A 43,526-nucleotide genomic window follows, 5' to 3' on the forward strand; every position below is an offset into this window, starting at 1 on the left:
TTCAATCCAGTAGCCTGCAGCCGTGCAGTCTACATCTGTTTCACTCCAACTGATCCCGATACGGCAAGTCCGGCCCGACTTTGGTACAGGTCAGCGCGGCGGCCTGTACTGCGAACTTGAGCATCTCATCAACCGTGTCCTTGCGCAGGGTTGGCAAGCTGAGCGGGTCATCCAGCCCGCGCTCGCTCAAGAAGGTTATCAAGGCAGCCTGAAAAGTATCGCCCGCACCCACGGTATCAGCAGTTTTCACGGTTTGTGCCGGCACTGACCAGCTACCGTGCTGGCGGGTGAAGACCGTCGCACCCTGAGTTCCCTGGGTCAGCACCACAAGCTGGCAGCGCTTGCTTAGCCAGCTTTGAGCGATGGTCTGTGGGTCTTTGTCGGGGTAAAGCAGGCCCAGGTCCTCGTCGCTGACCTTGATGATGTGAGCGTGCTCGGCGAAAGCGCTGATCTGCTCGCGCCAACGGCTGATATCGGGTGCAGGGTTGAGGCGCACATTAGGGTCAAGGGTAATCAGTCGCTTCCCGCTCTCTCGGCTTACCAGTGCCAGCAGCGTGTCGGCGACAGGCTGAACCACCAGTGAAAACGAACCGACATGAATGCCGCGCACTTGCGGATCAAGCTCCGGCAGATGTTCCAGCTGCAACTTGCGATCGGCACAGCCCTCACCGCGAAAACTGTAATGAGGCGAACCATCGACGTCCACTGCAACCATGGCCAGCGTGGTGGGTGCATCGAAGCTGATCAGGTAATCGGGTTTTACCCCTTCGTGCTCCAGCACGTTGCGCAGCCGCTGGCCTAGATAGTCGGTGGAAAGGCCAGCGAACAGTCCGGCGTCTACGCCCAGGCGCCGCAAACCCACTGCGACATTGAATGGCGAGCCGCCCGCAATGGCCTGAAAGCCGATTTTGTTGAGTTGCCTGCCACCGTCGGGCTGGCTGAAGAAGTCGAACAGTGCTTCGCCACAAACGAGAAACATAGATGCTCCCTGAAATAATTTCACCGGTGCGGCCTAGATGGCCTGCAACTGGTCACGATACCGCTGATAAACCTGCTGATAGGCAACGACGTTCTGGGCAATGGGCCGGGTTTCACTGCTGTTATCCAGACTCACGCAGCGGGCGCACAGACTGTCCAGACTTTCCCCGGCCGGGTCGGCGCTGGCATGACACCAGGCTGCCTGAATGGCGGCACCTAAAGCTGCGGCTTCAGCCTGCTCGGTACAGACCACGGGAGTATCCATAATGTCGGCAACGATCTGCCGCCAAACCGGACTTTTGGCTCCACCTCCAATCAGGCGAATGTTATCGCTTCTGATACCGCTTGCACGCAGCAGGTCAAGGCCATAACGCAAACCGAAGGTGGTGCCTTCGACGACCGCCCGGCACAGGTTGGCCTGGGTGAGGTTGGTGGCGTCCAGGCCGAGTATGCTGCCGGTGGCATGGGGCAGGGCGGGGACACGCTCGCCATTGAGAAACGGCAGCATCGACACGCCTTCGGCGCCGATCGGGGCCTGGTTGACGGCCTGGTTAAAGGCCGCGATATCCAGTCCCAGCAGCTCACGAACGGCACCCGTCGCATTGGTCAGGTTCATCGTGCAAATCAGCGGGAGCCAGCCGCCGGACGAAGAGCAGAAGGTTGCCACTGACGCCTGCTCACTGACACTTGCCCGGTCGGCAAACGCATAGACGGTACCCGAAGAACCAAGGCTCATGGTGATCGCACCCGGATGGATGTTTCCGGTGCCGATGGCGCCCATCATGTTGTCGCCGCCACCGCTGGAGACCAGCGCCTGCGGGTTAATGCCCAGACGCCTCGCGATATCCGGTAAAACAGTGCCCACCGGCTGGTGCGCTTCAAGCAACTCGGGCAGCGCGCGGCTCAAGTTGCCACTGGGGTCAATGTGTTCGAGTAGTGCCAGATCCCACTGACGGCTGCGCACATTGAAATACCCGGTGCCCGAGGCATCGCCATACTCACTGGCGCAACGGCCGGTGAGCCAGTAGTTGAGGTAGTCATGGGGCAACAGGATTTTGGCGATCCGCTCAAATATCGAGGGATGCTCCTCCTTGGTCCAGAGCAGCTTCGACACGGTGTAGCCCGGCGCGATTGCGATACCCAGGCGCTCCAGCGAGCCGCTTTCGCCTCCCAGATATTCCAGTAATCGATCATTCTGCGGCGCGCTTTCGGTATCGCACCACAGCTTCGCCGGGCGCAGCACCTGGCCGTTATCGTCGAGCAGTACCAAGCCATGTTGTTGGCCGGATACGCCAATGCCGAGGATCTGCTGCCCGGATATTCCCGCCTGAAGAAGCGCCTCGGCAGTCGCCTGCTCGAAGGCTGACAGCCATTGTTCGACGTTCTGCTCACGTCGGCCATTATGGCCGCTGATCATGCTGTGCGAGGCTGATCCCTGTCCCAGCACTTGGCCTGAGGCAGCGTCGAGTACGATGGCCTTGGTGCCTTGGGTGCCGCAATCGATTCCAAGAAACATGCGCACCTCACACGGTTTTAGCCAACAGGTTTTCCAGCGTTTTGCTGACGCCCAACTGCTTGAGGCTGTTCAGATTCTTTTCGAAGGCTGCGACGAATTCGGCGGACTGAGGGATAGCTGCACCAAATATCTCCTCGACTGCCAGCAAGCGCTGCGTGATCAATACATCATCGGCCACCAGCGCCTTGCAGAATTCAGCGCGCGGGTCGACGACCTTATAGGCAACCCCGTTTTCGCCTTCGTGGCGTTGCAGATACAGAGCCCACGCGGCGACTACCAGGGACGCACGCTCCAGATTGCCCTGGTCGACAATCAGCCGATTGATCGTTGGGACGGTAAATTTCGGGAATTTCGAGGAGCCGTCCGAGCAGACCCTTTCCAACTGATCTGCAATCGCCTGATTGGAGAACCGTTCGATCAGCGTGTCCTTGTAGCCTTCCAGATCAATACCGGGCACTGAAGCCAATTGCGGCGTGACGTCCAGGTCCATGTACGCGCGGATGTAGCTGACGAAAAGCGGGTCGTTCATGGTTTCGTGAACGAAGCGGTAGCCTTTCAGTGCGCCCAGATACGTGAGCGCCAGGTGGCTACCGTTGAGTAGCTTGATCTTCATCTCTTCGTAGGGTGTGACGTCGTCGGTGAACTGCACGCCAACCTGTTCCCAGGCCGGGCGTCCATCGACGAACTTGTCTTCCAGCACCCATTGCACAAAAGGTTCGCAGACTACTGGCCAGGCATCATCAATGCCTTTTTCGTCAGCCAGTTTCAGGCGATGGGTTGTGCTGGTCATTGGCGTGATGCGGTCGACCATGGCGTTGGGGAAGCTGACGTGTTCGGCGATCCAGTCGTGCAGATCAGGATTACCTTGTGCAGCGAAGGCCAGCAGGGCTTTGCGCGCCACCGCGCCGTTATGCGGCAGGTTATCGCAGGACATCACAGTGAAGGCGGGTATCCCTGCTGCGCGACGTTTTGCCAGTGCCGCACAAAGCAGCCCGAACACCGTGCGCGGGGCTTGCGGATAGCTCAAGTCGTGCTGGATTTGCGGCAGGTGGATCATGAACTGGCCATTGCTGTCATCGATGCAATAACCGCCTTCGGTGATCGTCAGCGAAACGATGCGAATCTGCGGGCTGGCAAGCTTGTCGATGACCGCCTGGATGTCATCCTCCGCCAGCAACATGCCGCTGATCGAACCGATGATCCGGGTTTCCGTATCAGGCGTGTCGCCCAGTTCGTAGAGCGTGTAGAGATAATCCTGGCCCGCGAGTGCATCACGCACGCCTCTGTCTTCGGGACGCAGGCCAATGCCACAGATGCTCCAGTCCAGGCCCTGGCCGCTGTTCATCAACGCGTCGGTATAAAACGCCTGATGTGCCCGATGGAATCCGCCTACGCCGATGTGGGCAATGCCTTGAGTTGTGGCTTCAGGGTTGTAGTCAGGCAGGGCGATACCGTCACCGAGCTGAGACAAATTCTGTTTGTTCAATTTCATGACAATAATTCCTGATTTCAGGCTGCGACCGGCAAGGCTTTGGCGATCACCAACCCCTGAGCGTCGAACAAGTGGCAGTGAGCGCTATCGAGATGAAGGTTGAGCGTGTCGCCGTACTGGCTGGCCAGGTCCCCGCGAATACGCATGGTCAATGCCTCGCCCGAGCGGGTCCGCACATGGCAATAGGTGTCGCTACCCAGACGCTCGCTGACGTCGGCGATGACCTCCATCTGGCAGTCACCTTCTTTGGCGATGTTCAGATGCTCCGGACGAATACCGAGGGTGACCGGGTCGCCAACGCTCTGCTGTGCATTACCGAATGGCAGGTTGATCCTGGCCCCTGCATCCAGAGTCACTTCGCAACCGTCCGCGTCGACCCGGCTGATAATGCCTTTGAGAAAGCCCATCTTTGGCGTGCCCAGAAAACCGGCGACGAAAAGGTTGGCCGGGTGGTGGTACAGCTCAAGCGGAGAACCGACTTGCTCGACCTTGCCGCCATTCAGTACCACGACTTTGTCGGCCAGGGTCATGGCTTCGACCTGGTCGTGGGTCACGTAAATCATGGTCGCTTGCAGTTCTTTATGCAGGCGAGACAGCTCCAGGCGTGTCTGCACGCGCAGCGCGGCGTCGAGGTTCGACAAGGGCTCGTCGAACAGGAAGATTTTCGGGTTGCGCACGATGGCGCGGCCGATCGCTACCCGTTGGCGCTGACCGCCGGAAAGCTGCTTGGGTTTGCGCTCCAGCAAGGGACCCAGCTCAAGAATGCGCGCCGCCTCATCGACTTTCTTTTTGATCACAGCTTTGTCGCCGCCGGCCAGATCCAGAGCGAAAGACAGGTTCTTGCCCACGGTCATGTGCGGGTACAGGGCGTAGGTCTGGAACACCATGGCCAGGTCGCGTTTGGCGGGCGTGACCTGGGTGATGTCACGGCCATCGAGTTCGATAGTGCCGGAAGTCACGTCCTCCAGACCGGCGATGAGACGTAGCAGGGTGGACTTGCCACAGCCCGACGGACCAACGAATACCACGAACTCACGATCTTTTACGTCCAGATCAATGCCTTTGATGATCTGGTGACCGTCGAAGCCTTTTTGCAGATTTCTGATGCTGAGGTTAGCCATGGTGGCCTCCGTTCTTATTCTTTAAACCTGATGGGTACCTCTGTAGGAGTGAGCTTGCTCGCGATGGGGGCAGACGCTCGGCAAAAATATCGCCTGATATGACGCTATCGCGAGCAAGCTCACTCCTACAGGGGGCCGTGTTTAGTACAACACAGCGGGTTATTTCACGGCACCGAACGACAGGCCGCGCACCAGCTGCTTCTGGCTGATCCAGCCGAAGATCAGGATTGGCGCACACGCCAGGGTCGAGACGGCCGAGAGCTTGGCCCAGAACAACCCTTCGGGGCTTGAGTAGGACGCGATCAGCGCAGTCAGTGGCGCGGCGTTGGATGACGTCAGGTTCAGTGACCAGAACGCCTCGTTCCAGCACAGAATCAGTGACAGCAGTGCGGTCGACGCCAGGCCGCCTTTGCAGATTGGAATCAGGACCTTGAAGATCTCCTGGCGAGTGCTGGCGCCGTCAAGCCTGGACGCCTCGAGGATTTCGCCGGGGATGTCCTTGAAGTAGGTGTAAATCATCCAGACCACGATGGGCAGGTTGATCAGCGTGTAGATCACGATCAGCGCAATGCGGCTGTCCAGCAGGCCAAAGGTCTTGGCCAGCAGGTAGATCGGCATCAGCACGCCCACCGGGGGCAGCATCTTCGTCGAGAGCATCCACAGCAGCGTGCTTTTGGTCCGTTTGGTCTCGAAAAAAGCCATGGAGTAAGCTGCGGGCACGGCGATCAGCATGCACAGAATCGTTGCGCTGAACGAGATGACCACCGAGTTCCAGGCAAAGTGGAAGTAGTCGCTGCGTTCCTGGATGTGCAGGTAGTTTTCCAGGGTCGGGGTGAAGATAAACTGCGGAGGTGTGGCAAACGCGTCGATTTCGGTTTTGAAGCTGGTCAGAACCATCCAGAAGATCGGAAAGAAAATCAGCGCCGCGATCAGCCAGCACAACGTCCCGAGCAGCACACTTTGCAGACGTCGTGATTGTTTGAGCGTCATCATTGTTTGGCCCTCAGGACTTGTCGGTGAGGTTTTTGCCGATCATCCGGATCAGGATGATTGCGGCAATGTTGGCGATTACCACGGCAATCAAACCGCCAGCGGACGCCATGCCCACATCGAATTGCAGCAGCGCCTGGTTGTAGATCAGGTACGCCAGGTTGGTCGAGGCGAAACCCGGCCCGCCGTTAGTGGTGGTGAAGATTTCGGCGAATACCGAGAGCAGGAAGATGGTTTCGATCATCACCACCACCGCAATCGGCCGTGCCAGATGCGGCAGCGTCAGGTGCCAGAAAATAGCGATAGGCCCGGCACCGTCGAGACGGGCGGCTTCTTTTTGCTCCTGATCCAGCGATTGCATGGCGGTCATCAGGATCAGAATGGCGAACGGTAGCCACTGCCACGAGACAATGATGATGATCGACAGCAGCGGGTAATTGGCCAGCCAGTCCACAGGCTGGGCGCCGAACAGCTTCCAGACCGCGGCCAGAATGCCGGACACGGGATGGAAAATCAGGTTCTTCCAGATCAGTGCGCCTACGGTGGGCATGATGAAAAACGGCGAAATCAGCAATACCCGGACAATGCCGCGACCGAGGAACTCGCTGGCCTCCAGCAGTGCAGAAATCAGCACACCCAACACCACGCTGATCAACAGCACGCTACCGACGAGCAGGAGTGTATTGGTCGCGCCGGGAATAAATCCGCTGTCGGTCACGAAGTATTCGAAGTTTTCCAGACCAACGAATTCGTTCTCGCCAGGGTTGAGCAGGTTGTAACGGATCAGCGAGAAGTAAATGGTCATGCCCAGCGGGACGACCATCCACACCAGTAGAAGCAGGACTGACGGGCTGACCAGAAACCAGCCTGGTTTGGTCACGCTGCCTTTGGCTTGCGAATTGGCACTGGGCGTAGCCGCCTGAGGCGTGATAGTTGAGGTTGTCATGGCGAAGATCCTGGCGACAAAGGAAAGCGGGGTGTCGGGGCGCTCGTCGCCCCCGACCAATAGTCAGCAACGACTACTTTTTCGGATAACCCGCTCGCTTCATGTCCCGCTCGGTCGAGGTCTGCGCGTTTTTCAACGCGGCATCAGGCGTTGCCGTGCCCACCAGTGCGGCGGAGAACTGCTGGCCAACCGAGGTCCCGATAGCCTGGAACTCCGGAATGGTCACCAGTTGAATGCCCACATAGGGAACAGGTTTGAGGGTCGGCGTTTTTGGCGTAACGGCCTTCAAAGACTCCAGCGTGATGTTGGCAAAAGGCGCGGCTTTCTTGTAAGCATCGGTGTAGGTCGAAGCGCGAGTCCCTGGTGGTACGTTGGACACGCCATCTTTCTCGGCTACCAATGCTGCGTACTCTTTTGAGGTTGCCCATTCGGTAAAGGCTTTGGCGTCGGCCTGGTTTTTCGCGCTGGTCGGGATTGCCAATGCCCATGAGTACAACCATGCGGAGCCTTTGTCGGTGACTTCATGAGGTGCATAGGTGAAGCCGACACTGTCAGCGACCTTGCTCTGGCTCTTGTCTGTCACGAATGAGCCGGCGACGCTGGCATCGACCCAGATTGCGCATTTGCCGCTGTTGAACAGCGCAAGGTTTTCGTTGAAGCCGTTACTCGAAGCACCCGGAGGACCAGACTTCTTCATGGTGTTCACGTAGTAGTTCAGCGCGTTCTTCCATTCCGGCTGGTCGAACTGCGGCTTCCACTGCTCATCAAACCAGCGTCCGCCAAACGAGTTGGCGACGGTACTGATTAACGCCATGTTTTCGCCCCAGCCCGCTTTGCCACGCAGGCAGATGCCGTACTGTTCTTTGGACTTGTCGGTAAGCTTGTCGGCGAACTCGGCGATCTGTGTCCAGGTAGGACGTTCCGGCATGGTCAGGCCCGCGGCCTTGAACAGGTCGGTGCGGTAGTAAGTGATCGAACTCTCGGCATAGAAGGGCAGCGCAAACAGTTTGCCATCCACCGACAACCCGTCGCGTACCGACGGGAAAACGTCATCCAGCGCGTAACTGGCAGGCAGGTCCTTCATCTCCTGAAGCCAGCCTTTGGCGCCCCACAGCGATGCTTCGTACATGCCAATGGTCAGTACGTCGAACTGGCCGCCTTTGGTGGCGATGTCAGTGGTCAGGCGCTGGCGCAGAACGTTTTCTTCCAGTACGACCCACTTCAGTTTGATATCGGGATGCTGCTCTTCGAACGTTTTCGACAGACGCTGCATGCGGATCATGTCGCTGTTGTTGACCGTGGCGATGGTGACGTCGCCCGCAGAGGCGGTGGCGCAGAGTGTCAGACAGGTACCGGCAAGCAGAACTTTTGCAGAGGTCTTCATTTATCACTCCTCTTCAGTGCCCGGAGGGCTACAGAAGGTCAGTTATTGTTTTTGTGTCTTCCGGAGGCAAGGAAGATGTACATGGATTACAACGGGCGCCGACGCAGATGACAAATCCTGCGTGACACTTCGACTGATACTTTTCTGCACTGGTCGGCAGGCGAAAAAATCCATACGAGACTGCCGCAACCGGGCTGCGACAGTCTGCAGCGCAGTCTCAGCGTAGACGCTCGGCGAGGAGGTGGGGTGAATCAGTACAGGTTTTGCTCAGTCAGGCGCTGAACGGCCAGGCGTCGATAGTGCGAAGGCGTCATGCCCTTGAGCTGTTGAAAGCGTCGATTGAAGTTGGAGATATTATTGAAGCCTGATTCAAAGCAGACATCGGTGACTGGCTTGTCTCCGTCGGCCAGCAGCTCGCAGGATTTGCTTATCCGCAGGCGGTTGACGAATTCGACGTAACAACGTCCGGTGGCTTGTTTGAAGACCCGGGAAAAGTACGTGGGCTTCATGCCCAGATAATCCGCGACTTCTTCCAGTGGCAGCTCGCGGGCGTAGTTGGCGAAGATGTAATCCACTGCGCGGTTGGTGCGATCTACGCTGTGCTCATCCGCCATGGGAGCTGAATTACTGCCTGACAGCAACTGGTAGTCCTCGCACACGGCCAGCAGTTCAAGGAGGATGAGGAAGTGCCCAAGGCGGCTGATGCCTTTGGAGTCGGCGATCTTCTGCATCAGTTGGGTGGCTTTGCGGATGGTGCGTTTACAGCGAAACTCGATACCGTACTGAGCGCGCTCCAGCAAAGGCGCCAGGGTTTTCAGTTCAGCGAATATCTGACTGCCGCTCTCCAGCAACTCATCGGTGAAATTCACCAACATGTCACGTTTGCTGACCACTTCGTCCTCGGCAACCTGGCTGATCCAGTTGTGGGGCAGGTTGGGGCCGGTGAGGAACAGCGTTTCCGGGTAGAAATTGCCAATGTAGTCACCCACGAAGACCTTGCCTGAACTGGCTACGATCAGGTGCAACTCGTATTCCTTGTGGAAGTGCCAGCGCACCAGCGGGCAGGGAAAGCCGTGTTCGCGGTAGATGATCGACAGGCCATTATGGTCGTCCATCAATTCGTACGACGGGTCTGTGACCCTTGTTGTTTTTGTCATGGTATGGCCTGTATGCAGAATGCCAGGCCACTAATGTGCACTATTTGGGTGTGCGATCAAACCGCCTGAGTTAACAACGACGCTGTAGGAGGCCGTCCACAGCGCTGTCGCACAGCGCACGGGTAACCTGCAGGAGCCAACTTGCTGGCGAGACGTCGGGCCTGCATCGTCAGAAATTGCGCCTCGCCAACAAGTTGGCTCCTACAATGGCGTGAACTGCTCCCGTCGCGAATGAAATCATGAAAACCATCCTTCTCATCGGCATAGGCTCTGGCAATCCGGAGCAGATTACGGTTCAGGCGATCAATGCGCTTAACCGTGCCAAGGTATTTTTCGTTCTGGATAAGGGCTATGCGGTTGATGATTTGCTGCGCCTGAGAAGAGATATCTGTGAGCGCTACATAACGCATGACGACTATCGCATCCTCCAGGTGCGCGATCCTTCGCGGGAAGATGATCCTCATTCCTATCAGCGAGGTGTAGCTCTGTGGCATGAGCAGCGAGCGGCGCTGTTTCAACGCTTGATCATGGATGAAGTGGAGCCCGGCCAAACGGCGGCGTTTCTGATCTGGGGCGAACCAACGCTGTATGACAGCACGTTGCGTATCTTCGATCTTATTCTCATGAATGATCCGCAACTATTTGATTATAAAGTGATTCCAGGGATAAGCAGCGTGCAGGCCCTTGCTGCGCAGCATCGTATTCCACTGAACCGCGTTGGCGAGTCAATCCGCATCACGACAGGCCGCAGGCTCGCGCTTGAGGAAGGTGAAACCCCCGAAAATACGGTGGTGATGCTGGACGCGCACTGCACATTCGAGCGTTTTCTCAATCGGGGGCTGCATATTTACTGGGGGGCGTACCTGGGTACCCCGGACGAAATACTGATTGCCGGGCTGCTGGACGAGGTTTGTGAAGAGATCAAAGCGGTGAGGGCAGCCGCGCGCAAGGACAAGGGCTGGATCATGGATACGTACTTGCTGAGGAATGAGATGTAGAATCTAGCTATTTGATTTAAATATTTGATTCTAAATAATATTCAGGATTTTTGTGTGGGCTTGGTAGCGGGGCGTATACCTGCGTAGTCAGGTATTTCGCTCCGCCAACAAGTCGGCTCCTGCAGGTCCTCTGTGTCACACGGGATTGCGATTCTTCGCCTCAATCCACTGCGCCATGTACTGCGTGCTCTTGTGGTGGTGATGACGCAGCATCGCCCCGGTGAAGTTGGCTGTTCGGTGAGCCTCAAGGTTTTCGCGCAGTGCCTCGATCCGTGCAATAAGGCTCGCGCAATGCTGCTGATGCTGGTATCGCGCTTCAAGCAGGGCCCATCCCGCGCGCTGAGCCTGATGCCAGAGGTGTTCATCCTGGTAGAGGCGCACGGCCGCTTCGGCGATGCCTGCTGCGCTGCTGGCGATGCTTCCGGGCCATGGCTGGTCATCGCTCATGGCTTCGGCGCCGATCGGCGTGGTGACAGTGGGCGTACCGCAGAGCATGGCGTCGACAATCTTGCCTTTGACGCCTGCACCGAAACGCAGCGGTGCCAGGCATACGCGTGCTCCGGACATGACCTGCAAGGCATCTTCGGCCCAGTTCATCACATGGAATCCCTGAGCGGCGTTATGCAAGGCGGTGGCCTTGGGCGGCGTGTAAGCCCCGTAAATATGCAGCTGGGCCTTGGGTAGCTGTTGGCGGATCAACGGCCATATTGCGTTTTTCATCCAGAGCACAGCATCCCAGTTGGGCGCGTGACGGAAGTTGCCGATACTCAAAAAGTGAGCGCGATCGGCAAAAGGTCGGGCAGGTGCCGGTACGCTGCTGATCATCAGCGGGCACCAGTGCAGAATGGCGTGTGGTACGGCAAACCGGCTGGTCAGCAACTGCATTTCGACGTCGGAGGTCATCAGGCTGAGGTCGGAGCGGTATAGCGCTGCGACTTCACGCTGGGCCAGATCACCGGTCGCCATCAGAGAGAAAATGTCCCGCCGCGATGATTCAAAAAAATCATTTAAATCATCAGGTTGTGAGCTGTTTGTGATGTATTGCTTGAGTTGGTGGTGGCGAGCATGACGCAGGCTTTGCAGGTCTGAGGTCTCCAGGATTCGCAGAGCGCCTGGACACTGCTTTTCAACCCGCCAGCCAAATTGTTCTTCAATCATGAACTGATCGAAAAGGACGATATCCGGCTGCAGTTCATGGATGAAAATATCAAAGCTGCTGTTGTTGAGTTCGATGCTCACTTCATCAATACCCAACTGGCCAAGATCCGCCTTGTGCTCCCCCTCGGTGGCCGGGCTGGCGAAAGTGATGCGCCACCCTTGCTCAAGAAAGCACTGAATCAGTTGCATGACGTGCCCGCTGGCCGCCGACGACCGGGGCTCGGGCCACACATAGCCAATAATCAATACGTGAGTCGGTGCTTTCACCACCGGGTTTTGCGCTAGCCGCTGCGAGTCGTGCTTATCCAAGGATGCTTTTTACCTTGTCGCGCAACTGATCAATGGAAAACGGTTTGCCGATGCTGTGCATGCCGGCCGGCACATCAATGTTCTCGGCATAGCCGCTGGCAAACAGAATGGGCAGGGAAGGACGAAGCTCGCGGGTTTTAACCGCCAGTTGAGCGCCGCTGATGCCTGGAAGGCCATGGTCGGTCATCATCAGATCAATGACGCTGGAGCCGTCCTGCAGCACCTTCAGTGCCTCTTCTCCGTCCTCCGCTTCGACCACGTTGTATTCCAGTTCCTCAAGCACGTCGACGATGAGCATGCGGACAATAGCGTCGTCTTCGACCACGAGAATGGTGCTGGCGGGGGCAGACATGTTTGAGTTCCTTCAAATAGAGACGGTAAACGGCAGCAGTGACACGTGCGGCCGTTGATGAGTAAACAAAATAACGCCGGAAGTTCCCAGAGCCAACAGAGGCACCCGTTTGAGTGCGTAGTGGCCATTTTGTAACCATTGTGAAGCGATAGGCAGGTTTCTGTTGAATTAAATGTCAGAAAATTCAGCTATCTGTGTCAGAAATGAGAGTCTTTTTCTAAAGTTTACGGCAAACTTCATGGTTTGATGATCACCAAGGATGACTCATGATCCGTCCGTCTACCGTCGATGAGCAACGTTTTCGTAAATTGCTTGGCCGCAACGTCACGCTGCCTTTGAGTGTGGGCGTCATCAGCGCGGTCTTTTTCATTGGGCTGATCAGCTATTTGCTGTCGGTCATCCAGTGGGTCGAGCATACCGACCGGGTGATCAACAATACCAATCGCGCATTGAAGCTTTCCATCGACATGGAAACGGGCATGCGCGGTTATCTGCTGGCCGGAGATGAACGTTATCTTGATCCGTACGAACTGGCGAAGCCAGCGCTTACTGCCGAACTCAAGGGCCTTGAGGCGCTGGTCAGTGACAACCCGCCCCAGGTTGACCGGCTCAAGCGCATTCAGGCGTTGCAGGACGACTGGAGTCAATACGCCGAGGAAATGATTCAGCAGCGCCGGATCAAGGGTGAATACATTGCCCCCTTGCGTACCGGGCGAGGCAAGCGTCTGACCGACGAGGTCCGCAGTCAGTACGAGGAAGTTGTCGCAGTTGAGCAGCAACTGCGTCTGTCGCGCAACGCCGATGTCACCCGCACGACCGTCCTGTGCGTAACCCTCTACCTCATCTTCGTACTGAGCGTCAGTGGGTTCCTGGCGTACATCGGTCGCCGGGACCTGCTGGCGCTCTCCAGTACCTACGGCGATAACCTCAAGCTTCAGGAAGAAAACGCCGAGCGCCTCAAAAAGGTTGCCTGGCTGCGCAACGGCCAGAGCGAATTGGCCGAGCAGGTGTTGGGGCAGTTGACCCTGAATACCCTGGGCGGCAACGTTTTGCAGTTTTTCTCTCAATACCTGGGCAGTGTGGTTGCAGCCATTTATGTTCGTCAGGAGCATGGCGGGCTCAAGCGTGTGGCTTCTTACGGGTTTTCCCGTGAGCAGGAGCAGTACGAACAGTCGATTTACAGCGGCGAAGGCATCATTGGTCAGGCCGCGCAGCAGGATCAGATCATTCGCCTTGATGAAGTGCCGGGCGATTACTTCAAAGTGTCTTCCGGTCTGGGTGAGGGCAATCCACGCAGTATCCTGGTGGTCCCGACCAGCAACGACGATCAGGTCAATGGCGTCATCGAACTGGGCTTCCTGCGTGCGCTGACCGAAAGCGATGTCGAGTTCATGGAGTTGATTGCCGACAACGTGGGCACCTCCATTGAAGCTGCGCGTTATCGCCAGCGTCTGCAGGAAGTCCTGGCCGAAACCCAGCAGTTGAACGAGGAACTGCAAGTCCAGCAGGAAGAGCTGCGTACCGCCAACGAAGAGCTGGAAGAGCAATCAAGGATTCTCAAGGAATCCCAGGCTCATCTGGAAACCCAGCAGGCGGAGCTGGAGCAAACCAACGAGCAACTGGCTGACCAGGCTCAGGTCCTGGCCGATCAGCGCGATGCGCTGGATCACAAGAATGAAGAACTGAACATTGCGCAGGTGGAGCTTGAAGCCCGTGCCGATGAGCTGCAGCGTTCCAGCAAGTACAAGTCCGAATTCCTGGCCAATATGTCCCACGAGCTGCGTACACCGCTGAACAGCTCATTGATTCTGGCCAAACTGCTTGCGGAGAACCCGGCAGAGAACCTCACTGCCGAGCAGGTCAAATTCGCCGAATCGATTTATTCGGCGGGTAATGACTTGCTCAACCTTATCAACGACATTCTGGATATTTCCAAGGTCGAAGCCGGCAAGCTGGACATGCGCCCTGAAAACAGCAGCGTTTCGCGTCTGGTCGAGGGGCTGCGCAATATGTTCCAGCCGTTGGCTGCCGACAAGAAGCTGGACTTCCATGTAGAGGTGCAGGCCGGTGCGCCGACCATGCTCTACACCGATCGCCAGCGTCTGGAGCAGATTCTGAAAAACCTGTTGTCGAACGCCATCAAGTTTACCGAAACCGGCACCGTCAGCATGACGGTCTCGCGCCAGCCTGGTGCGGGTATCGTGTTCACCGTCCGCGACTCGGGCATCGGTATTGCGGCGGAGCAACAGGAAAGTATTTTCGAAGCGTTCCGCCAGGCGGACGGCACCACCAATCGGCGTTATGGCGGTACGGGGCTCGGACTGTCTATTTCCCGCGACCTCGCGCGGTTGCTCGGGGGGTCGATCAGCGTGACCAGCGAACCGGGGCAGGGCAGTATCTTCTCGCTGATCCTGCCGGAGCAGTACGTCGAGCCAATGCTGTCAGAGTCGGGAGACGTCCCGCCAGCGGTCGCCGCGCCGGTCCTGCCGGTGCAATTCCTGGCGCCTGCGCCGATCAAGGTCCCTGCAGCTCCCGCCCCGGTACCTTTGCCGACTTTTGCCGACGATCGCGAAAAGCTGCCATCGACCAAGCGCTGTATCCTGGTCATCGAAGACGAGGTGGCTTTCGCCAGGATTCTTTTTGACCTGGCCCATGAGCTGGGTTACCACTGCCTGGTTGCCCATGCGGCCGATGATGGTTTCAACCTGGCTGCGCAGTTCGTGCCTGACGCAATCCTGCTGGACATGCGCCTGCCGGATCACTCAGGGCTGACGGTTCTGCAGCGTCTGAAAGAGCTGGCACCTACACGTCATATCCCCGTGCACGTTATTTCCGTAGAAGACCGTCAGGAAGCGGCCATGCACATGGGCGCGGTGGGTTATGCGGTCAAGCCGACCACCCGCGAAGAGCTCAAGGATGTGTTTGCCAAGCTGGAGTCCAAGTTGACCCAGAAGGTCAAACGCATCCTGCTGGTCGAAGACGATGCGCTGCAGCGCGACAGCATTGCGCGGCTGATTGGCGATGACGACATTGAAATCACGGCGGTAGGTTTTGCCCAGGATGCACTGGATCTGCTGCGCGACAATATCTACGACTGCATGATCATTGATCTCAAGTTGCCTGACATGCTTGGCAATGACTTGCTCAAGCGTATGTCCACCGACGAGATCTGCTCGTTCCCGCCGGTGATTGTCTACACCGGACGTAATCTGACCCGCGATGAAGAAGCCGAACTGATGAAGTATTCGCGTTCGATCATCATCAAGGGCGCGCGCTCACCAGAGCGCCTGCTGGATGAGGTCACGCTGTTCCTTCACAAGGTTGAGTCGCAGCTCTCGAACGAGCGGCAGAAGATGCTCAAGACTGCGCGCAGCCGGGACAAAGTGTTTGAAGGGCGCCGGATCCTGGTGGTCGATGACGACGTGCGTAACATCTTTGCCTTGACCAGCGCGCTGGAGCACAAAGGCGCTGTTGTTGAAGTGGCGCGAAACGGCATCGAGGCCATCAGCAAGCTGGACGAGGTTGAAGATATCGACCTGGTGCTGATGGACGTGATGATGCCCGAGATGGACGGCTACGAAGCGACCATCGAAATCCGCAAGGACCCTCGCTGGCGCAAGCTGCCGATCATTGCGGTGACCGCCAAGGCCATGAAGGATGATCAGGAGCGTTGCCTGCAGGCGGGCTCCAACGACTACCTGGCCAAGCCTATCGATCTGGATCGGCTGTTCTCGTTGATTCGTGTATGGCTGCCGAAAATGGAACGTATTTGAGTTGGACAAGCCCAATGTGAGCATCCAACTCAGGATTAAAGGCTCCGCTATGTCTCAAGACAGAAACACGGACATCGAAATACGTCTGTTGATTGAGGCTATTTATCTCAAATACAGCTACGATTTTCGTGATTATTCCGGGGCTTCAGTGAAGCGCCGGATCAGTCACGCGCTGCGCCAGTTTGACTGCTCCACGGTGTCTGCGCTTCAAGAGCGGGTGATTCACGACCCCCAGGCGTTCATGCAATTGCTGCAGTTTATGACTATTCCGGTCAGCGAGATGTTTCGTGATCCCTCGCACTTTCTGGCCATTCGTCAGGAAGTGGTTCCCTTGCTGCGTACCTATCCGTCAATAAAGATATGGATTGCGGGCTGCAGCACGGGCGAGGAGGTCTATTCCATGGCTATCCTGCTGCGCGAAGAGGGATTGCTGGATCGAACCATTATTTACGCCACTGACATTAATCCGAGTTCGCTGGAGAAGGCTCAGCAAGGGATCTTCTCGATGGAAAACGTGCGTGCGTACACTGACAACTATCAGAAAGCAGGGGGGCAGTGTGCATTTTCCGATTACTACACCAGTGCCTACGATTACGCGATTTTCGACAAGACCCTGCGCGAAAACGTGACGTTTGCTGACCATAGTCTGGCCACTGACAGTGTGTTCTCCGAAACGCAGATGATTTCCTGCCGCAATGTCCTGATCTACTTCAACAAGAAACTGCAGAATCGAGCTTTTGGTTTGTTCCATGACTCGCTCTGCCACCGCGGCTTTCTGGTGCTGGGTAGCAAGGAAACACTGGATTTTTCCGATTACAGCAGCCAGTTCGAGCCCTTGGTCAAACCGGAACGGATCTACCGCAAGTCATGAAGACATCTTTTCCTGAAAAAGCCGCGGAGGGCCATACGTTACCCGTCGTTGACGCCATTGTAGTGGGGGCCTCAGCGGGTGGGGTCGAGGCGCTGCTCAAAGTGTTCTCGCGGCTCAGGGTCGGCTATCGACTGCCCATTCTGACGGTGTTGCATGTGCCTGAAGACCGCCGCAGCCAGCTGGCTCAAGTGTTTCAGGCAAGGCTGTCGATCAAGGTCAAAGAAGCCGATGACAAAGAAGACATAGCGCCTGGCACGCTGTACTTTGCCGCGCCTGGCTATCACTTGTCGGTGGAGAACGATTTCAGCCTGTCGCTTAGTCAGGAGGATCGTGTATTCCATTCACGGCCCAGTATTGACATCCTTTTCCAGTCAGCCGCCGATGCCTATGGCCCGCGTCTGGCAGGTTTTCTACTCACCGGGGCCAATAATGACGGGGCCTTTGGTTTGTCGTGTATCAAACAGTCCGGCGGTATGACGGTAATCCAGGACCCCAACCAGGCTCAGGCGCGCACCATGCCTGAAGCGGCGCTTGCGTTGCATGAGCCGGATTACCTTCTGCCTTTAAACGATATAGGCCAATTGCTGGTCGAGCTGGAACGAATTGCATGCTGAATCACATTCAAGCCAAGCTGTTGATCGTCGACGATCTGCCGGAAAACCTTCTGGCGCTTGAAGCGCTGATCAAGCGTGAAGATCGCGAGGTGTACAAGGCGTTGTCCGCCGATGAAGCCCTGTCATTGCTACTGCAGCACGAATTTGCCATGGCCATTCTGGATGTCCAGATGCCGGGCATGAACGGTTTCGAGCTCGCTGAGTTGATGCGCGGTACGGACCGGACCAAAAATATCCCGATCGTGTTTGTCAGTGCCGCAGGCCGAGAGCTCAATTATGCGTTCAAGGGTTACGAAAGTGGCGCGGTGGACTTTCTGCACAAACCGCTGGATATCCATGCGGTAAAGAGCAAGGTCAACGTATTCGTTGATCTCTATCGGCAGCGCAAGGCCATGAAGCTGCAAGTCGAGGCGCTGGAGCAAAGCCGTCGTGAGCAAGAAGTATTGCTGGCAAAGTTGCAGGTGACACAGAACGAGCTTGAGCACGCGATTCGCATGCGTGATGACTTCATGTCAATCGTGTCCCACGAAGTGCGTACGCCGCTTAACGGCTTGATCCTCGAAACCCAACTGCGCAAGTTGCACCTGGCCAAAGACAACGCTTCAGCATTCACCATGGACAAGTTGCGGGCCATGGTTGACCGCGATGAGCGTCAGATCCAGAGCCTTATCCGGCTTATCGAGGACATGCTCGACGTGTCCCGTATTCGCACCGGCAAGCTGTCGATTCGGACCAGTGCATTTGATCTTGCGGAGTTGGTAAGCAATCTGCTCGAAAGCTTTTCTGCGCAGATTGCGGCAGCTGAATCCAGTGTGACGTTCACCGCTGAAGAGCCGGTTATTGGCGTGTGGGACGAGTTCCGTATCGAGCAAGTGGTCGCCAATCTGCTGACCAATGCGTTGCGCTATGGCGCGCGCAAGCCCATTGAAGTCAGGGTTTATGCCGTTGAAGGGCAGGCGCGGGTCGAGGTACGTGATCAGGGCATCGGTATCAGTCCTGAAAACCAGCGGCGCATCTTCCAGCAATTCGAGCGGGTCGCCGCCAATCATGCGGTCCACGGTCTGGGCCTGGGCCTGTTTATTTCCGACCAGATAGTCGCTGCCCATGGTGGCGAAATTGTTGTTGAGAGTGCAGAGGGCGAAGGCTCGATGTTCAGGGTCTGCCTGCCGGTTTGATGGCGCGGGTTGTAGGCGTCAGATTTATCCGATAATTACGCAACCTACGGCAACCGCCATGGTCGTAAAGGCAGCTATTTATAGACCGAAGGCAGTCCCATGAGCTCTGATGCAGAAAATGTCGTACTCATCGTCGAAGACGAACCGCTGATCCTGATGCTGCTCGCCGATTACTTGTCGGGCGAGGGTTATCGGGTGTTGCAGGCGGAAAACGGTGAGCAGGCGTTCGAGATCCTTGCGACCAAACCCCACCTGGATTTGATGATCACTGATTACCGTCTGCCAGGCGGCATCTCTGGCGTCATGATCGCTGAGCCCGCCGTCAAACTGCGACCTGAGTTGAAGGTTATTTTCATCAGCGGCTACCCAGCGGAAATCCTTGAGTCGGGCAGCCCTATTGCCGCCAAGGCACCGATCCTGGCCAAGCCGTTCAACATGGAAACCCTGCACTCCCAGATCGAAAAGCTGCTGGCCTGAATCGATCATCCCTCCCGCGCCATCCCTGACCTCCAGATGGCGCCGAAACCGTTAAACCTCAATCATCTCCCTTACCTTGGACGTCAGATTGTCGAAGGCGAAAGGCTTGGTAATCATCTGCATGCCATCGTCAAGAAAACCGGCCCTGACCGCCGCGTGTTCGGCATAACCGGTGATAAACAGCACCTTTAGGCCTGGGCGCAATTGACGACCTATCTCGGCTAATTGCCGACCATTCATGCCCGGGAGGCCCACATCACTGATCAGCAGATCGACGCGCTGCCCTGATTCAAGAATCGGTACCGCCTCAGCGCCGGTGCTGGCTTCGACAAAGGCATAACCCAACTCGCTCAACACTTCGCTGACCAATACCCTGACAGCGGCATCGTCCTCGACAATAAGCACAGTCTCGCCGTCTTTGGCGAAACTCTCGGTGTTGTGAATGATCTGTTCGTCCTGAGTCTGCTGGCCTTTGAAGCGTGGCAGGTAAAGCTGCACGGTGGTTCCCTTGCCGACCTCGCTTTTAATCGCAACATGTCCATGAGACTGTTTGCTGAAACCATAGATCATTGAAAGGCCCAGCCCGGTCCCCTGGCCGATGGGTTTGGTCGTAAAGAACGGATCAAAGGCACGGCTCATCACGCTATCCGGCATTCCGTAACCGGTATCGCTGACGCTGAGCACAACGTAGTCGCCGGGCAGCAGGTTTTCGTGAGCGTTGGTAAAGGACCTGTCCAGACTTTGATTGGACGATTCGACGATCAGAAGACCGCCGTCAGGCATTGCGTCACGGGCGTTGAGCACCAGGTTGAGCAGGGCGCTTTCCAGCTGATTGGGATCCGCTTCTGCGGTCCATAGAGGGGCATGCAAGTGCAACTCGAGACGAATGCTCTCGTTGAGGCTGCGATTGAGCAGTTCGCTCATGGAGCGGATCAGTTGATTCATGTCTACTGGTTTGGAATCCAGTGACTGGCGGCGTGAGAAGGCAAGTAGTCGGTGGGTCAGGGCGGCGGCACGGTTGGCGGAGGTTACGCCAAGGTCGATCAGACTGTTCAGGTCCTCGGTTTTTCCGCGAGCCAGGCGTCTTCGCAGCAATTCAAGACTGCCGATAATCCCGGTCAGCATGTTGTTGAAGTCGTGGGCAATGCCCCCTGTCAATTGGCCAACAGCTTCCATTTTCTGCGATTGGCGCAACACTTCTTCGTTGTGCCTGAGTTGGGAAGTGCGTTCTTCGACTTGCTGCTCAAGGGTTTCGTTAAGTCGTCGAAGTTGCGCCTCGGCCTGCTTGCGCTCAGTGATGTCTGAAGTTACTCCCGCCAGTGAGCTGACTCTGCCATTCTTGGCGCGAATGGCTCGTGCCCTGACGTCTACCCAATTCAACGAGCCGTCAGGCCATACATTGCGGTATTCAATGATGAAGTCGTCACCATTGTCCAGGCTACGCTGTAACGCCGATTGCATGCGTGGCTGGTCTTCGGCATAAACGGTGTCCAGCCAGTCCTCGTAGTCAAATCGCTCATCCTCGCTGCGCCCATAGTGAGAGCGGGAGATAGCCGAGCAGTCGAGTGTCAGGAACTCTGCTTCGAGTTGCCATGAACCCAGGCGTCCGGCCTTGAGTGCGTTCTGCAGGCGTTGTTCACCTTCCGCCAGGTCTTCCATGCGAGCTCTGGCTTCGTACTGCCGTCTTCGTCCGCGTATGGCGGTGGTGACAAGGCTGACCAGCGTGGTCGGGTGAAAGGGACGCTCGAGAAACGTTACATTACCTAGCATCGTGCCCAAATAAGCCGAGGGGCTTTGCTCCGGGCCGCCGTGATGGGTCAGAAGCACTACAGGAAGGTCCGACCAGGGCGGCTGGCGCTCCAGCGTCTCCACCAAGGAGCTGATATCTTTGCCACGCAAAGCCTCATCGGCAATGATCGCCATCCCTGCGCCGAGGCTCAGCTCGGCGCTCAGGTCGGCAAGCGTATGCGCGACCAGGGCGGGAAAACCCGCCTCCTGCAGAATCATCAAAGCGATCTGGCTGTCCCGGCCCCGTGGGGCCAGGATGATTGCCCGTTCTGATAGCAGCCCGGGCGTGCTCACTCCCTGTCATCCTGCATCAAGGGGCTGGTTGAGCCCGCATACTGAGGGACGCCGGTAAGCACGCCCTGGAAGGCTGCGAGCGGTTCGCCGATTTTCAGGCCCTGATGACTGATGCGATACTCCCTGATGGTGGACTCATGAGTGCCAGTGCGCTTTTTGATAACGGAAATCGCACGGCGAACTTCGCCCATGGCTTCGAAGTAGCGCAACAGCATGACAGTGTCGGCGAGATAAGTAATGTCAACGGGGGCTCGCATGTCGCCCACAAGACCATGTTGAGCGACTGTCATGAACGTCGAGGCGCCCTGACGGTTCAGGTAGAGCAGCAGTTCGTGCATGTGCAGAACCAGCGCATTTTCTTCCGGCATAGCCGCCTGGTAGCCGTTGATGCTGTCAATAACCACCGTCTTGATCTGCTTTTCGTCGACGCTTGCCCGTACCCGGTGAGCGAATTCGCCAGGTGACAGCTCAGCGGCGTCGACCTGTTCAATCAGCAGGTTACCGCTTTTCTCCAGAGCTTCCAGATCGATGCCGACTTTGCGCATGCGATTGAATAGCAGGCCCAGTTCTTCATCGAAGATGAAAAGTCCGACACGTTCGCCTCGAGCCACTGCAGCAGCCGCAAAGACTAGCGCGATCAGCGATTTGCCTGTACCCGCAGGCCCCAGAATCAATGTACTCGAACCGCCATCGATGCCGCCGCCCAACAACGCATCCAGTTCAGCCACGCCGCTGGATAGCACGCTGCGCTCAAATCGGTTGCGGTGTTCCGCAGCAACCAGTCGCGGATAAACGTGGATGCCATTGGCCTTGATGGTGAAATCATGAAAGCCGCCACGGTATTTCTGCCCGCGATACTTCACCACCCGGACGCGCCGCCGCTCTGCGCCGTAATTCGGGTTCAGCTCTTCAAGCCGGATCACACCGTGCGCGACGCTGTGCACGGTCTTGTCCAAAGCTTCGGTGGTCAGGTCATCCAGAAGCAATACAGTCGCGTCATAGCGCGTGAAGTAGTGCTTGATGGACAGAATCTGTCGTCTATAGCGCAGCGAGCTTTGTGCCAGCAAGCGGATTTCCGATAGGCTGTCGATCACGACTCGGGTCGGTTTGACCCGCTCGACCACTTCGAAGATCTGACGCGTTGCTTCGCCCAGTTCCAGGTCCGAGGAATACAACAGACTCTGGTGATTATCAGCATCGAGCAGGCTTTCAGGTGGCGTCAGCTCGAAAATTACGATGTTCTCATCCAGATCCCAGCCGTGCGACTTCGCGCCGTCGCGCAGTTCGATGTCGGTCTCTGAAAGAGTGATATACAGACAGCGCTCGCCCGCAAGGGCGCCTGCACGTAAAAACTGCAAAGCGACTGTCGTTTTGCCAGTGCCTGGTTCGCCCTCGAGAAGAAACACGTGCCGACGGGAAAGACCGCCTGCCAGAATGTCATCGAGGCCCACAATACCGGTTGCTGCTTTTGATGTAGTCAAGAATCGCCCTCTTGCGACCTTAGGGGGGTGGCATAGCCTTAAATCGGCCGCTGCGCTGTCAATGCCTATGACACAGCTTAATATCACTTACACACTACTTGACCGCTGTGCCCCGCGAGCGTTCAGACTTTTGCACCGTGCAGGCCGCGTTCAGGCGCGTTTTGGGACAACGGTCCGGCACTTGGCACATCCGCCGCCTTATCGCCTAAAGGCCAGCCTTGATATAGTCTCTGGCTGAATCGGGTCGTGGCTAGAACAAGAAAAATCAAGAGAGGAACCTCCGTGTCTGACTATCAATCCTTTGTTGTAGAGCTGAGTGATCACATTGCCCACGTGCAGATCAATCGACCGGAAAAGGTCAATGCGATGGACGCTGCATTCTGGTCTGAAATCATTGATATTTTCCAGTGGATTGATGAGACCGATGAAGTGCGTGTTGTGGTCCTCAGCGGGGCGGGCAAGCACTTCTCTTCAGGCATCGATCTGCAACTGTTGGCCTCTGTGGCCAATGAACTGGGGAAGGACCCGGGGCGTAATGCACGAACGTTGCGGCGCAAGATTCAGCAGTTGCAGGCTTCGTTTACTGCGGTTGACCGTTGTCGCAAACCGGTGCTTGCAGCCATTCAAGGCTATTGCCTCGGCGGTGCCATCGACCTGGTGTCTGCGTGCGATATGCGTTATTGCGCTCAGGATGCAAAGTTTGCGATTCGTGAAATCGACATGGGCATGGCCGCCGACGTGGGAACGCTGCAGCGCCTGCCCCGGATTATCGGCGATGGCATCATGCGCGAGCTGGCGTATACCGGGCGTACGGTTGAAGCTGCGGAGGCAAAGGAGATCGGGCTGGTCAATCGTGTTTTTTCCGACGCGACCAGTCTGCTCGAAGGCGTGTTGAACCTTGCTAAAGAAATCGCCGCCAAGTCTCCTATCGCCATCACCGGCACGAAGGAAATGATCAGCTATATGCGTGATCACCGCGTGGATGACGGGCTGGAACACGTTGCTATCTGGAACGCTGCCATGCTGCAATCAGCAGACTTGAAAACCGCCATGTTTGCTCAGATGAGCAAGCAAAAGCCGGCTTTCGAGAACTAGAGCGAAAGCCAGAGCGCGCATCAGATCAACGTATCAGGGAGTTTTTTATGTCGGGCCCCAGTCGCTGGACCACCGCTGTACTGGATATTCAGATGCCGGGCGGTTGGGCTGTCGTCCACAGCGAGCAAGGCTTCCTGCTGGACAATAACGGGGCGATGTTTCCCCGGGAATGGCTCAAGCGTCAGGAGCTTGATGTCATCAGCGAACACGGCATCGGTCATTTCGATGGCGAGCCGGTTTATCTGTATGTCCTCAAAGAGGCAGTTGAGGTAGAAGGCTGCAGTTGGCAAGGATTACGGCAGTTCATGTTGTCTGGCGAGTACGAAGTCTTCCAGCAACTGGGCTATGCCGCGCAGATCAGCACCTGGGCCCGTGAACACCGTTTTTGTGGCAGTTGCGGACGCCCTACGGTACAAGTCCCGGGCGAGCGGGCGATGTATTGCGAACACGATAACCTGCGCTTTTATCCGCGTATCTCACCGAGCATGATCGTCTTGATCACCCGTGGTGACGAAATCCTGCTGGCCCGTTCGCCGCGTTTCGTGACCGGTGTCTACAGCACACTGGCCGGGTTTGTGGAACCGGGTGAGTCCGCCGAAGACTGTGTCCGCCGCGAGGTGATGGAAGAGGTGCAGGTCAAGGTCAGGGACATCAAGTATGTGGGAAGCCAGTGCTGGCCGTTTCCCCATTCAATGATGTTGGGTTTTCATGCCGAATATGAGAGTGGCGAGATTGTCCCTCAGGCGGACGAAATCGAAGATGCCCGCTGGTTCAGCATCAATGATCTGCCGCCGTTGCCAGCCAATCGCTCGATTGCCCGGCACTTGATCGAGTTGTACCTGGCGCAGCGTTCAGGCGCCCCCGAACCAGTGTTGCCAGGCTAGGCGGGCGGTCAGGCACAACACGACGGTGATGAACACCGGGCGAATGAACTTTGCTCCGCCCTTGATAGCGCTGCGGGCGCCAAGGGCAGCCCCAAGCATCACCGCGACGCCCATACTCAGGCCGATCAGCCAGTCCACCTGCCCGGAAACAATGAACACGGTGAGCGCCGCGGCATTGCTGACGAAGTTCATGGTGCGTGCCACGCCACTGGCCTTCACAAGATCAAGCGGATACATCAGCAGGGTGCTGACCGTCCAGAACGCGCCAGTCCCCGGGCCCGCCACGCCGTCATAGAAGCCCAGGCCCAGACCTTGCGGGAACTGCCATTTTTTCCTGATCGGTGCATCGCTGTTTATCGGGGCTTTGGGTGTGCCACCGAACAGTAGGTACAAGCCGCAACCGAAGACGATCACGGGCAGCATCTGGTTGATCCATTCGCCAGGCAGGTACTGAGCGATCACGGCGCCGATCAACGCACCGATGGCGGTACCGACCAGTGCATGCGTCCATTGCCGTGGATGAAACAGCTTGCGCCGGTAGAAGGTAAAACCAGCGGTGGCCGAGCCGAAGGTTGAACTGAGTTTGTTGGTGCCCAGCACCAGATGCGGTGGCAGGCCTGCGGTCATCAGCGCCGGGGTGGTCAGCAAACCACCGCCTCCGGCAATGGCATCGATAAAACCGGCAACAAAGGCAACGACAACGAGCACCGCAAGGGTGCTCAGCTCGACACTCAGTTCAATTGGCATGGGAAGGGCTTACTTGGCAGTCGGGCAGAAAAGCTGCCCCGGAAGCTGCATATATTACTGCAGGACAGTCGTATCAGGTAGGAGGCAACAAGTTCGCTCCTACCGGCTTGTGCTGGGTCAGGTAGGAGGCAACTTGTTGGCGAGAAGGTTTACGGGGTGGTCAGGACAGAAACCCGCCATCCACGTTCAACGCAACACCGGTGGTATAGCTCGACGCTGAGCTTGCCAGGTACAGCACGGCACCGGCCATCTCAGAGGGATCGGCAACCCGTTTTAGCGGGATTTGCTGGAGGGCGGTTTTCAGAATCGCATCGTTCTTGACCAGCGCCGAGGCGAATTTGGTGTCGGTCAGGCCCGGTAGCAGGGCGTTGCAGCGAATACCAAAAGGCGCGCATTCCTTGGCGAACACTTTGGTCATGTTGATCACTGCGGCTTTAGTCACCGAATAGATCCCCTGGAAAACGCCCGGAGAAACGCCGTTGATCGATGCCACATTGATAATGCTGCCGCCGCCGTTGTCGCGCATCAGCTTGCCTGCTTCAACCGACATGAAGAAATAGCCACGAATATTCACGTCGACGGTTTTCTGAAACGCACCCAGGTCAGTGTCCAGCACATTACAGAACTGCGGGTTGGTCGCGGCATTGTTGACCAGAATATCCAGTCTGCCGAATTGCTCGCGGATCTGGGCGAAGACCGCTGTTATCTGCTCCATCTCACCGATATGACACGCAATGGCGGTTGCCTGACCGCCCTCGGCGTTGATTGCCTCGGCTATTTGCTGGCAGCCTTCGATTTTGCGGCTGCTGACAATGACGTGCGCACCTTGCTGCGCCAGCAATCGTGCGATGGCTTCACCAATGCCGCGACTGGCGCCGGATACAAAAGCAATTTTGCCATCAAGGTCGAACAGTTCGGTTCTGGACATAGTTTTTTCTCCTTCTCTTGTCCCAGTCAAAGGCTGGATTTATCGATGACCTGCAGGCTCATGTGTTCGAGCAGTTTGTTCATATGAATAAACTGTGCGAAGCGCTTGTCCTGGGTCTGGCCCTGGAAGAAACGGTAGTAGATTTGCTGGACGATCCCCGCCAGCCGGAACAGCCCGTAGGTGTAATAGAAATCGAAATTTTCGATGGCGATGCCCGAGCGTTCAGCGTAGTAGTCGACGAATTGTTGACGAGTCAACATACCGGGTGCATGGCTGGGCTGGCGTCGCATCAGCTGGACCGGGGCCGGATCGTTGGCTTCAATCCAGTAGGCAAGGGTGTTGCCGAGATCCATCAGCGGGTCGCCCAGCGTGGTCATCTCCCAATCCAGCACGCCGATGATCTGCAGCGGATTTTCCGGGTCCAATAGCACGTTATCGAAACGGTAGTCGTTGTGCACAATTGCCGGAACCGAGTGGTCTGCGGGCATCTTCTCTGCCAGCCACGCTTTGACATGCGTCCACTCCGGCGCGTCCGGCGTACGCGCTTTGTCATAGCGTTCAGCCCAGCCACGAATCTGACGCTCAACATAACCTTCCGGTTTACCCAGATCACCCAGTCCGCAGGCCTGATAGTCCACACCGTGTAGCTCCACGAGCCGATCAATAAAGCTTTTGCAGAGTGTCCGGGTCTGGGGCGCTGTGAGATTCAGCTCCTTTGGCAGGTCGGAGCGCAGGATGATCCCCTTGATGCGCTCCATGACATAAAACCCGGAGCCGATCACTGACTCGTCGGTGCAGTGCAGGTACGCTTTCGGGCAAAACGGGAACGCATCCTTGAGCTGATTGATGATGCGGTACTCACGGCCCATGTCATGGGCCGATTTGGCTTTTTGGCCAAAAGGCGGGCGTCTTAGGACGAATTCCTGATCAGGATACTGCACCAGGTAGGTGAGATTGGATGCGCCGCCGGGAAACTGGCTGATCACGGGACTGCCCTCAAGGCCCGTAATATTGGCCTTGAGGTAAGGGTCTATGAGCGCGGCATCCAGCTCTTCGCCTGCGCGGATCTGTGTGGACTGGTCAGTAAGCGCCATGCTTATCCCTTCTGCTTATTATGGTGCGCATAGATCATTGACTAATCGAATGGTGGCAACAACGTGCAGGCTGTCTTATTGGCCGCCGTGTTGCTCGTCGATCATTGCCTTTGATGGCCCGTACACTTTTATAGCCGAGACGAAAAAACGGGCAAAAAAAACCGAAGCGCTCAGGCTTCGGTTTCCTTTGCCGGACTCATTGATCAGGCCGGGAACAGTTCGCTCAGCTTCATCGCCAGCATCATGTCGCCTTCGGCGCGCAATTTGCCGCCCATGAAGGCCTGCATACCGTCGGTCTCGCCGCTGACGATGCCCTGCAGGGTTTCGCCATCCATAACCAGAGTGACCTGAGCGTCAGGGTTTTCGCCTTCCTGCAGTTCGCAGGTGCTGTCTTTGACGATCAGCGAGAAGTGTTTGTCTTCATCGATACGGAAGCCGAAAACCAGGTCCAGGCCAGCAGCGGCACTTGGGTTGAACTTGGCTTTCATGGCTTGAACGGCGTCGGCTACGGAGGTCATGGTTCGATCCTTTTTAGTGGTTGTTCTGTAACGGGTTTACCGGGGTCATCGATAGGTAATGAGTTCCGGCATATTCATCAGTTGCAAGTGAGCATGGTTGTTAAAACTCGCCAGCGCGACCTCACGACCACGGAACTTCAATTGGTTGAGCGACGTGTTGACGATTTGCCAGTTCAGCTCGAAAGCCTGCTGAACGGGCATCTGGGTCATCAGGTGGAGCAGGGCAGTAATGGTGCCGCCCGAGGTAAACACTGCAATGCGTTCGCCGCTCTGGGCGCGCTCCAGTATTCGTTGCAAACCGGCTTGAACCTGAGCCACGAACGCTTCCCAGCTTTGCAGTTCGGGACTGTCATGCTCACCGCTGAGCCAGCGTGCGACGATCAACGAAAACAGGCGCTGAAATTCGGCGCGGTTCTGGGCAGCATTGCGCATCACATGCAGCGCTTCGGGCTCTTCACCCAGCATGGCGGGCAGCAATACGCGGATCGTGGTTTGCGCATCAAATTCGTCAAAGGCCGCGTCGACCTCCAGTTGAGGCGTTTTCAGGCCTGCAACCCGGAGCTGATCCAGCGCCAGCTCGGCAGTGTGCTGCTGTCGGCGCAAGCTGCCGGCGATGCAGCGATCAAAGCCTGAGCCGAGCCTGGAGAGATACGCCCCCAGCACTTCTGACTGGCGAACCCCGACAGGCGACAGTACATCGTAATCGTCGGCACCAAAAGACGCCTGGCCATGTCGTATCAAGTAGATGCTGCCCACGTCCGTATCCCGGTACGTTGAAGTGTTTGCGAGGTTATGAGGATGCCGAAGGCGTGTCAATGAAAAAACATACGCTTGTTTGAATGGTCGTTCTCTAAACGATTGACGGCTGGTCGCCGACAGGTCGCGCCGGTATGCTTGGGTGATCCGCGACCCTTGAATGGTAAGGGCGCCATCGAAGTGAGGAGTCTCTGTGGAGTTTTTAGCCGATTACGCCAGTTTCCTGGCCAAAACGGTCACCCTGGTTGTAGCCATCGTTGTTGTTCTTGTGGCGATTGCGTCGTTGCGCGGCAAAGGCCGCCGTCGGTCGGCCGGGCAATTGCAAGTCACCAAGCTCAATGATTTCTACAAGGCTTTGCGTGAGCGCCTCGAACAGTCGCTGCTCGACAAGGACCGCCTCAAGACGCTGCGTAAAGAGCAGGCTAAAAGCCTCAAGAAAGACAAGAAGCTGGCTGACCCCAAGCCGCGCGTTTATGTGCTGGATTTCGATGGCGACATTAAGGCCTCTGCAACGGAAAGCCTGCGCCATGAAATTACGGCGCTGCTGACGCTTGCTACCGAGAAGGACGAGGTTGTGTTGCGTCTCGAAAGCGGTGGCGGCATGGTGCACAGCTATGGCCTGGCTTCCTCGCAACTGGCGCGTATTCGTCAGGCAGGTATTCCGCTGACTATTTGCATCGACAAAGTGGCGGCCAGCGGTGGCTACATGATGGCTTGCATCGGTGACAAGATCATCAGCGCGCCTTTTGCCATTCTTGGTTCGATTGGCGTCGTGGCTCAGTTGCCTAACGTCAACCGTCTGCTGAAAAAGCACGATATCGATTTTGAGGTACTCACTGCGGGCGAATACAAACGTACCTTGACGGTGTTTGGCGAAAACACCGAGAAAGGCCGCGAGAAGTTTCAGCAGGATCTGGACATTACCCACGACCTGTTCAAAAACTTCGTTGCCAATTACCGTCCGCAACTGGCGATTGATGAAGTGGCTACCGGCGAGGTATGGCTGGGCGTCGCGGCGCTGGACAAGCAGTTGGTCGACGAGCTGAAGACCAGCGACGAGTACATTGGTGAGCGCGCCAAGACGGCCGAAGTGTTCCACCTGCATTATGTGCAGCGTAAAAGTCTGCAAGAACGCATGGGCATGGCTGCGACCGGTTCAGTGGACCGGCTCCTGTTGGGTTGGTGGAGTCGTCTGACGCAACAACGCTTCTGGTAAAACCTTCAAGCGTCGCCTGCAATTGCAGGCGACGCTTTTTATTGCCTCGAATAAATCAACGCGCGGTATTTATACAGGTCATTTCGCTTCGCTATATCGCTAAGACTGGCAATCTCTTTGCAATAAGGAAATTGCCCGAAATGCCTGAAACAGCCGACTACCTTGCGAACAATCCACTGCTTGATACCTTCGTCACCGATCACGGCGCGGTCATCAAAAGCCCGGCAAGTTTTGCCCGGGCGCTGATCAAAGCGTACGCCCTCAAACATTGGGCGCTTGATGTTGATCCTGATGTCACTCCTGACGACACTTCATTTCAAATCGCCGCCAGGCGTAATTGGTGCGCGGTCCTGCCGCCAATGAGGTGTGACGCGCCTGGGTCGGGAAGATTACCGGTAGGACCGAATTCATTCGGGAAGAGGCCAGCACATCCGCCAGATTTTATCGTCGGCAATATCGTCTTCCCGGCTCAAACCGGTCCCCCGATATGAAAAAAGCCCAGGCTGGAAATCCAGACCTGGGCTTTTTCGGGCAGCGAACGAATTAACGTCTGCGGAACAACGGCAGCGGCTCGTCGGTTGCAGCCTGATACGTCACCGAAAAGTCCTTCAATCCCTCAAGGGCTTCGTAGGGGTCTTTGTCGGCGCGAATAGCGAATGCGTCGAAGCCGCAGCGGTGCAGGTAGAACAGTTGGTCTCGCAGAACATCGCCGATAGCCCGCAGCTCGCCCTTATAACCATAACGATCTCGCAGCAGGCGCGCGTTAGAGTAGCTTCGGCCGTCGGTGAAGGCCGGGAAGTTCAGGGCAATGACCTGGAACTTGTCGACATCAGCGCCGATCTCTTCAGCTTCTTCGTCGCTGTCCAGCCAGACACCCAGGCCGCCATCACGAGCAGCAAGGGCGTGGCCATGCTCGCGCCACAGCGCAAGCGGAACGATCAGGTCGTCGCAGTTGGACAACTCATCAAAGGACGTCTCCTTGGGCAGCAAGTGCCAGGTTTCATCGATGACTTCGTTATTCTTAATTATTCGCTGCATAGACGCGCTCCTTGAAAGGGTCGATGCCGATACGCTGGTAAGTGTCGATAAAGCGCTCGTCTTCGTTGCGTTTTTCAACGTAAACGTCGATCAGCTTCTCGATCACATCCGGCATGGCGTCCTGAGCAAAGGAAGGGCCCAGGATCTTACCCAGACTGGCGTCGCGACTTGCGCTGCCACCCAGGGAGACCTGATAGAACTCTTCGCCTTTCTTGTCCACGCCCAGAATGCCGATATGGCCGACATGATGGTGACCGCATGCGTTCATGCAACCGGAAATGTTCAGGTCCAGCTCGCCGATGTCGAACAGGTAGTCCAGGTCGTCGAAGCGGCGCTGGATGGATTCGGCAATCGGGATCGACTTGGCGTTGGCCAGCGAGCAGAAATCGCCGCCAGGGCAGCAAATAATGTCCGTCAGCAGCCCCACGTTAGGGGTGGCAAAACCTTGCTCGCGCAGCTCGTGCCACAAGGTGAACAGTTGGCTCTCTTCCACGTCGGCAAGAATGATGTTCTGCTCGTGAGAGGTGCGCAGTTGACCGAAGCTGTAACGATCGGCCAGGTCTGCAACGCCGTCGAGCTGCTTGTCGGTCAAGTCGCCGGGTGCAACACCGGTAGGCTTGAGGGACAGCGTGACTGCTACGTAGCCCGGCTTTTTGTGAGCCAGGGTGTTGCGCGTACGCCAGCGAGCAAAGCCCGGATGTTCCTGATCCAGTTTCGCCAGTTCAGCACTGAAGTCTTCCAGCGCTTTGTAATCAGGGTCGACGAAGTGTTTGGAGACGCGATGTACTTCAGCTTCAGTCAACGTGGTCTGGCCGCCACGCAGGTGGGCCATCTCTGCATCGACTTTCTCGGCGAACACTTCAGGGGTCAATGCCTTGACCAGAATCTTGATCCGCGCCTTGTACTTGTTGTCACGACGGCCGTAACGGTTGTAAACCCGCAGGATCGCATCGAGATAGCTCAACAGGTCCTGCCATGGCAGGAATTCATTGATGAAGGCGCCTACCACTGGCGTACGGCCCAGGCCACCGCCGACCAATACACGGAAGCCCAGCTCGCCAGCCTGGTTCAGGACAGGCTCAAGACCAATGTCGTGAACTTCGATGGCGGCACGGTCGCTGGTTGAACCATTGATCGCGATCTTGAACTTACGCGGCAGGTAAGCAAATTCAGGGTGGAAAGTGGTCCATTGACGGACGATTTCGCACCATGGACGCGGGTCTACCAACTCGTCAGCCGCTACGCCGGCGAACTGATCGGTGGTGACGTTGCGCAGGCAGTTGCCGCTGGTCTGAATGGCGTGCATCTGCACGGTTGCCAGCTCGGCAAGGATGTCCGGAATGTCTTCCAGCGCGGGCCAGTTGAACTGAACATTCTGCCGTGTGCTGATGTGTGCGTAGCCCTTGTCATAATCGCGAGCGATCTTGGCCATCATCCGTGTCTGGCGTGAGGTCAGCTGGCCGTAAGGCACAGCCACGCGCAGCATCGGCGCAAAACGCTGGATATAGAGGCCATTTTGCAAGCGCAAAGGGCGGAACTCTTCTTCGCTGAGTTCCCCCGCAAGATAGCGTCGGGTCTGATCACGGAACTGCTTGACGCGGTCCTCGATGATCCGCTGGTCGTACTCGTCGTATACGTACATATAGGTCCTGTTCTCAGGCAATTACCACAGCAAATCTGCGCGCACGGCCGCGCACTCCAGACGGAGCCGGGGGAAGATACCAGTTTGCGGATATACACAAAAGTGGCGTTTGCATATATGCAAATAGCTAAAAGTGATAAGCCTTTGGTCCGACGCTGATAACCCTGCTTGTGGTATGGGCATCCCTCGGCTTTACTGGGGTCGAGTCTGACCTGAAATAACCTGAGACTCACCGCTTTATCCGTGCTGCCACTAATAAAACAGACAAGAGGCAATGTTCATGAGCAACCATCCCAAAGTTTCCAAGAACGACAGTCATGTTGATGCGTGGGCCATTTTTTTCATCATCATTCTTGTTGTGGGAGCCGCAGTGTTCTGGGTCAGCCATCAATAAGACTTCTCGGCACACATTTGCGGTGCAGACAATCGGGTTAGCGGCCGATAGCTAAGTGGATCGTCGAAAAGATCTTTGGCTATTTATCAAGGCTCGTCTGAATGACTCGACTTTGCTGCGGCGTGCTTGTGGTCGCTTTAGGGGGCTGGCTGAACGCCGCCAGCGCCGCCTCAGTGGTTTTTCTGAGTCCCGGACCTGCGTCCGATGGCTACTGGTCCGTCTACGCGCGATTCATGCAAGCGGCGGCGACCCGGCTCGGCATGAACCTCACGGTGCTCTACAGCAACCGTGACACGCGGCAACTGGTCGAGCAGGCGAGGGATGCGCTGCAGGGGCCGAGCCGTCCGGACTATCTGGTGTTTTCCAATGAACTCAATATTGCGCCCGAGATTCTTCGCCTGTCACAGAACAGCGAGGTAAAGCTCTTTGCCGTAAACAACACGTTGACCGCGGACCAGTTGCGTATTCTTGGTGACGTTTCGCAACGCTACCCCAACTTTATTGGCAGCCTGGTAGGGGACGACGAGACGGGTGGCTATCTCACTGCCAAACGCTTGATCAGCCTGCATCCGCCACTAAAGGCTGGCGATGTGATCGAAATGCTCGCTTTTTCAGGTACCAATACCACTCCGGTCTCGTTGAAGCGTGAGCAGGGCATGCGTCGGGCGCTGGCCGAGCATCCGGAAGTTCGTTTGCGGCAGATCGTATTGGGCGGCTGGCGACGTGATCGTGCGCTTGAGCAAGCCCGTGTGCTGCTTCGGCGCTACCCGCAGATCAGCCTGATCTGGTCGGCGAATGATCAAATGGTATTTGGCGCCATGGATGCCGTACGGGAAACAGCACGAGAGCCGGGCAGGGAGGTGCTGTTCAGCTCCATCAACTGGTCTCCGCAATCGCTGATTGCGCTGCAGGACGGGCGTATCAGTGCGCTGGCGGGTGGGCACTTCATGCTGGGTGGTCTGGCCATGGTCCTTTTGCATGATTACGACACAACTGCCCCTGCCGCGCGCCTTATTATCGGTGCCCGTCAGGCCCAGGTCATGAAAGAGGTCAGTGTCAGTGATTTGAGTCGGATTCGCGCTGACAGCATGCGCGATGACTATGGTGTGGATTTCCGTGCCCTGAGCCTGAAAGGCCAGCCAGCGGGAACTGACTATTCATTTTTGTTGCGTCCGGCTTCTCCATAGGCAGGACTTCAGCCGATGGCAAAGTACACGACCAACTGCACAAGGCCGAACAGCAGGGCAGCGAAGAACAGCGTAAAAGACAGGCCGATGACCGCAAAGTGGATCGGCTTGCCGCGGGTGAAATCCCGCTCACGGTTTTTCCCGCTTTGCACGCCGAATGCGGCCGCCATCACGCTGTGTAGCATTTGCCAGAACGTCGGTGGTTTGCTGTCTTCAGGCTCTGGCGGTTCAGGCGCGGATGGCTGATGCATGTTGCCTCCTGATGTGTACTCACGAGGATAGCCGAGCAATAGCGTCTGGTCAGGCTAGCGGCAGTGCCCCATCAATCCACCCAGACTTCAACTCGTCGGTTCTTGATGCGTCCGTCGTCAAGATCGTTGGCTGCCACCGGCATTTCATCACCAAAGCCGACAACTTCCCGTAACGTCACATTGCTCTTGATCAACTCTCGACGCACCGCCATGGCGCGCAGTCGGGAGAGTAGCTGCGCGCGTTTGGGGTCGCTTTTCGCATCGCCAAAACCCACCAGCGTGACCCGTTGATCGAGTTTGTCGTGTTGCTTCAGATACTCTGCTACTCGTTTCACGTCGAGCAGCGCCTTGTTATCCAGCGTGGCGCTGCCTTGGGCAAACCTGAAGTTGACCGACAGCCGTTCTGCTTCGCGGGTCAGTGCCTGATAGTCGCCGGGCATCTGTGCTGTTGCCTGAACCTTGATGGCTTGTACCGTTTGCGCAACGAATCCGTTTTGCGCAACCACGGCCTGACCCTCGGGACTCTGGGCGAAATTGATCAGCGCGGTCGCCCAGGGTTGATGCGTTTCCACGGGGAGGTAAAGGTAAAGACGGCGCGATAACGGATAATCTTCTGTCGCAATCAGGCCTACGGTGGGGAGCATGGGCCGTGAGTCACCGTCAGCTACAGCCACGGCTCTGGAATGACGTACATAGGGCAGGCCAATGAAACCGATGCCGTTACGGTCTGTGCTGACTTCATTGGACAGTTGTTCGCTGGACTCGAAGCGCTTTGCAGTTGAGGAAAGTGTCTTGCGGTATTTGAGCAGGACAAGTTCTTTGAATGTTTCGAAAGTCCCTGATTGCTCGTCACGGGCATAGAGATGGATTTCGCCTTCTTTGCCGCCCAATGCCTGCCAGTTTCGGATTTCGCCAGAAAATATACGCGCCAGTTGTTCTGTTGTCAGTTCGCGTATCGGGTTGCCGGGATGCACGATGACTGCAACTCCATCGATGGCGATGACCTGCTCGGCTCCCGGGCTTTTCAGGTTGCCGATCTCCGCAAGGTCTTGAACTTCCTTATCTTTGACTGGCCGTGACGACGCGGCTATATCGGCTTTTCCAGCCTTCAATGCAGCGAAGCCTGTCCCGGAGCCGTGGGCAGCGATTTCGACAATCAGTTTTTTGCCATCAGCCGCAGTTCCGGTCACCCGGAGTTCGTTGGCCACGGTACCCGTCTCAGTGTGAATATCACGCGCGCCTTGTTTGCGCAGTAGTCCTTCGACAAGGGCAGGGCCGAGTTGGGCGTCGATGGTATTGGAGCCATGAATGCGCAGCACCGGGTTGTGATCGGGAGGCGAAGGCAGGCTGGCGGTTGCGTCAAGCGCGAGTAATGAGAATACAGCCAGCAACGAAACAGCGCGCAGCATGTGCGGCACCTTGAATATCAGGAAAGTGCCGAGAGATTAAGTCGGATTGATTACCGCAATGTGACAATTGGGTTCAGTAACATAGTAAGGTGCTCGCTGAGCCCGATGAGTGTTGGTGGCCGAGGCACTGGCGACGTGGGACCGACTTCAGCCGGGAAAGGGCCATCACAGGCACTGAAAATCAGTCGCCAGAAGTACCCGCTTCCGGCTGAAGCCGGTCCCACGTTTAAATGTGACTAATTCATCGCGAAATCAGCTCAATTCCAGCCAGATCGGCGCATGATCCGACGGTTTTTCCATGCCGCGCAGTTCGTAATCAACCCCGCCAGCCTTGATGCGTGGCTGTAGGCCGTTGGAGGCCATGATCAAGTCGATGCGCAACCCGCGTTTGGGCTGATCCTCGAAGCCGCGGCTGCGATAGTCAAACCAGCTGAACTGATCAATCACTTCCGGGTGAAGGTGTCGGAAACTGTCCACCAGCCCCCAGTTCTTCAGGCGAGCCATCCATTCGCGCTCTTCTGGCAGAAAGCTGCACTTGCCGGTTTTCAGCCAGCGCTTGGCGTTGTCCGGGCCGATGCCAATATCACTGTCTTCCGGGGAAATGTTCACGTCGCCCATGACGATGAGTGGCTGGTCGTTGCTGAAACGGGTTTCCAGCAAGGCCTGAAGGTCATTGTAGAAACGCTGTTTGGCCGGAAACTTGGTCGGATGGTCGCGGCTTTCTCCTTGCGGGAAATAGCCATTCATTACGGTAATCGGTTGGCCGTTATCGTCGGCGAATGTGCCCCAGATGAAGCGCTTCTGCGCCTCTTCATCGTCCGTTTCGAAGCCTTTGTGCATAGCCAGCGGCATTTTGCGGGAGAGCAGCGCCACACCGTAGTGACCTTTTTGTCCGTGGAAGTGCACGTGATACCCCAACGCTTCAATTTCCGCCTGGGGGAACTGCTCGTCAGAGACTTTGGTTTCCTGCAGGCCGATAACATCAGGCTGGTGTTTCTCGATCAGCGCCGCCAACTGATGAGGTCGGGCACGAAGCCCGTTGATATTGAACGAAACGATTTTCATGGGCGGGCAGTCCTGGCAAATACAAAAAAGCGATGCTAGCTGACCTGTCGCTTCATCACCAGTGCGGTTAGATCAGTCTGTGCCAGGCGTTGCCGATGGCAGCCTCTTAGTGTGTTCACGAAGGATATTGGAACTGAGGCAGCAGGCGTTGACTCGAACCCTTTGTACCACCGGAGCGCTGCCGTCCGAGCTGCGCCTTGAAGAGAGGTTGTTCCATGCCTGAATCGTCTGCCATCGTGGCTGAAGTTCGTCAGCTCGACAGCGGTTACTCGAGGGAAACCCGCTCGCTGCTGTATCACGCCTATCGCCACGAACCGGGCTTCGCCTACCTGTTCAATGCTGAACGCAACGGCTTCGATCAGCGCGTCAGAGCGACCGTCCGCGAACTGGTCAAGCAGCATTTCCTGCAGGATTTACCTGCTATCGGTCTGTTCATCGAAGATCGTCTGGTGGGTGCCGCGCTGATCGCGCCTCCGCAGCGCCGTCTGGGTATCACCGAGAGTTGGGCCTGGCGTTTACGCATGGTGCTCAGTACGGGGTTTAACTGCACTCGACGCTATCTGGAGTATTACAACGCCGTTCTGGCGTGCCTGCCTTCGGAGTCCGTTCATGTTCTGCCACTGCTTGGAGTTCATCCCGAGTTTCAGGGCGAGCACCTTGGCGAACAACTGCTCCAGGCCGTGCATAACTGGTGCGCCGAGGATGAAAGTTCTCAAGGCATCGTGCTCGACACCGGGAATGCTCGTTACCTTGAGTTCTATAAAAGACAGGGATACGAGGAAATAGGTGAAGTTGCTGTAGGACCTATCCGAGAACACGTGTTTTTCCGCCCAAATCCTCAGGTTTCACTGCAAGAGATGGCGTAAAGGTATGAATTTCTTACTTTTTGGCGGGTTCCAGTGATAACCGTTGCTCGTGTTAGCATTCGCGCCATGAAGTTTCTTGCAAGGTTTACCAGCGGTTTGATACTCAGTATCTCCACTGTTGCGGCGTTCGCCGACGCCCAGTTGGAGGTGAGGGTATCGCCTGCCAACTCCGAACTCAAAGCCAATATTGAAGGTTACGTGGGCAGCCCCGGCGAGCGTGATGCCGACAGCCTGCAGCATTTCAGCATCGGCGCTGAGGAGCAGGCGCAGCGCGCAGCTCAGGCTCTGGGTTACTACCAGGCGAAAGTCGCCAGTGAGGTGAAGACCGGCAAAAGCAAAGAGCCGCAGTTGGTAATTACCGTTCAGCCCGGCGAGCCGATTCATTTGCGCGATGTCACGGTTCGCATTGAAGGAGAGGCAGCCTCACTCAAGGCATTCCGCACGCCCAAAGGTGATGCGCTGAAAAGCGGAGCGGTGCTCAACCATGGTTATTACGAGGATGCCAAGCGCCTGATACAGAATCAGGCGTCTCGCTATGGCTTCTTTTCCGGGCGCTTTGTTCAGCAGCGGCTCTCGGTGGATCCGGCAGCGGGTGTGGCAGATATCGATCTGGTTTACGACAGCGGCCCGCGTTACACCCTGGGCAAAGTCAGCTTCAGCGGCGACGCCCCTTTCGATGATGACCTGTTGCGGCGCATGGTGCCCTTCAAGGAAAACACGCCTTATGACTCGGAGTTGATCGCCGAACTGAATCAGGCGATGCAGACCAGTGGCTATTTCGAAGGCGTCCGTGTGGACGCCACACCGACCACGGCAGTGGGGCAGGAAATTCCTGTCACTGTTCAGCTAGAAACACGCAAGCCGCGCACCATGGGGCTCGGGCTGGGCTATTCCACAGACGTCGGTCCCCGCGGCAAGGCCAACTGGACCCGTCATTGGGCCAACCCTCAGGGCCACAGCTACGGGATTGAAAGCGAGCTGTCTGCACCGCGTCAGAACGTAGGCCTCTGGTATGACATACCGCTGGACCCGCCGCTGACCGACAAGCTGCGCTTCGCAGGTGGTTACCAATACGAGGAAATCGCGGGTACCGACACGCTCAGCAAATTACTGACGGTTGGCCCTGAGTGGCACAGCAAGCTGCCCAGTGGCTGGGAGAGAGTCATTTCGCTCAAGTGGCAACGGGAAGAGTATCGCCTGGGCGACGACTCCGGCCTGAGCACGCTGTTGATGCCGGGCGTCAGCTATTCCTATCTGCGCAGCGACAATCGCATCGATCCGCACAATGGCTATCGCCTACAGTTCGATGCCCAGGTGGCCAAGGAAGGGCTGATGTCAGATTCGAACCTTTTGCATGGCAATGTGTTGCTCAAGGGGCTGACCACCCTTTGGGATAATCACCGCTTTCTCGCGCGCGTACAGTTCGGTGGCAACGCTACCAACGGGTATAAGTCGATACCGCCATCGCTGCGTTTTTTCGCGGGCGGCGACCAGAGTGTGCGCGGCTACGACTATCAGACCCTTTCCCCGGAGAACTCGGACGGTGACCGTATCGGCGGTCGATACATGGTCGCAGGCAGCCTCGAATACCAATACTCGATTGCGGAAAAGTGGCGAGTCGCGACGTTTGTCGACCAAGGCAACTCGTTTGACAAGCTCGAATTGCCGAGCCTCAAGACAGGTGTCGGTATCGGTGTACGCTGGGTTTCACCTGTAGGCCCATTACGTCTGGATCTGGCGCACGCGCTGGACGATGACGGCGGCATCAGACTGCATTTCTCGATGGGACCGGAGCTATGAAGCCTCTGAATTGGCGGCGCTCATTGAAAGTCGCGGGCCTGGTAATCGTCAGTATTGTCCTCCTGCTGTTTATCACCTTGTGGTTGTTACTTGGGACCGAGACAGGCAGCCGTTGGGCCCTGGCGCGTGTGCCGGGCCTGCAGATAGAAAACTTCAGCGGTCACCTTGCGGGGCAGTGGCAGGCCGATCATCTGCTCTGGCAGCAAGACGCGACAGGCATTGAAATCGATAATCCGGCGCTGGACTGGTCGCCCGGCTGTCTGTTGAAAATGACCCTGTGCATTGATCGTTTACAGGCCGATCAGGTTCGCCTGCAGCTGGCTCCGGGTTCGGATACCGGGCAAAGCGGGCCTTTTCAACTGCCCGATTTGAAGTTGCCGTTAGCGATTCGTTTGAGCGATGTGCGCATTGGCAGCCTGTTGCTGGATGGCGCCGAGCAACTAGCCGATGTACGGCTGGCTGCTCACTGGACCGCCGAGGGCCTGCGACTGGATGACGTTCATCTGCGCCGTGATGATCTGGTACTGGATCTGGCCGGGCTGCTCCAGCCATCCGGGAAATGGCCGCTTACAGCAACCGGTCTATTGAAGTTACCTGACGTTGCCGACCGTGCATGGACCCTCAATCTGGATGTTCAAGGCAATCTGCTTGAAACCTTGCAGCTCAAAGGAATCAGCAGTGGTTACCTGCAGGGGCAATTGAACGGCGAACTGGAACCCTTGGCGGAACACCTGCCTGCGCGGTTGAAGATTATTGCCGAACCTTTCAAAGCGGCCGATTCGTTGCCGGACACGTTGCAACTCAACCAATTGTCGCTCGATGCGCAAGGCGATCTGCAACAGGGTTACCAGTTACACGGAACAGCCAGTCTGCCTGCAGAACAAGGCCCGGTCGCCCTGGTGCTCAACGGGCGAGTCGATGCAAAAGGCGCGGTTATCGAGGCCCTCGATCTGAGTGCCGACGCAGAGCATCGTCTGAGCCTTAACGGCATGGTGAACTGGGAGCAGGCGCTGCGTGCCGAGGTGAAAATCGATTGGTTGGACTTTCCCTGGCACCGGCTCTATCCATTGATTGAAGAGCCTCAGGTGGCATTGCGTAAGTTCACCGGCGAGGTGTCTTACACCGATGGCAAATACCTGGGTAACTTCATTGCCAACCTTGACGGCCCGGCAGGCGCATTCAGTCTGGTCAGCCCGTTTAGTGGGGATTTGACCCAGGTATTCCTGCCACAACTGGAAATGGTCGCCGGGCAGGGCAAGGCCACCGGGCATCTGAACCTGCAGTTCGCCGATGGAATCAGTTGGGATACAGCACTGGATCTGAGCGCAATCGATCCTGCTTATTGGGTTGCGCAATTGCCCGGTACGCTGGCTGGCCCGTTGCGCAGCAAAGGTCAGTTCAGAAACGAACAGTTAAGCCTGAACGCGGATCTGGATCTGAAGGGCAGGCTGCGTGGTCAGCCTGCTGTCTTGCAGGTCAAAGCCGAGGGGGGCGGTGACAAGTGGAATGTGGGTGCGCTTGCGGTGCGCCTGGGCGATAACCGGATTCAGGGGGCTGGCAGCTTGCAGCAGCGGCTGCTGGGTCAACTGGACATCAACTTGTTGCGATTGGGGCAGCTTTGGCCAGGCTTGCAAGGGCAGGTCAAAGGCCGTCTTGATGTGGCCGGGACCCTGCAAGCGCCACAAGGCCAGTTAGCCCTTCAGGGCTCGCAACTGGGCTTTCAGGACAACCAACTAAAAGCCTTGGCGCTGAATGCCAGGCTCGACAACCGTCAGCGGGCAACGGTCGATATCAAAGGCAGCGGCATTCAGCTTGGCGACAAGCAGTTGGGCACGCTGGTCGTAGACGCTCAGGGCGATATAAAGCGCCAGCAATTGAAGCTTGATTTGCAAGGGCCGCTGCTCAAGCTGGGTCTGGGCCTGGACGGCAATCTGGACAAGGGTAACTGGCGTGGACGGCTTGCCAGCGGTGATGTGCAAACAGGCGGGCAGCGCTGGCAGTTGCAGCAACCAGCGAAACTTGAACGACTGGCCGATGGCAAACTGAATTTCGGTGCCCATTGCTGGCTGTCGGGTGCTGCCAGTCTGTGTGGTGAGGACCAGCGTCTGATGCCCGAGCCGCGTCTGCGTTACCACTTGAAGAACTTCCCCCTGGAAAGTCTGGCCCAATGGCTTCCTAAAGATTTTGCCTGGAAAGGTTCGTTGAATGCCGACGTGCAGCTCGACGTGCCGGCTGCTGGGCCGAGCGGACAAATCACAGTCAATGCCGGTGGGGGAACGCTTCGCGTCAAAGAGAAGGATCAGTGGCTGGACTTCCCTTACGAAACCCTGGTCCTGGTCAGCAAGTTGACCCCGAAACTGATCGACAGTCGTCTGGATTTTCAGGGTGCAAAGCTCGGCGCGTTGCAGGTTAATGCGCGGATCGACCCATTGGCAAAAAACAAGACCTTGAGTGGCGACTTCAGTCTGAACGGGCTTGACCTGTCCATCGCCCGACCATTCGTGCCAATGGTGCAGAAACTCAATGGTCGGCTGAACGGCAGCGGTCGATTGTCGGGCGGTCTGCTGGCCCCTCTGGTGAACGGCAACGTGATCCTCAGCGGCGGTGAAATTTCCGGCCCGGAGCTGCCGATAAGTATTCAAGACCTGAACATACAGGCGCTGATTGCCGGAGAAAACGTCCAGCTGGATGGTCGATGGAAAAGTGGCGAGGCCGGTAAGGGGCGTTTGACCGGCGAGTTCGGCTGGAGTCAGGCATTGGTGGTGGACTTGAGTCTCCAGGGCTCTCGTCTGCCAATCACGGTTGAGCCTTACGCCAGTCTTGAAGCTGCGCCCGATCTGAAAATATCCATGCAAGGTGGCCGTCTGGGAGTCTCGGGCAAGGTACTGATTCCCAAGGGCGCGATTACCATTCGCGAGTTGCCACCTTCCACCGTCAAGCTGTCAGGCGATACGGTGATCGTCGGTCAACAAACCGAGGAGGGCGCGCCGCCGTTGGCGATGGCCATGGACATCGACGTCCAGGTGGGTCAGGAGAAGTTGAGCTTCACCGGTTTCGGACTGACCGCTGACCTTGCCGGGCGGGTGCATATTGGCGACAACCTCGATACCCGTGGCGAACTCAACCTCAATAACGGGCGATATCGTGCTTATGGGCAGCGGTTGACGATTCGCAAGGCGCGGCTGCTTTTTGCAGGACCGATTGATCAGCCGTACCTGGACGTCGAAGCCATTCGGCAGACTGATGACATTGTCGCGGGTATCCGCTTATCCGGCAGCGCAGAGCAACCGACGACTACGGTGTTTTCGGAGCCAGCGATGAGTCAGGAGCAGGCGCTGTCTTACCTGGTGCTGGGGCGTCCGCTCAACAATACCGGTGAAGACAGCAATATGATGGCTCAGGCCGCGCTGGCGTTGGGGCTGGCGGGCAGTGAGTCGACCACCGGCAAGCTTGCTAAAGATCTGGGCATTCGTGATTTCGAACTGGATACGTCGGGCTCCGGTGACAAAACCAATGTGGTCGCCAGCGGCAAGATCACGGACAAGTTGAGCTTGCGCTATGGCGTCGGGGTGTTTGAACCGGCCAATACCATTGCCTTGAGGTACATGCTGAGCAAAAAGGTTTATCTGGAAGCGGCGAGCGGGATCGCGAGTTCGCTGGATATTTTCTACAAGCGGGATTTTTGATTGCTGGAAAATCAGAGCGGAACACGCGGGCTGGCTTTAGCCGGGAAAGCGGCTTTTCTGATCTATCAGCCTGGAA

The 43,526-nt window shown here is 56.9% G+C and carries 36 protein-coding genes; 14 read left to right on the plus strand and 22 right to left on the minus strand.

Annotated elements, in window-relative coordinates; all coding sequences use genetic code 11:
- Positions 1-40 precede the first annotated feature (40 nt).
- The 8 genes from AUC61_RS14160 to AUC61_RS14195 form a co-directional block, all read right to left on the minus strand.
- Positions 41-979, minus strand: a complete 939-nt coding sequence (locus AUC61_RS14160; protein ID WP_243246885.1) for a carbohydrate kinase family protein — start codon at positions 977-979, stop codon at positions 41-43.
- 33 nt (positions 980-1,012) lie between these two features.
- Complete coding sequence (gene xylB / locus AUC61_RS14165) at positions 1,013-2,494, minus strand: xylulokinase (RefSeq protein WP_243246886.1); 1,482 nt, start codon at positions 2,492-2,494, stop codon at positions 1,013-1,015.
- A 7-nt stretch (positions 2,495-2,501) separates the two neighbouring features.
- Positions 2,502-3,986: a mannitol dehydrogenase family protein gene (locus AUC61_RS14170; protein WP_243246887.1), complete on the minus strand. Its 1,485-nt coding sequence runs from the start codon at positions 3,984-3,986 to the stop codon at positions 2,502-2,504.
- Positions 3,987-4,003: 17 nt separating this feature from the next.
- Positions 4,004-5,107, minus strand: a complete 1,104-nt coding sequence (locus AUC61_RS14175; RefSeq protein WP_243246888.1) for an ABC transporter ATP-binding protein — start codon at positions 5,105-5,107, stop codon at positions 4,004-4,006.
- Positions 5,108-5,266: 159 nt separating this feature from the next.
- Positions 5,267-6,100 carry a carbohydrate ABC transporter permease gene (locus AUC61_RS14180; RefSeq protein ID WP_095093944.1) on the minus strand — a complete coding sequence of 278 codons (834 nt, stop codon included), beginning with the start codon at positions 6,098-6,100 and terminating at the stop codon, positions 5,267-5,269.
- A 10-nt stretch (positions 6,101-6,110) separates the two neighbouring features.
- Complete coding sequence (locus AUC61_RS14185; RefSeq protein WP_243246889.1) at positions 6,111-7,043, minus strand: carbohydrate ABC transporter permease; 933 nt, start codon at positions 7,041-7,043, stop codon at positions 6,111-6,113.
- A gap of 73 nt (positions 7,044-7,116) precedes the next feature.
- Complete coding sequence (locus tag AUC61_RS14190) at positions 7,117-8,427, minus strand: ABC transporter substrate-binding protein (RefSeq protein WP_243246890.1); 1,311 nt, start codon at positions 8,425-8,427, stop codon at positions 7,117-7,119.
- Between the two features lie 251 nt (positions 8,428-8,678).
- Entirely contained in the window at positions 8,679-9,584 is a 906-nt protein-coding gene (locus AUC61_RS14195; RefSeq protein ID WP_243246891.1) for an AraC family transcriptional regulator, read from the minus strand.
- Between the two features lie 239 nt (positions 9,585-9,823).
- Between AUC61_RS14195 and cobF the strand changes: the two genes are divergently transcribed.
- Complete coding sequence (cobF, locus tag AUC61_RS14200; protein ID WP_243246892.1) at positions 9,824-10,582, plus strand: precorrin-6A synthase (deacetylating); 759 nt, start codon at positions 9,824-9,826, stop codon at positions 10,580-10,582.
- Between the two features lie 135 nt (positions 10,583-10,717).
- On the opposite strand, the gene AUC61_RS14205 is transcribed toward cobF, so the two are convergent.
- Positions 10,718-11,929, minus strand: coding sequence for a glycosyltransferase (locus tag AUC61_RS14205; RefSeq protein WP_243247075.1), 1,212 nt, complete (start codon positions 11,927-11,929; stop codon positions 10,718-10,720).
- Positions 11,930-12,041: 112 nt separating this feature from the next.
- Complete coding sequence (locus tag AUC61_RS14210; RefSeq protein WP_243246893.1) at positions 12,042-12,401, minus strand: response regulator; 360 nt, start codon at positions 12,399-12,401, stop codon at positions 12,042-12,044.
- 266 nt (positions 12,402-12,667) lie between these two features.
- On the opposite strand from AUC61_RS14210, the gene AUC61_RS14215 reads away from it, so the two are divergent.
- From AUC61_RS14215 to AUC61_RS14235, 5 genes are all read left to right on the plus strand, one after another.
- Positions 12,668-16,174: a response regulator gene (locus AUC61_RS14215; RefSeq protein WP_243246894.1), complete on the plus strand. Its 3,507-nt coding sequence runs from the start codon at positions 12,668-12,670 to the stop codon at positions 16,172-16,174.
- A 49-nt stretch (positions 16,175-16,223) separates the two neighbouring features.
- Positions 16,224-17,045 carry a CheR family methyltransferase gene (locus AUC61_RS14220; RefSeq protein ID WP_243246895.1) on the plus strand — a complete coding sequence of 274 codons (822 nt, stop codon included), beginning with the start codon at positions 16,224-16,226 and terminating at the stop codon, positions 17,043-17,045.
- Positions 17,042-17,659: a chemotaxis protein CheB gene (locus tag AUC61_RS14225; protein WP_243246896.1), complete on the plus strand. Its 618-nt coding sequence runs from the start codon at positions 17,042-17,044 to the stop codon at positions 17,657-17,659. Before AUC61_RS14220 ends, AUC61_RS14225 begins: the two co-directional genes overlap by 4 nt.
- Positions 17,653-18,834 carry a hybrid sensor histidine kinase/response regulator gene (locus AUC61_RS14230; RefSeq protein WP_243246897.1) on the plus strand — a complete coding sequence of 394 codons (1,182 nt, stop codon included), beginning with the start codon at positions 17,653-17,655 and terminating at the stop codon, positions 18,832-18,834. The genes AUC61_RS14225 and AUC61_RS14230 overlap by 7 nt, the downstream gene beginning before the upstream one ends.
- A 99-nt stretch (positions 18,835-18,933) precedes the next feature.
- Entirely contained in the window at positions 18,934-19,311 is a 378-nt protein-coding gene (locus tag AUC61_RS14235; protein ID WP_243246898.1) for a response regulator, read from the plus strand.
- A gap of 51 nt (positions 19,312-19,362) precedes the next feature.
- On the opposite strand, the gene AUC61_RS14240 is transcribed toward AUC61_RS14235, so the two are convergent.
- Positions 19,363-21,393 carry a response regulator gene (locus tag AUC61_RS14240; RefSeq protein WP_243246899.1) on the minus strand — a complete coding sequence of 677 codons (2,031 nt, stop codon included), beginning with the start codon at positions 21,391-21,393 and terminating at the stop codon, positions 19,363-19,365.
- Positions 21,390-22,874, minus strand: coding sequence for an ATPase domain-containing protein (locus AUC61_RS14245; protein ID WP_243246900.1), 1,485 nt, complete (start codon positions 22,872-22,874; stop codon positions 21,390-21,392). The genes AUC61_RS14240 and AUC61_RS14245 overlap by 4 nt, the downstream gene beginning before the upstream one ends.
- Before the next feature lie 282 nt (positions 22,875-23,156).
- Here AUC61_RS14245 and AUC61_RS14250 point away from each other — a divergent pair, with 282 nt between their 5' ends.
- Both AUC61_RS14250 and nudC read left to right on the plus strand, forming a co-directional pair.
- Positions 23,157-23,969 carry a crotonase/enoyl-CoA hydratase family protein gene (locus AUC61_RS14250; RefSeq protein WP_243246901.1) on the plus strand — a complete coding sequence of 271 codons (813 nt, stop codon included), beginning with the start codon at positions 23,157-23,159 and terminating at the stop codon, positions 23,967-23,969.
- Between the two features lie 47 nt (positions 23,970-24,016).
- Positions 24,017-24,853 (plus strand): NAD(+) diphosphatase, encoded by an 837-nt coding sequence (nudC, locus tag AUC61_RS14255; RefSeq protein WP_243246902.1) that lies wholly within the window; start codon positions 24,017-24,019, stop codon positions 24,851-24,853.
- Here the strand turns inward: nudC and AUC61_RS14260 are convergent.
- From AUC61_RS14260 to AUC61_RS14280, 5 genes are all read right to left on the minus strand, one after another.
- Positions 24,821-25,600 carry a TSUP family transporter gene (locus AUC61_RS14260; RefSeq protein ID WP_243246903.1) on the minus strand — a complete coding sequence of 260 codons (780 nt, stop codon included), beginning with the start codon at positions 25,598-25,600 and terminating at the stop codon, positions 24,821-24,823. The two genes, nudC and AUC61_RS14260, sit on opposite strands and share 33 nt — an antisense overlap.
- 160 nt (positions 25,601-25,760) lie before the next feature.
- On the minus strand, positions 25,761-26,528 hold the full coding sequence (locus AUC61_RS14265; protein WP_243246904.1) for an SDR family oxidoreductase: 768 nt from the start codon (positions 26,526-26,528) through the stop codon (positions 25,761-25,763).
- A 26-nt stretch (positions 26,529-26,554) separates the two neighbouring features.
- Positions 26,555-27,622 carry a phosphotransferase family protein gene (locus AUC61_RS14270; RefSeq protein ID WP_243246905.1) on the minus strand — a complete coding sequence of 356 codons (1,068 nt, stop codon included), beginning with the start codon at positions 27,620-27,622 and terminating at the stop codon, positions 26,555-26,557.
- 203 nt (positions 27,623-27,825) lie between these two features.
- Positions 27,826-28,140, minus strand: coding sequence for an SCP2 sterol-binding domain-containing protein (locus tag AUC61_RS14275; protein WP_122663577.1), 315 nt, complete (start codon positions 28,138-28,140; stop codon positions 27,826-27,828).
- A gap of 45 nt (positions 28,141-28,185) precedes the next feature.
- Positions 28,186-28,896, minus strand: a complete 711-nt coding sequence (locus AUC61_RS14280; RefSeq protein ID WP_243246906.1) for a histidine phosphatase family protein — start codon at positions 28,894-28,896, stop codon at positions 28,186-28,188.
- A 193-nt stretch (positions 28,897-29,089) separates the two neighbouring features.
- Here AUC61_RS14280 and sohB point away from each other — a divergent pair, with 193 nt between their 5' ends.
- Together sohB and AUC61_RS14290 are read left to right on the plus strand one after the other, a co-directional pair.
- The gene (sohB, locus tag AUC61_RS14285) at positions 29,090-30,112 is read left to right on the plus strand and encodes a protease SohB (RefSeq protein ID WP_243246907.1); all 1,023 of its coding nucleotides are present in this window, start codon (positions 29,090-29,092) and stop codon (positions 30,110-30,112) included.
- Positions 30,113-30,252: 140 nt separating this feature from the next.
- A complete protein-coding gene (locus AUC61_RS14290; protein WP_243246908.1) occupies positions 30,253-30,603 on the plus strand; it encodes a hypothetical protein in 351 nt (116 codons plus the stop codon).
- 52 nt (positions 30,604-30,655) lie between these two features.
- Here AUC61_RS14290 and AUC61_RS14295 read toward each other — a convergent pair whose 3' ends face one another.
- Together AUC61_RS14295 and AUC61_RS14300 are read right to left on the minus strand one after the other, a co-directional pair.
- Complete coding sequence (locus AUC61_RS14295) at positions 30,656-31,150, minus strand: DUF934 domain-containing protein (RefSeq protein WP_087270147.1); 495 nt, start codon at positions 31,148-31,150, stop codon at positions 30,656-30,658.
- Positions 31,134-32,792 (minus strand): nitrite/sulfite reductase, encoded by a 1,659-nt coding sequence (locus AUC61_RS14300; RefSeq protein WP_243246909.1) that lies wholly within the window; start codon positions 32,790-32,792, stop codon positions 31,134-31,136. The genes AUC61_RS14295 and AUC61_RS14300 overlap by 17 nt, the downstream gene beginning before the upstream one ends.
- 495 nt (positions 32,793-33,287) lie before the next feature.
- Between AUC61_RS14300 and AUC61_RS14305 the strand changes: the two genes are divergently transcribed.
- Positions 33,288-34,373: an ABC transporter substrate-binding protein gene (locus AUC61_RS14305; protein WP_243246910.1), complete on the plus strand. Its 1,086-nt coding sequence runs from the start codon at positions 33,288-33,290 to the stop codon at positions 34,371-34,373.
- An 8-nt stretch (positions 34,374-34,381) separates the two neighbouring features.
- Here AUC61_RS14305 and AUC61_RS14310 read toward each other — a convergent pair whose 3' ends face one another.
- The 3 genes from AUC61_RS14310 to xthA form a co-directional block, all read right to left on the minus strand.
- Complete coding sequence (locus tag AUC61_RS14310; RefSeq protein ID WP_243246911.1) at positions 34,382-34,624, minus strand: DUF2970 domain-containing protein; 243 nt, start codon at positions 34,622-34,624, stop codon at positions 34,382-34,384.
- 71 nt (positions 34,625-34,695) lie between these two features.
- The gene (locus AUC61_RS14315; RefSeq protein ID WP_243246912.1) at positions 34,696-36,033 is read right to left on the minus strand and encodes a substrate-binding domain-containing protein; all 1,338 of its coding nucleotides are present in this window, start codon (positions 36,031-36,033) and stop codon (positions 34,696-34,698) included.
- A gap of 252 nt (positions 36,034-36,285) precedes the next feature.
- Complete coding sequence (xthA, locus tag AUC61_RS14320; RefSeq protein ID WP_243246913.1) at positions 36,286-37,098, minus strand: exodeoxyribonuclease III; 813 nt, start codon at positions 37,096-37,098, stop codon at positions 36,286-36,288.
- Positions 37,099-37,313: 215 nt separating this feature from the next.
- Here xthA and AUC61_RS14325 point away from each other — a divergent pair, with 215 nt between their 5' ends.
- The 3 genes from AUC61_RS14325 (at position 37,314) to AUC61_RS14335 (ending at position 43,450) form a co-directional block, all read left to right on the plus strand.
- The gene (locus tag AUC61_RS14325) at positions 37,314-37,964 is read left to right on the plus strand and encodes a GNAT family N-acetyltransferase (RefSeq protein ID WP_243246914.1); all 651 of its coding nucleotides are present in this window, start codon (positions 37,314-37,316) and stop codon (positions 37,962-37,964) included.
- A 66-nt stretch (positions 37,965-38,030) separates the two neighbouring features.
- Positions 38,031-39,764 carry an autotransporter assembly complex protein TamA gene (locus AUC61_RS14330; RefSeq protein ID WP_243246915.1) on the plus strand — a complete coding sequence of 578 codons (1,734 nt, stop codon included), beginning with the start codon at positions 38,031-38,033 and terminating at the stop codon, positions 39,762-39,764.
- Positions 39,761-43,450: a translocation/assembly module TamB domain-containing protein gene (locus AUC61_RS14335; protein WP_422765324.1), complete on the plus strand. Its 3,690-nt coding sequence runs from the start codon at positions 39,761-39,763 to the stop codon at positions 43,448-43,450. Before AUC61_RS14330 ends, AUC61_RS14335 begins: the two co-directional genes overlap by 4 nt.
- Positions 43,451-43,526 lie beyond the last annotated feature (76 nt).

Origin of the sequence: Pseudomonas maioricensis (genome assembly GCF_022790535.1) — a bacterium.
Classification (GTDB): Bacteria; Pseudomonadota; Gammaproteobacteria; order Pseudomonadales; family Pseudomonadaceae; genus Aquipseudomonas; species Aquipseudomonas maioricensis.

Bases quoted from the DNA above. Each gene is read 5' to 3' on its own strand.
- AUC61_RS14295 (WP_087270147.1), bottom strand. From the start codon at position 31,150: ATGCAGCGAATAATTAAGAATAACGAAGTCATCGATGAAACCTGGCAC.
- AUC61_RS14335 (WP_422765324.1), top strand. From the start codon at position 39,761: ATGAAGCCTCTGAATTGGCGGCGCTCATTGAAAGTCGCGGGCCTGGTA.
- nudC (WP_243246902.1), top strand. From the start codon at position 24,017: ATGTCGGGCCCCAGTCGCTGGACCACCGCTGTACTGGATATTCAGATG.
- AUC61_RS14225 (WP_243246896.1), top strand. From the start codon at position 17,042: ATGAAGACATCTTTTCCTGAAAAAGCCGCGGAGGGCCATACGTTACCC.
- AUC61_RS14235 (WP_243246898.1), top strand. From the start codon at position 18,934: ATGAGCTCTGATGCAGAAAATGTCGTACTCATCGTCGAAGACGAACCG.
- AUC61_RS14305 (WP_243246910.1), top strand. From the start codon at position 33,288: ATGACTCGACTTTGCTGCGGCGTGCTTGTGGTCGCTTTAGGGGGCTGG.
- AUC61_RS14300 (WP_243246909.1), bottom strand. From the start codon at position 32,792: ATGTACGTATACGACGAGTACGACCAGCGGATCATCGAGGACCGCGTC.
- AUC61_RS14310 (WP_243246911.1), bottom strand. From the start codon at position 34,624: ATGCATCAGCCATCCGCGCCTGAACCGCCAGAGCCTGAAGACAGCAAA.
- xthA (WP_243246913.1), bottom strand. From the start codon at position 37,098: ATGAAAATCGTTTCGTTCAATATCAACGGGCTTCGTGCCCGACCTCAT.
- cobF (WP_243246892.1), top strand. From the start codon at position 9,824: ATGAAAACCATCCTTCTCATCGGCATAGGCTCTGGCAATCCGGAGCAG.
- AUC61_RS14180 (WP_095093944.1), bottom strand. From the start codon at position 6,100: ATGATGACGCTCAAACAATCACGACGTCTGCAAAGTGTGCTGCTCGGG.
- AUC61_RS14270 (WP_243246905.1), bottom strand. From the start codon at position 27,622: ATGGCGCTTACTGACCAGTCCACACAGATCCGCGCAGGCGAAGAGCTG.
- AUC61_RS14190 (WP_243246890.1), bottom strand. From the start codon at position 8,427: ATGAAGACCTCTGCAAAAGTTCTGCTTGCCGGTACCTGTCTGACACTC.
- AUC61_RS14185 (WP_243246889.1), bottom strand. From the start codon at position 7,043: ATGACAACCTCAACTATCACGCCTCAGGCGGCTACGCCCAGTGCCAAT.
- AUC61_RS14260 (WP_243246903.1), bottom strand. From the start codon at position 25,600: ATGCCAATTGAACTGAGTGTCGAGCTGAGCACCCTTGCGGTGCTCGTT.
- AUC61_RS14315 (WP_243246912.1), bottom strand. From the start codon at position 36,033: ATGCTGCGCGCTGTTTCGTTGCTGGCTGTATTCTCATTACTCGCGCTT.
- AUC61_RS14290 (WP_243246908.1), top strand. From the start codon at position 30,253: ATGCCTGAAACAGCCGACTACCTTGCGAACAATCCACTGCTTGATACC.
- AUC61_RS14330 (WP_243246915.1), top strand. From the start codon at position 38,031: ATGAAGTTTCTTGCAAGGTTTACCAGCGGTTTGATACTCAGTATCTCC.
- AUC61_RS14215 (WP_243246894.1), top strand. From the start codon at position 12,668: ATGATCCGTCCGTCTACCGTCGATGAGCAACGTTTTCGTAAATTGCTT.
- AUC61_RS14220 (WP_243246895.1), top strand. From the start codon at position 16,224: ATGTCTCAAGACAGAAACACGGACATCGAAATACGTCTGTTGATTGAG.
- AUC61_RS14230 (WP_243246897.1), top strand. From the start codon at position 17,653: ATGCTGAATCACATTCAAGCCAAGCTGTTGATCGTCGACGATCTGCCG.
- AUC61_RS14175 (WP_243246888.1), bottom strand. From the start codon at position 5,107: ATGGCTAACCTCAGCATCAGAAATCTGCAAAAAGGCTTCGACGGTCAC.
- AUC61_RS14325 (WP_243246914.1), top strand. From the start codon at position 37,314: ATGCCTGAATCGTCTGCCATCGTGGCTGAAGTTCGTCAGCTCGACAGC.
- AUC61_RS14170 (WP_243246887.1), bottom strand. From the start codon at position 3,986: ATGAAATTGAACAAACAGAATTTGTCTCAGCTCGGTGACGGTATCGCC.
- AUC61_RS14210 (WP_243246893.1), bottom strand. From the start codon at position 12,401: ATGTCTGCCCCCGCCAGCACCATTCTCGTGGTCGAAGACGACGCTATT.
- AUC61_RS14265 (WP_243246904.1), bottom strand. From the start codon at position 26,528: ATGTCCAGAACCGAACTGTTCGACCTTGATGGCAAAATTGCTTTTGTA.
- AUC61_RS14275 (WP_122663577.1), bottom strand. From the start codon at position 28,140: ATGACCTCCGTAGCCGACGCCGTTCAAGCCATGAAAGCCAAGTTCAAC.
- AUC61_RS14160 (WP_243246885.1), bottom strand. From the start codon at position 979: ATGTTTCTCGTTTGTGGCGAAGCACTGTTCGACTTCTTCAGCCAGCCC.
- xylB (WP_243246886.1), bottom strand. From the start codon at position 2,494: ATGTTTCTTGGAATCGATTGCGGCACCCAAGGCACCAAGGCCATCGTA.
- AUC61_RS14195 (WP_243246891.1), bottom strand. From the start codon at position 9,584: ATGACAAAAACAACAAGGGTCACAGACCCGTCGTACGAATTGATGGAC.
- AUC61_RS14205 (WP_243247075.1), bottom strand. From the start codon at position 11,929: ATGCAACTGATTCAGTGCTTTCTTGAGCAAGGGTGGCGCATCACTTTC.